The following is a 56,946-nucleotide window of genomic DNA, read 5'->3' on the forward strand; positions in this document are numbered from 1 at the left end:
GGGTTGTCCGTTCGTCTGTCGTTTTTCCGGGGCGGGTGGCGGGGTCAAGGGTGGCCGAAGGCCATCGCGCAGCGACGCGACGAAGGAGCGCCCTTGACGCCGACGCCCGCCTCGGAAGGACGATGGGACGGACGGGCAACCACCCCGACGCAACCAACGCCCCTGCCCCAGCGGGCCCACTCATCCCCACCCCCGCCCGGGATCCAGGTCCCGCCCCAGCAGGCCCAGTCGCCCCCGCCCCCGCCCCCGCCCCGCGCTCCTACCCCTGGGGCGTGTCCCGGACCGTGGCCAGGTCCGCCGAGGTCTTGGTGGCGATGAACTCGGTGATGCGGTATTCGCAGACGCCCGCCTCGCTGAAGGGGTCTTCCGTCGCGATCTTCTCGATCTCGCCGCGGGAGACGCCTCCCGCCAGGATGACCCCGCCGTCCCTGGGCACCTTGCGGCCCGAGGCCAGGAAGACGCCCGAGGCGTAGTAGCCGTCCAGCCAGGCGATGTGCGCGTCCAGCAGCGCTTCGACGTCCTCGATGGGCGCGGTATAGGTCAGCTCCATAACGAACATGATCGCCAGGCTACTCTCGCACCATCATGACGAGTGTGAAGACCCCCGCCGACGAGGCCGAGGCCCGGGCGATACAAGACGAATTGCGGAGCCGCGTCGTGTTCGGCGAGGCCGGCCCGGCCGTTGGCCGGGGCCTGGTCGCCGGGGTCGACGTGGCGTACGACGACGAGCGCGACCTGGTCGCGGCGGCGGCCGTGGTGCTCGACGCGCGGACGCTCGACGTGGTGGAGGAGGCGACCGCGGTCGGGAAGGTCAGCTTCCCGTACGTGCCGGGGCTGCTCGCGTTCCGCGAGCTGCCGACCGTACTGGCCGCGCTCGACGCCCTCGGCGCCACCCCGGACCTGGTGGTCTGCGACGGCTACGGGATAGCCCACCCGCGCCGCTTCGGCCTGGCGTGCCACCTCGGCGTGGTGACCGGGCTCCCCGCCATGGGCGTGGCGAAGAACCCGTTCACCTTCACCTACGAGGAGCCCGGCGTCCGGCGCGGGGAGACCTCCCCGCTGCTGGCCGAGGACGGCGGAGAGGTGGGCCGGGCGGTGCGCACCCAGGACGGGATCAAGCCGGTGTACGTGTCCGTCGGGCACCGGGTGTCGCTGGACACGGCCTGTGCGCACGCCCTCGCCCTCAGCCCGCGTTACCGCATCCCCGAGACCACGCGGCTCGCCGACTCGCTGTGCCGGCGCGCGCTCCGCGACGCCGGCTGAGGCGCGGCTGAGGCGAGGAGGAGGGCGGGCCGGTCCCCCTCAGCGCTCGTGCGCCACCCGGAAGCGGATCCCCGCGGCCTGGAGCCGTTCGATGAGGGCGTCGCCCATGGCCACGGCCGTGGTGAGCTGGCCGGCGGTGTCGGGGAGGTCGTCGTAGGCGAGGCAGAGGGCCGACTCGGCGAGCATCTTGGCGGTCTCGCCGTAGCCCGGGTCGCCGCCGGAGACCTCGGTGAGGACGCGGTGGCCGCCGCCCTCGCCGACGAAGCGCACGCTGAACCAGCTGCGGGCGCGGCGTTCCGCGTCCGGGCCCTGGCCGGGTTCCCAGCGGTCCATCAGCCAGCGGCGGGCCGGCGGCACCTGGGCCAGGGCCGCGACCGCGCCCACCGCCGCCACGCCGCCGAGCGCCACCGGGAGGTGGGCGACCGAGGCGTAGTGGCGGTAGCGGAAGTCGGGGCCGTAGCGGTCGAGGGCGGCCGCGGAGCGGGCGACGATCCGCGGGTCGAGGGTGGGCAGGGGGAGCGCCCAGGTGCCGGTCTCCCGGCTGAAGCGGGGCGCGCCGACGGGGCCGCGGGCACGGCGTCCGAGCAGACGGGGTTCGTGGAGGCGGCGTTCCCGGGCCGCGGCGAGGGTCTGGGGGCCGCGGCCCAGGGCGGTGAGGGCCGAGGCGAGGGTGCCGCCGGAGAACAGGCCGCCGCCGCGCATGAAGCCGTCGACCTTGAGGGGGACGCCTTCGGGCAGCCGGCGGACGGTGAAGTACGCGCCGAGGTCGGCCGGGATGGAGTCGAAGCCGCAGGCGTGCACGAGGCGGGCACCGGTCTCGCGGGCCCGTGCGTCGTGTTCGACGTACGTGCGGTCGACGAACTCGGGCTCGCCGGTCAGGTCGACGTAGTCGGTGCCGGACGCGGCGCAGGCGGCGACGAGTTCCGCGCCGTACCAGACGTACGGGCCGACGGTGGTGGCCAGGACCCGGGTGGAGGAGGCGATCTCGCGTACGGACGCGGGGTCGGTGGCGTCGGCCCGCAGCAGCGGGATCTTCGCGCAGGCCGGGTCGATGGCGGCGAGCCGTTCCCGGAGGCGTTCCAGTTTGCCGGTGTCGCGGCCGGCCAGGGCCCATCTGCAGCCGGCGGGCGCGTGGGCGGCGAGGTACTCGGCGGTCAGTGTGCCCACGAAGCCGGTCGCTCCGAAGAGGACTACGTCGTACGTGCGTTCAGGTGTGTCCTGGCTGTTCATCCCCGCTCCTCCCGACTGGTGTCGCTGGCTGAGGCTAGCTTGACCGTGAGGTGTTCGTGCGGGCGGGTGTGACCTGCGGTAAGTGGAGGCGTTCGGTGAAGGCTGCGGTGCGCAAGTGGGAAGCGGTGCGGGAGTTCGCGCTGGGGCTGCCCGAGGCGGTCGAGGAGTTCCCCTGGGGGCCGGAGGACTGCGTGGTGAAGGTCAACAAGAAGATCTTCCTGTTCCTCGGGAACGCGGACGGCCCGCAGCCGCCCGGTCTGTCGGTGAAGCTGAAGGACGAGGCGCTGCACGGCCACGCCATGGCCGCCCCGGGGGCGGAGCCGACGGGGTACGGCCTGGCGAGGGCGGGCTGGGTGTCCGTGCCGCTGGGGGAGAAGGGGGCGCCCAGTGCGCAGGTGCTGTGCGAATGGGTGGAGGAGAGCTACCGGACGGTGGCGCTGAAGCGGCACGTCAAGGAGCTCGACGGGCGGAACGCGGCGGAGTGAGCGCCTAAGCGCTTGCTCAATCGAGTTGTCCACAGGTCTTGTGCTGAGAGGGCGCGGATTCCTAGCATCGCTGGTGTTACATCAGTTGTGTCACACAGTCGCACACCAGAGGTGCTGGGGGCTCGATGGCAGTGACAGGGAACGGCGCGGGGCAGGGCCCGCTCGCCGGGGTGCGGGTCGTCGAGCTGGCGGGCATCGGCCCCGGCCCGTTCGCCGCCATGCTCCTGGCGGACCTCGGCGCCGACGTCGTACGGGTGGACCGCCCCGGCGGGGGTGGGCTCGCGATCGACCCGGCCTATGACGTCACCAACCGCGGCAAGCGCTCCGTCCTGGTCGACCTCAAGTCGCCGACGGGCCCCGCCCGTGTGCTCGACCTGGTGGAGCGCGCCGACGTGCTGATCGAGGGGTTCCGGCCCGGGGTGGCCGAGCGGCTCGGGGTCGGCCCGGCCGAGTGCCACGCGCGCAACCCCGCGCTGGTGTACGGCCGGATGACCGGCTGGGGCCAGGAGGGCCCGCTCGCCACTACCGCCGGCCACGACATCGCGTACATCGCCGTCACCGGTGCGCTCGGCATGATCGGCGATCCGGGCCGACCCCCGGCCGTCCCCGCCAACCTGGTGGGCGACTACGCGGGCGGCTCCCTCTACCTCGTGATCGGCGTGCTGGCGGCCCTCCAGCACGCCCGTACCCCGGGCGGCACGGGCCAGGTGGTGGACGCGGCGATCGTCGACGGCACCGCCCACCTCACCGCGATGATCCACGGCATGATGGCGGCCGGTGGCTGGCAGGACCGGCGGGGGGCCAACCTGCTCGACGGCGGCTGCCCCTTCTACGGCACCTACGAGACCTCCGACGGCCACTATATGGCGGTCGGCGCGCTGGAGCAGCAGTTCTACGACACCTTCACCGAGCTGCTCGGGATCGCCGACCGGGCCCCCGCCCGCAAGGACCTCGCCCGCTGGGCCGAGCTGCGCGAAGCCGTCGCCGAACGCTTCAGGAGCCGTACCCGGGACGAGTGGACGGCGGTCTTCGAGGGCACGGACGCCTGCGTCGCGCCGGTGCTGTCGCTGCGCGAGGCCCCGGCCCACCCGCACCTCGCGGCCCGGGGCACCTTCACCGAAGCGGCGGGGATCGTCCAGCCGGCGCCCGCGCCCCGTTTCTCCGCCACGCCTACGGCGGCCCCCGGGGGGCCCGCGCAGCCCGGAGCCGACACCGAAGCCGTCGCGCGCGACTGGGACGTCCCCGCGCTGACCGGGAAGGACGCCTGATGGAACTCTCCATGCTGCTCGACTACGCGGGGGATCCGCGCCGCGCCGCCGACGAGGCGGCCGAGCTGGAGCGGGCCGGGCTGGACGCCGTCTGGGTGGCCGAGGCCTGGGGCTTCGACTCCCCGACGATCATGGGGTACCTGGCCGCCCGTACCGAGCGGATGAAGATCGGCTCCGCCATCGTCAACGTCTACTCCCGCACCCCGGCCCTGATCGCGCAGACCGCCGCCGGACTCGACGCCCTCTCGGGCGGCCGGGCCGTGCTGGGTCTGGGCGCCTCCGGCCCCCAGGTGATCGAGGGCTGGCACGGCAAGCCGTACGACCGTCCGCTCGGCCGGACCAGGGAGACGGTCGAGCTGTGCCGGCGGATCTGGCGCCGCGAGACCATCGACCACCACGGCATCACCGACATGCCGCTGCCCCCGGAGAAGGGCGGCAGGCACGGCAAACCGCTGAAGATCCTCACCCGGCCGGTGCGCGACCGCATCCCCGTCCACATCGCCTCGCTCGGCCCGGCCAACGTGGCGCTGACCGCCGAGATCGCCGACGGCTGGCTGCCCACGCTGTTCCTCCCGGAGAAGGCGCGGCAGGTCTGGGGCGCCGCCCTGGCCGAGGGCACCGCCAAGCGGGACCCCTCCCTGGGCCCGCTCCAGACCGTAGCCGGAGGGCTGCTCGCCATCGGCGAGGACGCGGCTGCCGCCCGCGACCTGGTCCGCCCGCAGATCGCCCTGTACGTCGGCGGCATGGGCGCCGTCGGGAAGAACTTCTACAACGACCTCGCCGTGGCCTACGGCTACGCCGACGAGGCCCGGAAGATCCAGGAGCTGTACCTCTCCGGCCGCAAACGCGACGCGGCCGCCGCCGTACCGGACGAGTTCTGCGAGCTGATGACGCTCTGCGGACCCGAAGGGTACGTACGCGACCGGATCGAAGCCTTCAGGGAGGCGGGGGTCACCATGCTCAACGTCGCCCCGGTCGGCCCCGATCCGGCGCGGACCATCGAAACCGTCAAGAACTGGCTCTAGGGGGACGACAGCATGCAGCGGCGGATCTTCGAAGCCGAACACGAGGCGTTCCGGGCCACGGTCCGCACCTTCCTCGAAAAGGAGGTGCTGCCCCACTACGAGCAGTGGGAGAAGGACGGCGTCGTCAGCCGGGAAGCCTGGCTGGCGGCCGGCCGGCAGGGACTGCTGGGCCTCGCCGTACCGGAGGAGTACGGGGGCGGCGGCAACACCGACTTCCGGTACGCCGCCGTGATCGCCGAGGAGTTCACCCGGGCCGGAACTCCCGGGCTCGCCATCGGCCTGCACAACGACATCATCGGCCCCTACCTGACCTCCCTCGCGACCGAGGAGCAGAAGCGGCGCTGGCTGCCCGGCTTCTGCAGCGGCGAGACCGTCACCGCCATCGCCATGACCGAGCCGGGCGCGGGTTCCGACCTCCAGGGCATCCGGACCACCGCCGAGGACCGCGGCGACCACTGGGTGCTCAACGGGTCGAAGACCTTCATCTCCAACGGCATCCTGGCCGACCTGGTCGTCGTGGTGGCCAAGACCACCCCGGAGGGCGGGGCGCACGGCCTGTCCCTGCTGGTCGTGGAGCGGGGCGCGGCCGGCTTCGAGCGGGGCCGGAACCTCGACAAGATCGGCCAGAAGGCGCAGGACACCGCGGAGCTGTTCTTCCACGACGTGGTCGTCCCCAAGGAGAACCTGCTCGGGCAGCTCAACGGCGCCTTCACGCACCTGATGGGCAACCTGCCCCAGGAGCGGCTGGCCATCGCGATGGCCGGGATCGCGGCCGCGGAGCACCTGCTGGAGATCACCACGGCGTACGTCAAGGAGCGGGAGGCCTTCGGACGCCCGCTGTCCAAGCTCCAGCACATCCGATTCGAGATCGCGGAGATGGCCACGGAGTGCGCCGTCACCCGCACCTTCCTCGACCGCTGCATAGTCGACCACTCCGACGGCGAACTCGACCACGTGCACGCCTCGATGGCCAAGTGGTGGGCCACCGAACTGCAGAAGCGGGTCGCGGACCGCTGCCTCCAGCTGCACGGCGGCTACGGCTACATGACCGAATACCGGGTCGCGCGGGCCTTCACCGACGGCCGCATCCAGACCATCTACGGCGGGACGACCGAGATCATGAAAGAGATCATCGGTCGTTCCCTGCTCGGCTAACCCCTTTCCGAAAGGCCTGACCAGTGAGCAGCGAAGCTTACGTATACGACGCGATCCGCACCCCGCGCGGCCGGGGCAAGGCCAACGGCGCCCTGCACGGCACCAAGCCCATCGACCTGGTGGTCGGCCTGATCGACGCGCTGCGCGAGCGCAATCCCGGGCTGGACCCGGCGACCATCGACGACATCGTCCTCGGCGTGGTCGGCCCGGTCGGGGACCAGGGCTCCGACATCGCCAGGATCGCGGCGATCGCGGCCGGCCTGCCGGACACCGTCGCCGGCGTACAGGAGAACCGCTTCTGTGCCTCGGGCCTGGAAGCGGTCAACATGGCCGCCGCGAAGGTCCGCTCCGGCTGGGAGGACCTGGTCCTCGCCGGCGGCGTCGAGTCCATGTCCCGGGTTCCGATGGCGTCCGACGGCGGCGCCTGGTTCGCCGACCCGATGACCAACCACACCGTCAACTTCGTCCCCCAGGGCATCGGCGCCGACCTGATCGCCACCCTCGGCGGGTTCTCCCGCCGGGACGTGGACGAGTACGCCGCGCTGTCCCAGGAGCGGGCCGCCACCGCCTGGAAGGAAGGCCGCTTCGCGAAGTCGGTCGTCCCGGTCACCGACCGCACCGGGCTGGTCGTCCTCGACCACGACGAGTTCATGCGCCCCGGCACCACCGCCGACTCGCTGGCCAAGCTGAAGCCGTCCTTCGCGGACATCGGCGAACTCGGCGGCTTCGACGCCGTCGCGCTCCAGAAGTACCACTGGGTGGAGCGGATCGACCACGTCCACCACGCCGGCAACTCCTCCGGCATCGTCGACGGCGCCTCGCTCGTCGCCATCGGCTCCCGCGAGGCGGGCGAGCGCAACGGCCTCGCCCCGCGCGCCCGGATCGTCGCCGCCGCCGTCTCCGGATCCGAGCCCACCATCATGCTCACCGGTCCCGCCCCGGCCACCCGCAAGGCCCTCGCGAAGGCAGGACTGACCATCGAGGACATCGACCTCGTCGAGATCAACGAGGCGTTCGCCGGCGTCGTCCTGCGCTTCGTCCAGGACATGGGCATCAGCCTCGACAAGGTCAACGTCAACGGCGGTGCGATCGCGCTCGGCCACCCGCTCGGCGCCACCGGCGCCATGATCCTCGGCACCCTCGTCGACGAACTCGAACGACAGGACAAGCGGTACGGGTTGGCCACCCTCTGCGTCGGTGGCGGCATGGGCATCGCCACGATCGTCGAGCGCCTGTAACGGCAGACGACCAGCCCGCCCAGCACCCCCGCGAACCTACGGAGACGACCCCATGAGCAACGGCACCATCCGCTGGGAACAGGACGAGACCGGCGTGGTCACCCTGGTCCTCGACGACCCCAACCAGTCCGCCAACACCATGAACCAGGCCTTCAAGGACTCCATCGCGGCCGTCGCCGACCGCGCCGAGGCCGAGAAGGACTCCATCCGCGGCATCATCTACACCTCCGCCAAGAAGACCTTCTTCGCCGGCGGCGACCTCAAGGACATGATCCGGCTCCGCCCCGAGGACGCCCAGCTCGCCTTCGACGCCGGCACCGCCATCAAGGCCTCGCTGCGCCGCATCGAGACCCTCGGCGTCCCCGTCGTCGCGGCCATCAACGGCTCGGCCCTCGGCGGGGGTTACGAGATCTGCCTCGCCTCCCACCACCGCGTCGCCCTCGACGCGCCCGGCTCGAAGATCGGCCTGCCCGAGGTCACCCTCGGCCTGCTCCCGGCCGGCGGCGGAGTCACCCGCACCGTCCGTCTCATGGGCATCACCGACGCACTGCTCAAGGTCCTCCTCCAGGGCACCCAGTACAGCCCCCGTCGCGCCCTGGACAACGGCCTCGTCCACGAACTGGCCGCCACCCCCGAGGAGATGCTGGCCAAGGCCCGTGCCTTCATCGACGCCAACCCCGAGTCCAGGCAGCCCTGGGACGTCCCCGGCTACCGGATCCCGGGCGGCACCCCGGCGAACCCCAAGTTCGCCGCCAACCTGCCCGCCTTCCCGGCCAACCTGAAGAAGCAGCTGGGCGGCGCCCCCTACCCGGCCCCGCGCAACATCCTGGCCGCCGCGGTCGAGGGCTCCCAGGTCGACTTCGAGACGGCCCAGGTCATCGAGGCCCGCTACTTCACCGAGCTGGTCACCGGGCAGACCGCCAAGAACATGATCCAGGCGTTCTTCTTCGACCTGCAGGCCGTCAACGCCGGACGCAGCCGGCCCCAGGGCGTCCCCCCGCGCAAGGTCGCCAAGGTCGCGGTGCTCGGCGCCGGCATGATGGGCGCGGGCATCGCCTACTCCTGCGCCAGGGCCGGCATCGAGGTGGTGCTCAAGGACGTCAGCCCCGAGGCCGCCGCCAAGGGCAAGGCGTACTCCGAGAAGCTGCTCGACAAGGCGGTGGCCCGGGGCCGTACCACGGAGGCCGCGCGGGCCGAACTGCTCGCCCGGATCACGCCGACCGCCGACGTCGCCGACCTGGCCGGATGCGACGCCGTCATCGAAGCGGTCTTCGAGGACACCGCGCTCAAGCACAGGGTGTTCCAGGAGATCCAGGACGTCGTGGCCCCCGACGCCCTGCTGTGCTCGAACACCTCCACCCTGCCCATCACCGGGCTGGCCGAGGGCGTCACCCGCCCCGCCGACTTCATCGGGCTGCACTTCTTCTCGCCCGTGGACAAGATGCCGCTCGTCGAGATCATCAAGGGCGAGCGGACCGGTGACGAGGCCATCGCCCGCGCCTTCGACCTCGTCCGGCAGATCAACAAGACGCCCATCGTGGTCAACGACTCGCGCGGTTTCTTCACCTCCCGGGTCATCGGCCAGTTCATCAACGAGGGCGTGGCGATGGTCGGCGAGGGCGTCGAGCCCGCGTCGGTCGAGCAGGCCGCGGCCCAGGCCGGCTACCCCGCCAAGGTGCTCTCCCTGATGGACGAGCTCACCCTGACCTTGCCCCGCAAGATCCGCAACGAGACCCGGCGCGCCGTCGAGGCCGAGGGAGGGGAATGGGTCGAGCACCCGGCCGACCGGGTCATCGACCGGATGGTCGACGAGTTCGGCCGGCCCGGGCGCAGCGGTGGCGCCGGCTTCTACGAGTACACCGAGGACGGCAAGCGGGACCGCATCTGGCCGGGGCTGCGGGAGCACTTCGCCAAGCCCGGGTACGAGATCCCCTTCGAGGACATGAAGGAGCGCATGCTCTTCGCGGAGGCCCTGGACACCGTCCGGTGCTTCGAGGAGGGCGTCCTCACCTCCGTCGCCGACGCCAACATCGGCTCCATCATGGGCATCGGGTTCCCGGCGTGGACGGGCGGCGTGCTCCAGTACATCAACGGCTACGAGGGCGGTCTGCCCGGCTTCGTGGCCCGCGCCCGGGAGCTGGCCGCGTCGTACGGCGACCGGTTCACCCCGCCGGCGCTGCTGCTGGAGAAGGCGGAGCGCGGCGAGACGTTCACGGACTGACCCCCTGGTCCAGGGACCGGTTCAGGCGGTCGTGTGCAGCGGCCGTCCGCCGCGCACCGCCAGGGTGACCGCCTCCCGGGCGCTGTTGAACGAGACCTCGCTCAGCACGCCCGGGGCGGCCACCTGGTCGCCCGCCAGGTACACGCCGTGGCCGCGGTCGACGGCCGGCCGGTCCCGCCAGGTGGTGCCGGGCAGGTCCACGGCGCCGGTACGGCCGGAGGCGAGGGCCTCGCGGCGCCACAGGACCCGCTCGCGCCAGCCCCGGAAGCCGAGGTCGAGGAGGCGTTCGGCCCGGGCGATGCCCTCGGCCTTGGACTGGCCGGGCCCGATCGGCAGCTGGCCCTGCACCAGGGAGTGCCCGGCCGGGGCCAGGCCCGGGTCCTGCCCGGTGAACCGTTCGAGCCAGGCCGGGGCGTCGAGGTCCGACAGCACCCACGGGTCGCCGCGGCGTGCGTCCAGTGCCAGGTCCAGCAGCACGGTACGGCCGCTCTCCCAGGTCAGGGAGGCATCGCCGAGGAGGGTCCGGGCGGCGGCCAGCGAGGTCGCCACCACCACCGGCCCGTCGCCGGGCAGTCCGGTCAGCCGGGCGCCGGTCTCGATCCGCACGCCCAGTGCCCGCGCCCGGGCAGCCATCCGGTCCACCACCGACTGCCAGCCGCCCCTGGGGTAGCTGGCCTCCGGCGGGAACGCGGCGACCCGCACCAGCCGCTCCTGCACGAAGGCCGCCGACAGCGCGCCCACGTCGTGGTGGAACAGGGCCACCGCCAGGAAGTTCGCCGCCTGACGCGCGCCCCGCTCGCCGACCAGCGGCGCGGCCCAGCTCAGGAAGGTCCGGTCGACGGGGGCGTCGGTGACCGGCCGGCGGGCCAGCCGGAGCAGGGGCACGGGCGGGGTGCGCCGCAGCCGCCCGTCCTGGTGCAGCCGCAGCCGCAGGGTCTCGGCCAGCGGCACCCGGGCGAGCGGCCCGATCAGGTCCCGCTCGGCGAGCCAGGCCCAGTGCGGGCCGCCGCGGTACAGGGCGTGCGGCCCCTCGTTCGTCCGGTACGGGCCCGAGGCGGTGCGGGCCCGCCCGCCGAGCTCGCGGTGGGCCTCGTACACGGTCACCCGGGCGCCCGCCTCGGCGGCGTCGATGGCGGCGACGAGACCGGCGAACCCGCCGCCCACGACGGTCAGCTGCTGCATGGTGGAAGCTCCTTCGGTCCGCGCGCGGCGGCCGTTCCGCCGCGTCACCAGCAAGGACCGGACAGCCCTGCGGAACGTGACAGCCGCGGCCGGGAAAACTTCCCCGAGCCGCTCAGCCCTCGGAGGTGAACGCCGCCCGCAGCTCGTCCCGCAACGACCGCTGGAACGCCGTGACCAGGGCCTGCACCACCAGCGGCTGCATGTGCGCGGAGAGCGCCTTCATGGACTCCACCCGCTCCGGGTCGTCCTCACCCTCCAGATAAGGGCCCCACACCTCGTCCCGGAACAGGGCCGTCAGCTGGTGCGCCGTGGACCGGGCGTGGTCCAGCAGCACCGTCCGGGCCGCCAGGATCGTCTCGTGCGAGATCGGTACGTCCAGCAGCGCCACGCCCAGCCGGAGCAGGCCCGGATCCACGCGGAACCCCTCACCCGCCCCGCTGACCACGTTCATCGCCTCGAGCCGCCGCACGTCGGCGTCGGACAGCGCCCGCCCGGCCCGCCGCTCCAGCTCCGTCCACGACGCCTCCTCCGCCGGGTCCGGCGCCCAGCTGGCGACCAGCGCACGGTGGATGGCCAGGTCGTGGGCGCTCAGGTCGTCGGGCAGCGCGTCCAGGTAGCGCTCGATGGCCGACAGCGTCATTCCCTGGACCTGGAGCTCCTCGATCAGGGCCAGCCGCGACAGGTGCTCGGGCCCGTAGCGCCCCACGCGACGAGGACCGATCACGGGAGGGGGCAAAAGCCCGCGCGTGCTGTAGAACCGTACGGTACGGACGGTGACCCCGGCCCGCGCGGCGAGTTCGTCCACGGTGAGCGTGGGCTCCTGCGCCTGGCTGCTCATCGGCTGTGCCTCGCTCTCTGCTCACTGCACCTCAGGTTGAACAGTATTGCTGTCGCACCAACGATGTGAAACGGCCAGGAGCTGCCCATGACGACGAAACTGCGACTGCCCGCCCCCGCCGAGGAGCTCACCCTCCCCGTCCTGCTCGCCCGCAACGCCGTCGACCACGCCGACCTGCCCGCCCTGTCCTGGCGCGAGGGCGACGGCTGGTCGACCCTCACGTGGTCCGAGGTCCGGCGCAAGGCCGCCGTCCTCGCCTCCGGGTTCGCCGCCCTCGGCGTCGAACGCGGCGAGCACGTCCTGCTGATGCTGGGCAACCGCCCCGAGCACTGGCTGGCCGACCTCGCCCTGGTCCACCTCGGGGCCGTCCCGGTCACCGTGTACGGGACCTCCGCGCCCGGGCAGATCGCGCACATCGCCCGCCACAGCCGCGCCCGCTTCGCCGTCGTCGAGGGTGCCCGCGAACTGGCCCGCTGGGAACCGCTGCTGGACGATCCGGACGTACCGCTGGAGCGCCTCGTCGTCGCCGAGGCCGCCGAGGCGGGCGCCCACCGCACGTTCGGCGCCCTGCACGCCGCCGGCGCCCGCGTCCACGCGGCGGAGGCCTTCGAGAAGGGCTGGCGGGAGATCCGGCCGGCGGACCCGCTGACCGTCGTCTACACCTCCGGCACCACCGGCGACCCCAAGGGCGTCCGGCTCACCCACCGCAACATCATGCTCCAGGCGGTCCGGCTGGACCGGCACGTGGAACTGCCCGAGCACGCCGAGCACATCAGCTACCTGCCGCTCGCCCACATCGCCGAGCGGATCCTCGGCATCTACCTGCCGCTGCTGCGCGCCGCGCACGTCCGGCTGTGCCCCGACCCGGCGGCCGTCGCCGGCGCGGTGCGCGAGCTGCGCCCCGTCCAGTTCTTCGGCGTGCCGCGGGTCTGGGAGAAGCTGGCGGCCTCCGTACGCGCGGCACTGGCCCGGCTGCCCGAGGAGCAGCGGCAGGCCGTCGAGGCGGCCAACGAGGTGGCCCGCGCGTTCGCCGGCCACCGCGAGCGCGGCGAGGAGGTGCCGGCCGCCGTCGCGGAGGCGTACGGGCGGGCCAAGGAGCGGGTGCTCGATCCGCTGCTGTCGCTGGCCGGGATGGACCGGCTGGTCTGGACGGCGAGCGCGACCGCCCCGATGCCGCTGGACGTCACCCGGTTCTGGGCCGGCTGGGGCATCACCGTGATGGACGCCTGGGGCCTCACGGAGACCGCCGGGGTGTGCACCGTGAACAGCCAGGACGCGTTCCGGCTGGGTTCGGTGGGCCGCCCGATCGAGGGCCTGGAGCTGCGGCTCGCCGAGGACGGGGAGATCCTCGCCCGCGGCGCGACGGTCTTCGACGGCTACCTGCGGCCCGACGGCACGGTGGAGAGCGCGAGCGACGCGGAGGGCTGGTTCCCGACCGGGGACGTCGGCCGGATCGACGAGGACGGGTTCCTCTGGCTGACCGACCGCAAGAAGGAACTCATCATCACCTCCACCGGCAAGAACGTCTCGCCCGCGCTGGTGGAGAACACGGTCAAGGAGCATCCGCTGATCGGGCAGGCCCTGGTGCACGGCGACGGCCGCTCCTACCTGGTGGCCCTGCTGGTGCTGGACGCCGAACTCGCCCCGGTCTGGGCCGCCGCGCACGGCGTCGAGGACACCGCTCCCACCGCGCTCGCCGCCCACCCCCTGGTCCTGGAGGAGATCGCCCGCGCGGTGGAAGCCGCCAACGCCCGGCTCAACCGCACCGAGCAGATCAAGAAGTACCGGGTGCTCACGGAGGAGTGGGGCCCGGAGACGGGCGAGCTGACCCCCTCACTCAAGCTCCGCCGCAGGGTGGTGCGCCAGAAGTACGCCGAGGTCATCGACGGGATGTACGAGGAGGACTGAACACCGGCGGTGCCGGTGGGCGGCTGCCCCGCCCACCGGACCGCCCGTCCCGGCGGCGGCTAGCGGCCGATGACCGGGTAGTGGTCGGAAAGGTTGGTGTACGTGTACGAAGTGCCCCAGCTGGAGACGGTCCAGGGCGCCGACTGCTCCTTGACCACGTTGTTCTCCCAGCCGGCCGGGCGCGCGTGGCCCGCCCGGTGCAGGACGTAGTCCAGGTCCTCGCGCGGGTCCGTCGGGTAGCGGTCCTTGGCGATGGAGTTGTCCTGGGTGTCGAAGGAGTACGGGTGGCCGGTGCGGGTGTCCGCGCCGGCCAGGCCGGCGTCCGCGAGCATGGTGCCGTGCTCCGGGGTGTGCGAGTCGACGTTCAGGTCGCCGGCGACGATGACCTGCTCGTTCGCGGGGATGTTCTTCGCGTCCAGGAAGGCGTCGATGTTCTTGAACTGGCGGCTGCGCATCTGCGCCGCCTCGCCCGCGGCGCAGCCCGGGTCGGTGGACTGCGCGTGCGTGCCGACCACGTGGACCCTGGCGCCGCCGACGTTCAGCACCACGTAGGCGAAGCCCTTGTTGGACCACCAGTCCGCGCCGCACGCGTCCTTGTAGACGTACTGCTCCTTGCGGACGATCGGCCACTTGCTGAGGATCGTCACCCCGCCGTCCTCCGGCGTGGTCGCCGAGTACGCGCCGCCGGTGGCGTCCCAGCCGGTCTTGGAACGGCCCACGACCGGGGTCTGGTACGGGTACTGCGCCGCCGAGTTGGCCTTCAGGGCGTCCGAGGAGGAGTTGTCGAACGCCTCCTGCAGCACGACCACGTCGTGGCCCTGGTAGAAGGAGGTCTTCGGTATCTGGGCGGCCCGGTGGTCCTGCCCCCAGTTCGGGTACAGGCTCTTGCTGAACAGGAACACGTTGTACGTCAGCACGCTGACCCGGGGGGTCGCGGCCTGCTCCGCGGCGGTGGCGGGGGCGGTGGTGCCGGCGAGCGCGGCGGCCGCAACGGCGGCGACGGCGGCCGAGGCGGCCCGGTTGCGGCGGTGCGCGGTGAGGGGCATGCGGTCTCCATCATTCCTGTGGGGAAGATCGACCGGGCCATCAAAGCAGCAGCAGTTACCTATGGGTAACACCCGTGCACCGGGAATCTGGACGGGCCGTGTCCATACTGGTGGGAGGGATCACCGATACCGGGAGGAGCCTCGTGAAGCAGGACCCCGAGCCGCCGCCACCGGGCGGCGTGCTGTGGACCATCGCCGGGGACGTCCGGCAGCTGCTGATGCTGCCCCCCGCCTTCACCATGCAGGTCGCCCACCCGGCGATCGGCGCGGGCGTGGACGAGTACTCGGTGTTCCGCACCGACCCGTGGGGGCGGGGCGAACGGTCCATCCGCTCGGTCCAGCTGTGGGTGTACGGCGGCGAGCAGGCGGCCGCCGAGGGCCGGCGCGTCCGCCGGCTGCACCGCGGCATCCAGGGCACCGACACCCGGGGGCGCCACTACCACTCCCTCGACCCGGCCTGCTACTCATGGGTCCACGCCACCGGCTTCCCGGTGTACCGGCACGCCGCCCGCTACCTCTACCGCCCCTTCACCCCGGAGCAGGAGCGGCAGCTCTACCGGGAGTGGCTCCAGGTCGGCCGGATCCTCGGCATCCACGACCGGGACATGCCGCAGACCATCGAGGAGTTCTGGCCCTACTACCGGAAGATGCTGGCCGAGGAGCTCGAACTCACCAAGGTGGCCGGGGAGCTCCTCGCCACGGACCTGCCGCTGCCCCGCCCGGAGGGCGGCCCGCTCGCCCTGCGGGTGCTCACCCGGATCGCCTGGCCGCAGCTGCGCACCCTCTTCCTCCGCTTCCGGGCGTTCGCCACCGTCGGCTACATGCCGCCCGACGCGCGGGCGGCCCTCGGCCTGGACTGGACCCCGGCCCAGGAACGCCGGCTCCGCCGCTTCAGCGCCGTCGTACGGAACGTCGTACCGCTGCTGCCGGAGCGGTGGCGGTACCTGCCCCTGGCCCGCGAGGCCCGGGCACGGTGGCGGGCCGCCGCCGCCCGCTGAGCGCGGGCGGCGGCAGCCGCGGGGTCAGTGGCCGTGGCCGTCGCGGGCGGTGTGGGCGTGGCCGTGGTCGTGCACCGTGTTCGTCTCGGCGATCTTCTTCCAGGACTTCGGCTCCGCCGTCCGGGCGGCCGGGGCGGCGGCGGCCCCGCGCGGCTTCGCCGTGAGCTTCTTGGCGACCGGGCCGGTGGCCGGCTTGCCCGCCGTGTACAGCCAGGTGTCGAAGAGCCCGGCGAGCGGCTTGCCGGAGATCCGCTCGGCGTACCGCACGAAGTCGCCGACCTTCGCGTTGCCGTACTTCCGCTCGGTCGGCCAGCCCTTCAGGATCCGGAAGAACTTCTCGTCGCCGACCTCGTTGCGCAGAGCCTGCAGCGCGATGGCCCCGCGGTCGTACACGGCGAGGTGGAACTGGTTCTCCGGGCCCGGGTCGCCCGGCTTGACCTGCCAGAACGGGTCCTCTGCGGGACGGCTGGAGTAGGCCCAGTCGGCGAGTTCCTGGGCGGTGCCCTCGCCCTCCTTCTCCGACCACAGCCACTGGCTGTAGCGGGCGAAGCCCTCGTTGACCCAGATGTCCTTCCAGTGGTCGACGGAGACGCTGTCCCCGTACCACTGGTGGGCCAGCTCGTGCACCACCACGGAGACGTTCGCGCCGTTCGCGAACTGGCGCGGGCTGTAGAACGGGCGGGTCTGCGTCTCCAGCGCGTAGCCGCTGGTCACGTTGGGCACGTAACCGCCCAGCGCGTTGAAGGGGTACGGGCCGAAGATCCCCTCCAGCCACTCGGCGACCTCGCCGGTCCGCTCGATGCTGGCGCGCGCCGCACCGTCGTTGTCGCCGAGGTCCTTGCTGTAGGCGTTGAGGATCGGCAGCCCGTTCGCCGTCCTGTCGGTGGTGATGTCGAACTTGCCGATGGCCAGCGTCGCCAGGTACGTGGCCTGCGGCTTGTTCGACCGCCAGCTGTACCGGGTCCAGCCGAGCCGGGAGCTCTGCGCCTGGAGCACGCCGTTGCTGATGGCCTGGGTGCCGTCCGGCACGCTGACGGACACGTCGAACGTCGCCTTGTCCAGCGGGTGGTCGTTGCCGGGGAACCACCAGATGGCCGAATCCGGCTCCTGCGCGGCGACCCCGCCGTCGGGGGTGCGGTGCCAGGCCGTCCAGCCGTCCACCTTGAACTCCGAGGGCTTGCCGGCGTACTTGACCACCACCGTCAGCGGCTTGTCCTTGGCCAGCGGCGCCGCCGGGGTCACCTCCAGCTCCTGGGTGCCGGAGGTGGCGAACCTCGCCTTCACCCCGTTCACCCGGACCTCGCTCACCTTCAGGCCGAAGTCGAGGTTGAAGCGGGAGAGGTCCTGCTTGGCCGTGGCCAGCAGGGTGGCGGTGCCCTCCAGCAGGTCGGTCTTCGGCTGGTACTTCAGTCGCAGGTCGTAGTGCGACACGTCGTAACCGCCGTTGCCGCTGGCCGGGTAGTAGGGGTCGCCGATACCCGGGGCGCCCGGACCAGCGCTCGCCGCCGACGCCGGGATCACCAGCAGCAGGGAGGCGGCGAGCACGCTCGGGGCGATGACTTTGCGGTGCACGAATGGCTCCAAGTGGTAGGGGGCGCTGTTCTGTTCGACCGTATTCACCCCTGTGGCCCCACGTCATGTCCATGGGCGCCCCTGTCACACGATCGCCATCCGGCCGTCATGATCTTGGACGAACCCGGCGCCGGGACCGAGCGGATCAGTCCGCCGCGAGCCTGCCGCGCAGCTCCTCCTCGTCGGCCAGGAACCAGGTCTGGCCGCCGCGGTTGCACTCCCGTACGAAGTCCCGGAGAGCCGTGCTGGACGCCGTGTGGCGGGAGATGTCGCCGAGCACCACGATCCCCACCCGGTAGTTGGCGAACTTCTGGATGACGTCACCGGCGACCCGGGTGTGCAGCCGGAAGAACGACTCGTCGAACCGCTCCGCGGGGACCGCCACCCAACGCGCCCCGTGGTGGAACGCGTCACCGAGGAGGTCGAGCGCCTCGCGCTCGCCCGCGACCGGCGGACCGTCGGCGTCGCAGACCAGGACCGTCGTACCGTTGATCGTCCGAGGAGTCGTCATGTACTGGACCGTACACGGGAGTTCGCGGCGTGCGGCGCGGCGGGCCCGGGCCGGGGTTCCCGACCGACCGACCAGTCGGTAACCTGCGGCGCATGACCCTTGAGCCGCGCGCCGCCCGCCGTGCCTGGCACGGCGCGATCAACCCCTTCCACGCCGTCGTCTACTTCTCGCCCGACACCGTCACCACGTACCGGTCCCTGGGCCTCACCGACCGCACGGCCGCCAACCTGGCCTCCCGGGCCGCCGCCCTCGGCGCGGTCGGGCCCGGAACCGTGGCCGCCACGTTCTACAACTACCGCTACGACCTCATCGCGGCGCGCTTCCCGGCCGTATGGGACGTCGCCACGCCCGCGCAGGTCCTCGCCGCCCGCCTGCGCGCCGCCGACGCCACCCTGCGCCGCCTCCTCGGCGACGAGACCGTCGAGTCCCCCGCGATGGCCGAGGCCGCGGAACTCGCCCTGACCGCCACCGAGGCCTGCACCCGGCACGGCCGCCCCCTCTACTCCGCCCACGCCGACCTGCCCGTCCCCGAGGAACCCCACCTCAGGCTCTGGCACGCCACCACCCTGCTGCGCGAGCACCGCGGCGACGGCCACGTCACCGCCCTGGTCGCAGCCGGCCTGGACCCGGTCGAGGCGCTGGTCAGCCACAGCGCCACCGGCAAGGGCTTCTCCCCGAAGTGGCTCACCGCCACCCGCGGCTGGGAGCCCGCCGAACTCGACGCCGCGGCCGAGCGGCTGCGCGAGCGCGGCCTGCTCGACACCGACGGCAAGCTCACCCCGGCCGGCGAAGAGCTCCGCGAGGAGCTGGAGACCGAGACGGACCGCCTCGACGCCGCCCCGTACGCCCACCTCGGCGCGGCCGGCCTCGACCGCCTCGGGCAGCTCGGCGGCGGCTTCGTCGCCCGCGCCGTCGGCGCCGGGGCGTTCCCCGCCGACCTCTTCGGCTGAGCCGCCCCCGGCGGGTACGGACCGGCAAGGCCTCACCCGCTCCGTACCCGCCACCTGCCACAATTGGCGGCTCAAGGCAGAGACGAAGGCGGGACCGAGAAACGTGACCACGTCCATCGAAGGCAGGATCGCCGAAGAACTCGGCGTACGGGAGCGGCAGGTCAAGGCCGCCGTCGAGCTGCTCGACGGCGGCTCCACCGTCCCCTTCATCGCGCGCTACCGCAAGGAAGCGACCGAGATGCTCGACGACGCCCAGCTGCGCACCCTGGAGGAGCGCCTGCGGTACCTGCGCGAGCTGGAGGACCGGCGCGCGGCGATCCTCGACTCCGTACGCGAGCAGGGCAAGCTCGACGTCGAGCTGGAGGCGCGGATCAACGCGGCCGACACCAAGGCCCGGCTGGAGGACATCTACCTGCCCTTCAAGCCCAAGCGGCGGACCAAGGCGCAGATCGCCCGCGAGGCCGGCCTGGAGCCGCTCGCCGACGGGCTGCTCGCCGACCCCACCGTGGAGCCGGCCGCCGCGGCCGCCGCGTTCGTCGACGCCGGCAAGGGCGTGGCCGACGCGGCGGCGGCCCTGGAGGGCGCCCGGGCCATCCTCACCGAGCGGTTCGCCGAGGACGCCGACCTGATCGGCGAGCTCCGCGAGCGCATGTGGGGCCGCGGCCGGCTGGCCGCCAAGGTGCGCGAGGGCAAGGAGGAGGCCGGCGCGAAGTTCGCCGACTACTTCGACTTCGCCGAGCCCTTCACCGCCCTCCCCTCGCACCGGGTGCTCGCCATGCTGCGCGGCGAGAAGGAGGACGTGCTCGACCTCACCCTGGAGCCGGACGAGCCCGGGGCCGCCGAGCTCCCCGGCCCGTCCGCGTACGAGGGCATGATCGCCAGGCGGTTCGGCGTCGCGGACCGCGGCCGCCCCGCGGACAAGTGGCTCGCCGACACCGTCCGCTGGGCGTGGCGCACCAAGATCCAGGTCCACCTGGGCATCGACCTGCGCATGCGGCTGCGCCAGGCCGCCGAGGACGAGGCGGTCCGGGTGTTCGCCGCCAACCTGCGCGACCTGCTGCTCGCAGCGCCCGCGGGCACGCGTGCCACGCTCGGCCTCGACCCCGGTTTCCGTACCGGCGTCAAGGTCGCCGTGGTCGACGCCACCGGCAAGGTGGTGGCCACCGACACCGTCTACCCGCACGTGCCCGCCAACAAGTGGGACGAGTCCCTCGCGACCCTCGCCCGGCTGGCCGAGCGGCACGCGGTGGAACTGGTGGCCATCGGCAACGGCACGGCCTCCCGGGAGACCGACAAGCTGGCCGCCGACCTGATCGCCCGCCACCCCGAGCTGGGGCTCACCAAGGTGATGGTCTCCGAGGCGGGTGCCTCCGTGTACTCCGCCTCCGCCTTCGCCTCGCAGGAGCTGCCGGACCTCGACGTGTCCCTGCGCGGCGCGGTGTCCATCGCCCGCCGCCTCCAGGACCCGCTCGCCGAACTCGTCAAGATCGACCCCAAGTCGATCGGCGTCGGCCAATACCAGCACGACCTGTCCGAGGTGAAGCTTTCCCGCTCCCTCGACGCGGTCGTAGAGGACTGCGTCAACGGCGTCGGCGTGGACGTCAACACCGCCTCGGCCCCGCTGCTCGCCCGGGTCTCCGGCATCAGCGGCGGACTGGCCGAGAACATCGTCGCCCACCGCGACGCCAACGGCCCCTTCCGCAGCCGCAGGTCCCTCAAGGACGTGGCCCGGCTGGGCCCCAAGGCGTACGAGCAGTGCGCCGGCTTCCTCCGGATCCGCGGCGGCGACGACCCGCTGGACGCCTCCAGCGTGCACCCCGAGGCGTACCCGGTGGTCCGCGCGATGGGCAAGAAGGCCGGTGGCGAGGTCGCCGCGCTGATCGGCAACACGGCCGTGCTGCGCAGCCTGCGCCCCGAGGACTACGTCACCGAGACCTTCGGCCTGCCCACCGTCTCCGACATCCTGCGCGAACTGGAGAAGCCGGGCCGCGACCCCCGGCCGGCGTTCCGCACGGCCACCTTCAAGGAGGGCGTGGAGAAGATCGGCGACCTCGCCGCCGGCATGGTCCTGGAGGGCGTGGTCACCAACGTCGCGGCCTTCGGGGCCTTCGTGGACGTCGGCGTCCACCAGGACGGCCTGGTGCACGTCTCGGCGATGTCGAAGACCTTCGTCAAGGACCCGCGCGACGTGGTCAAGCCCGGCGACATCGTCCGGGTCAAGGTCATGGACGTGGACATCCCGCGCAAGCGGATCTCGCTCTCCCTGCGACTGGACGACGAGACCACCGCCGGAGCCGAGCCCGGCGGCCGGCCGCGCCAGGACCGTCAGGACCGCCAGGACCGCCAGGACCGCCAGGACCGGCGCGGCGGCGGACGCCCGCCGCAGCAGCGTGGCGGCGGGGGCGCGGGCGGCGGCCGTGGCCGCGGTGGCAACCCCGCCCCGCCGCCCGCCAACAGCGCCATGGCCGACGCGCTGCGCCGCGCGGGCCTGGCCGGGGGCGACGGCGGAGGCCGCAAGCGGTAGGAGGGACCGGGCGCTCCGCACGCGGAGCGCCGCTCCGTACCGTCTCCGGACGGTGACCGGCCGGTCCGCGCGCACATGGCCGAATAGGCACGGCCCGCACGGACTTTCCTTGCCGACTGCCGTAGAAAATCTGTAGGCATGGTGGAACGCCCGTTCGCCCCAGCGGTGGACGGGCCTCCACATCCCGGGGGAGCGCACTCCCTTCCGGCTGCCATGGGGGCCATGGACGTCATGCCGCTTTCCGCACCCGCCTATCACCGCTGCCCGAGAAAGGGTTCGAAGAGGGAGCACATGCCTTACCGGCAACTCAGCCTGCGCAGGCGCTGCGAGGCGATTCTCGGCCAACTGGACCTGGCGGAACGGTTCTGCCTCGAAGGGCTGTGCACCAAGATCGCCGAACAGCGGGGCCGCCCCATACGCCTGCACCCCCTCCCCAGGGAGGCCGCCGAATCGGGCGTCTGCGGGCTCTGGGTCGGCACCGCCACCACCGACTACGTCTTCTACGAGGCCCAGACCTCGCCCCTGCACCAGGAGCACATCGTGCTCCACGAACTCGGCCACATCCTGTTCGGCCACCACTCGCTCGAAGGCGAGGAGGCCGACGGCGCCGCCCCCGTGGTCCTCGGCCGCACCAACTACACCACGCGCCAGGAGCAGGAAGCCGAGATGCTCGCCAGCATGATCCGCACCCGGGCGGGGCTCGGCCCCCGGCCGAACGGCAGCTCCGGCGACCCCCTGGGCCGGCTGGGATCCGCGATGGGCGTGCGATGACCGCGTACGCCGCCGCCTCCGGCGCGGCCGCCCTCGGCGACGCCCTCGCCGTGCCCGCCGTGGTCTGCCTGTGGACCGCCGTGCTGCTGCGCTCCCGCTCCGCCCTCCGCGTCCGCGAACAGCGCGGCCTGTGGCTGGCCGTGGCCACCGCCGCGGCCGCGATGACCCTCAACCTGCCGGACGTCGTCGCCTACGCGATGCGCAACCCCGGCCACGGCCACACCGTCGCCCTGGTCCGCAACCTCACCGGCGTCCTCTCCGCCGGAGCGGTCCTCTACTTCGTCGCCGCCACCACCCGCGGCCGCCGCCTCCAGCACGCCGCCTGGGCCCTCACCGCCGTCCTGCTCACCACCCTGGTCGCCCTCGACCTCGCGGCGGCCGCGCACGGCACGCACACCATGCCGCCGCACGGCCGGCCGGTGCCCTCCCTCGCCTACTGGCTGGTCCTCATCTCGGCGCACCTCACCGCCAACACCGCCTGCGTCTTCGTCTGCCTGCGCTACGGCAACCGCACCGAGAGCCCCGGACTCGCCGCGGGCCTCAGGCTGTTCGGCGCCGGCACCGCCCTCGCCGGCCTGTTCTGGTTCGCCTACCTGCTCAAGGGCCTGTTCGGCACGGTCTGGCCGATGCCCTACCTGCCGCTGCTGATGAACCTCCACGGCCTGCTGCGCGCCGCCGCCATCCTGGTACCCACCCTCGTCGTGCTGCGCCGCACCGCCGCCGACGCCACCACCGCCTGGCGGCTGTGGCCGCTCTGGCGCGACCTCGTCCAGGCCGTGCCGCACGTGGCCCTCACCAAGCCGCGGTCCGGCCGCCTCGCCGAGGTCCTCTGGCCGTCCGTACCGCACGGCCTGCTCGCCTACCGCAAGGTCATCGAGACCCGCGACGCCATCCTGATCCTCAACGACCACGTCGCGCCCGGCGTCCCCGAGCGGGCCCGCGGCCACGTCGCGGCCGCGGGCGTCCCCGCCCCCCGGCAGGACGCGGCCGCACTGGCCTGTGTACTGAAGGAAGCCCGCCGGGCCAAGCTCGCCGGGCTCCCGCAACAGCGGGGCGAGGAACGCCCCGTCTACCCGGCCGCCGCCACGGCCGTGCCCGAGGGCAGCGACCTCGACGCGGAGAAACGGTTCCTGGTCTCCGTCGCCCGGGCCTACGCCTCACCGGCCACCCACACCTTCACCGCCGCGGCCCCGCCCGCCCCCGGAAAGTGATCCGACCTTGCCCACCGCCCTGATCACCGGCGCCAGCACCGGCCTCGGTGCCGCCTTCGCGCGCGGGTTCGCCGCCAAGGGCTGCGACCTCGTCCTGGTCGCCCGCGACGAACCGCGCCTGGCCCGGCTCGCCGCCGACCTGGAAGCGGAGTACGGCACGCCCGCCGAGGTGCTGCCCGCCGACCTCCTCGACCCCGAGCAGCGCCGCACCGTCGCCGACCGGCTCGCCGACCCGGCCCGCCCCGTCGACTTCCTCGTCAACAACGCCGGCTTCGGACTCCCCGCCCCCTTCCCCCACAACCCGGTCGAGGACGAGGAACGCATGCTCGACCTCCTGGTCAGGGTTCCGCTGGGCCTCACCCACGCCGTCGTCCCCGGCCTGCGCGAACGCCGCCGGGGCGCGGTCCTCAACGTCTCCTCGGTGGCCGGCCTGCTGCCGACCGGCACGTACGGCGCGGCCAAGGCCTGGGTCACCGCGTTCAGCGAGTCCCTGCGCGTCGACCTCGCCCCGTACGGGGTACGCGTGCTGGCGGTGGTACCCGGCTTCACCCGCACCGAGTTCCAGCAGCGGGCCGGCATGGACGTCAGCGCCCTGCCCGACTCCGTCTGGCTGGAGCCCGACGCGGTGGTCGCCAGGGCCCTCAGGGACCTCGCCCTGGGCCGGCCGCTGAGCATCACCGGCTGGCGCTACCGCGCCTACGCCACCGCCGTACGCCATCTCCCGCGCCACCTGGTGGCGACCCGCATGGCCCGCACCCGCCGCGCCCCGGACGCCTAGAAGCGCTGCACGAACTCGCGGGTGTTCGGCGAGGAGAGGAAGTCGCGGGTGGCCCGGTCGGCGAGCAGCACGTCGAAGCCGGAACCCCGTCCGGCGGCGCTACAGCTCCGTGACCCGGCCCGCCGCGACCTCCAGGCGGCGCGTGGTGTGGACCGCGTCCAGCATGCGGCGGTCATGGGTGACCAGCAGCAGCGTGCCCTCGTAGGAGTCCAGGGCCGACTCCAGCTGCTCGATCGCCGGGAGGTCGAGGTGGTTGGTCGGCTCGTCGAGTACCAGCAGGTTCACGCCGCGGCCCTGGAGCAGGGCCAGGGCGGCGCGGGTGCGTTCGCCGGGGGAGAGGGTGGAGGCCGGGCGCAGGACGTGCGCGGCCTTCAGCCCGAACTTGGCCAGCAGGGTCCGCACATCGGCCGGCTCGGTGTCGGGCACGGCCGCGCAGAAGGCCTCCAGCAGCGACTCCTCGCCCAGGAACAGCCCGCGGGCCTGGTCGACCTCGCCGACCAGCACGCCCGAACCCAGCGTGGCCGAACCGGAATCCAGCGGCAGCCGCCCCAACAGCGCGGCGAGCAGCGTGGACTTCCCGGAGCCGTTCGCCCCGGTGATCGCCACCCGGTCCGCCCAGTCGATCTGGAGGCTGGCCGGGCCGAACCGGAAGTCGCCGCGCCGCACCTCCGCCTCGCGGAGGGTGGCGACCACCGAGCCGGAGCGCGGGGCGGTGGCGATCTCCATCCGCAGCTCCCACTCCTTGCGGGGCTCCTCCACGGCCTCCAGGCGTTCGATCGCCCGCTGCGTCTGCCGGGCCTTGGCCGCCTGCTTCTCGCTCGACTCGCTGCGCAGCTTGCGGCCGATCTTGTCGTTGTCGGTGGACTTGCGGCGGGCGTTGCGGACGCCCTTGTCCATCCAGTTCCGCTGCATCAGCGCGCGGCCCTCCAGCGCGGACCGCTTGTCGGCGTACTCCTCGTACTCCTCGCGGGCGTGCCGGCGGGCGGTGTCCCGCTCCTCCAGGTAGGCGTCGTAGCCGCCGCCGTACAGGTTGACCTGCTGCTGCGCCAGGTCGAGTTCGAGGACCTTGGTGACGGTCCTGGCCAGGAACTCGCGGTCGTGGCTGATGACCACCGTGCCCGCGCGCAGCCCCGTCACGAACCGCTCCAGCCGCTCCAGACCGTCCAGGTCCAGGTCGTTGGTGGGCTCGTCCAGCAGGAAGACGTCGTACCGGGAGAGCAGCAGCGACGCCAGGCCCGCGCGGGCGGCCTGCCCGCCGGAGAGCGCGGTCATCGGCAGGTCCAGGCCGACCCCGAGCCCGAGCTCGCCGGCCACCTCCAGGGCCCGTTCGTCGAGGTCCGCGCCGCCGAGGTCCAGCCACCGTTCGAGGGCCGCGGCGTACGCGTCGTCCGCGCCCGCCACCCCGTCCACCAGGCCCTGCGTCGCCGAGTCGAGGTCGGCCTGGGCGGCGGCCACGCCGGTGCGCCGGGCGAGGAAGTCGCGGACCGACTCGCCGGGCCGGCGTTCCGGCTCCTGCGGCAGGTGCCCGACGGTGGCGGTCGGCGGGGAGAGCCGCAGCTCACCGCCCTCCGGGGTGTCGAGGCCGGCCAGCAGGCGCAGCAGGGTGGACTTCCCGGCGCCGTTGACGCCGACGAGCCCGATCACGTCCCCGGGGGCGACGACGAGGTCCAGCCCGGAGAAGAGCGAGCGCTCACCGTGTCCGGCGGACAGTTCCTTGGCGACGAGGGTTGCAGTCATGGTCCGCCGATCCTATCGACCGGCCGGCCCCGTTCCGGCCGCCCGATGGCCGGATAGGTGGGACACCTGTCATTGCGGACACCCGGGGCCCGGACGAGCATGGACGCATGCCCCCACGAGACGTGCTCGTCGTCCTCTACGACGGCGTGCAGAGCCTGGACGTCACCGGTCCCTTCGAGGTCTTCAGCGCGGTCCGGCGCTTCCCGGGCCGGACCGGGTACGACGTACGGACCGTCTCGCCCGGGGGCGCGCCGGTGCGCACCAACAGCGGGCTGACGCTGGTACCGGACGGGCGGCTGGAGGACGCCGGGCCCGGCGCCGACACCACCGTGATCGTGCCGGGCGGACAGTACTCGGCGGACCGCGCGCCCCGCGTCACCGACTGGCTCCGCGCGCACGGGGGTCGCGCGGGCCGGCTGGTGTCGGTGTGCACCGGTTCCCTGCTGCTCGCCGAGGCCGGACTGCTGGACGGTCTCCGCGCCACCACGCACTGGGCGGCGTGCGAGCGGATGGCCCGCGACTACCCGGCGGTCCGGGTGGAAGCGGAGCCGATCTACGTCCGCGACGGCCGCGTGGCCACCAGCGCCGGGGTCACCGCCGGCATCGACCTCGCGCTGGCCCTGGTCGAGGAGGACCTGGGCCGCGACCTCGCCCTGACCATCGCCCGCCACCTGGTGGTCTTCCTGCGCCGGCCGGGCAACCAGGCCCAGTTCAGCGCACAGCTGTCCGCGCAGACGGCCAGGCGCGAGCCGCTGCGGGACGTCCAGCAGTGGATCACCGAGCATCCGGGCGAGGACCTGTCCGTCGAGGCGCTCGCCGCCCGCGCGGCGCTCTCGCCCCGCCACTTCGCCCGGGCCTTCCAGGCGGAGACCGGGGTGACCCCCGGCCGCTACGTGGAACGCGTCCGGGTCGAGCACGCCCGCCGGCTGCTGGAGGACAGCCGGGACGGCATCGCCGCCATCGCCCGGGCCTGCGGCTACGGCACCCCCGAGGCGCTGCGCCGCGCCTTCGTCCGCGCCCTGGGCCAGCCGCCCGCCGAGTACCGCCGGCGTTTCGGACCGGGCTCCGCCTGACGCCCGGCCGGGCCGCCGGCGCCGGACCGCCCACCCACACGACCCATGGAGGAACCATGCAGATCGCCGTCCTGCTGTACGACCGCTTCACCTCCCTCGACGCCGTCGGCCCCTTCGACACCCTCGGCCGGCTGCCCGGTGCCGAGACCGTCTTCGTCGCGGAACGCCCCGGCCCGGTGCGCAACGACTCCGGGCAGCTCGCCCTCGTCGCCGACAAGGCCCTGGACGAGGTGACCCGGCCCGACGTCCTCGTCGTACCGGGCGGCCCCGGCCAGAGCGACCAGATGGACAACGCGGTGCTGCTGGACTGGCTGCGTGCCGTCGACGCGACCAGCACCTGGACCACCTCGGTCTGCACCGGCTCGCTGCTGCTCGCCGCGGCCGGACTGCTCCGGGGCCGGCGGGCCACCTCGCACTGGCTGGCCCTCGAGCAGCTGCCCCGGTACGGCGCGACGCCGACCGGCGAGCGCGTGGTGACCGACGGCAAGTACGTGACGGCGGCGGGGGTCTCCTCCGGCATCGACATGGGCCTGACCCTGGTCGGGCGGATCGCCGGGGACCGGGCCGCCCAGGCGGTCCAGCTGCTCACCGAGTACGACCCGCAGCCGCCCTACGACGCCGGTTCGCCGGAGAAGGCGCCGGCCGACCTGGTCGAGGAGTGGCGCGGCAAGAGCCGGTTCATCCTCCAGTAGGGCGCGCGGCGGCGGCCGGCGACGGAACGGTCCAGGTGAACGCGGGGTCGCGGCGCTCCAGGAACGCGGCGACCCCCTCCGCGGTGTCGCCGCTGCCGGCCGCCTGCGCGGCCCAGTACCCGTCCCGGTCGGTCCGTCCGCCCGCGTACTCCTTGGCGGCGGCCTGGGTCAGCTGCGAACGGGCGGCCAGCACCCGGGTGAACGCCGCGACCCGCTCGTCCAGCAGGTCCGCCGGCAGCAGCTCGTCCACCAGGCCGGTCCGCAGCGCCCGGTCCCCGTCGATCAGCTCGGCGGAGAACAGCAGGTACTTGGCGGCGGCCGGCCCGACCAGGGCGGCCAGGCGGCGGGTGGAGGAGGCGGGGTAGACGATGCCCAGCCGGGCCGGGGTCACGCCGAACAGCGCGTCCCGCGCGGCGAACCGGAGGTCGCAGGCGGCGGCGAGCTGGGTGCCCCCGCCCACGCAGTGCCCGCGGACCGCGGCCAGCGTCGGCTTGGGGAAGGCCGCCAGGGCGTCCTCGGCGGCCACCGCCAGGGCCTGCGGATCGTCGTCGCCGGTGAGCGAGGTGATGTCGGCACCGGCGCAGAAGGTCCCCCCGGCCCCGGTCAGCACCACGGCCCGTACCGACGGGTCGTACGCGAAGCCGTCGAGGAGCTCCGGAAGGGCCCGCCACATGTCCGCCGTCATGGCGTTGCGCCGGGCGGGGTGGGAGATGGTGACCGTGGCGACCCCGTCGGCGACGGTGCTCATCAGCTGCGCGTCCATGCCGCGAATCCTATGATCAAAGGACTTCGTCCGGGGGGTGCTGGAGGTGCACGCCCATGGCCGCAGACCGTACCGACCCCACGCCCCGACGCGGCAAGGAGAAGCTCAGCCGCAGCTACGGCTGGGTGACCGCACTGGGCGTGGCCCTGGTGCTGGCGGGTCTGGTGGGCCTGGTCTACGTCGGCTTCGCCACCCTGACCACCATGTTCCTGTTCGGCTGGCTGCTGCTCATCGGCGGGGTGGTGGGCCTGTGCCACGCGGTGCAGTCCCGCAGGAGCAACTACTTCTGGCTCGCCGTGATCGTCGCGGCGATCAACATCGCGGCCGGCTGCGTGATCCTGGCCCGGCCCGCCGCGAGTGCCGAGGCGCTCACCATGTTCGCGGCGCTGCTGTTCCTGGTCGGCGGGGTGTTCCGGCTGGCCGGCGCCCTCGTGGTGCGGGGCCCCAACCTGGGCCTGACCCTGGCGCAGGGCGCCTTCGGCGTGCTGCTGGGCGTGCTCGTCCTCGCCGACTGGCCGGACAGCAGTCTGTACGTGATCGGAACGTTCTTCTCGCTCGCCCTGCTGTTCGACGGGCTGAGCCTGATCACGCTGGGTTTCGGCGCGCGCCGCATCCTGGGGCTGGTCAGCGAGGACGAGCCCGCCGACCCGTCGGGGCCGGGAGCGGGATCGGCCGCCGCGGCACCGAAGGCGGATCAGGAACGGTCCAACAACTGACTCCGTCATAAGCCAGCGGTCAGAAAGCGTCCGATTAGCGCTGACTTATGGTCAGCGGTCCGGTCCGGACCAGCCGGTTCACCACTCTGGACCCGTGGACACGATCGAGCGCGAAGACGGGGGCCGGAACATGGACGTCAGCGGGAACGCCCCGCCGGCCCGGTACGAGGGAGTGTGGCGGTTCAACGCTCCCTCCACAGAAGAATCCGTTCCGCAGGCCCGCCGGGCGGTCCGGGACCTGCTCGGCCGGCAGGGCCTGCCCGCCGACCCGGACCTGGTCTACGCCCTCCTGCTGATCGTCTCCGAGCTGGTCACCAACTCGGTACGGCACGCGGCGCTGCTCTCGCCCGAGGTCGGCGTGGAGGTCGCCATCGGCCCGCAGTGGGTACGGGTGGCCGTCGAGGACAACCACCCGTACCGGCCCAAGGCCCTGGAGGCCGACTTCGGCCAGACCGGCGGCCGCGGACTGCTGCTGGTCCGCGAGATCACCCTCCAGGCCGGCGGGGTGTGCGACGTCGAGCACACCGCGACCGGCGGCAAGGTGATCTGGGCCGCGCTCCCGCACGGCCCCCGGTAGCCCGGGCTACCAGCCCGTGCCCTCCCCGGTCAGTTCACGGATCGCCGGCCGGGCCGCGTCCAGCACCGTCATGAACCACGCCGAGAACGGCTCCTGGGCGTGGCGCTTCATCAGCTCCTCGGCGGTCACGAACGCCGTGTCGCCCACCTCCTCCGGGTCCGGCCGCAGCGGCGCCTGCGCGAGCCCCACGAACAGGTGGTTGAACTCCTGCTCCACCAGCCCCGACGCCGGGTCCGGGTGGTTGTAGCGGACCGTCCCCGCCTCCGCGAGCAGCGAGGGCGACAGGCCCAGCTCCTCGTGCGTCCGCCGGGCCGCGGCCGCGAACGGCGACTCCCCGGGGTAGGGGTGCCCGCAGCAGGTGTTCGACCAGACACCGGGGGAGTGGTACTTGCCCGGCGCGCGCTGCTGGAGCAGAAGCCGCCCCTGCTCGTCGAAGAGGAAGACGGAGAAGGCCCGGTGCAGCTGTCCCGGCGCCTGGTGCGCGGCCAGCTTCTCCGCGGTGCCGATGGTATTGCCCGCCTCGTCGACCAGTTCGAGCATGATCGGTTCCTGGGGGGCGCTGCCGTGCGACGCGGGGTACGCGGCGGTGGCTGGTGTGATCGGCATAACCATCCTTCGCTTCGGACTACGGCCATCAGTCTGCCGCACGAATCAGGTTTGTCCGCACTTCGGCGGTACGTGCATGTCTGCCCCCCGACACGTGCTATGCGCCGCACGACGGGGGGCGGACATGTTCAACGCGTCAGACGCCGAACGGTGGCGGATAGGAGATCGTCCCCGCCGGGACGGGAGCCGAAGCATCCAGGACCAGGGCCATCATCGCCTCGTCCGGGACCTCGAACGGAGCCCGGATCCCGAACCGCGAGGCGGGCGCGAACCCGAACCTCGGGTAGTACTCCGGGTGCCCCAGGACCAGCACCAGCGTCTCGCCCCGCTCCCGCGCCGCCCCGAGCAGCGCCCGCACCACGGCACTGCGCGCGCCGGACCGCTGCACCGCCGGGTCCGCGGCCACCGGGGCCAGGGCGAGCGCCGGGACCCCGTCGACCGTGCAGCGGGTCAGCAGCCCGTGCGCGGCCACCGAACCGTCCGGACCCTCGGCCACCCAGCTCAGCCCGGGCAGCCACGCCCGATCCGCGCGCAGCGCGTCCACCAGGTCCGCCTCCAGCGGGGTCTCGAAGGCCGCCAGGTTGACGGCGCGCACGGCCTCCCGGTCGGCCGCGGCCCCGGTCTCGGGCCGGGTCCGCCAGGGCCGCCGGCCCGGGCCGCCGTCCCCGGCGGTCACCGGCCGCAGCACCCAGCCGGTGTACCCGTACTCGTGGCCGTGCCGCTCGCGCACGGCGATCTCCTCGCGGGTCGCGGCCAGCGCGGCCGCCATCCCGGGGGCGGTCGGGTCCGCCGCGTCGGCCCGCTCGCGCAGGGGGCCGTAGTACTCGGCCCAGTCCGACTCGGGCTGCGGGAACACCCCGAGCACCCGGTAGCCGGCCTCCTGGACCGCCGCCAGGTTCCGGGCGCCGCCGCGGAGCGGGTAGTGCCGGTCCCAGAACGCGCGGGCCCCGGCGGACGGCTCGGCGGCCGTCCACTCACACTCGGTCAGCACCAGGGTGCCGCCGGGTGCCAGCAGGCGCTTCCACCGCGCGAGGGCGGTGTCGAAGCCGATGGCGTAGGCCGAGCTCTCGGCCCAGACCAGGTCGAAGGAGCCGTCCTCGAAGGGCAGGTCGCCCATGTCCGCGGCGACGGCGCGGACACGGCCGTCCAGCCCGCGGGCCGCCGCGGCCGCGCGCAGCTCGTCGAGGAACTCCTGGTGGAGGTCGACAGCGGTGACCTCGCCGCCGGTCTCCGCGGCGAGCAGCAGGGCGCTCCGGCCGGGGCCGCAGCCGAGGTCGAGCACGCGCGGGCGCTCGGGCAGCGGACCGCACAGGGAGAGCAGGTGCCGGGTGGTGGCGTCGGAGCCGGGCCCCTGGCGGGGCAGGCGTCGGTGCAGCGCGAAGAAGGCCTCGACGGCGGCCTCGTCCGGGCCGGGACCTGCGGAACCGGCGGTGCTGCCGGTGCCGTCGGTGTCGGCAGTGTTGTCGGTGTGGTGGGTGTGCTGGGTGTCGTCGGTCAACGTGGAACCCTCGTGAGGAGGGGGTCCCGGCTGGCGCGGGAGATCACGCGGCGCGCGGGGAGCGGCGGTCAGACCCGGCCGGGAACCCGGAGGTGAACGGGGACGTACCGGATGTCGCTGCGCACGGCAGCGATCACTGCGACGGTCATCAACCCACCTCTTCCACGGTTCGGGCGCGTTCGCGAAGATCGCACGCGCCTGCGGCCAGCCTAACATCCGGGTAACGTCCAGGCCGTTTGTCCAGGGCCCCGCACATCGCCGATGATGATCAATCGGCCGGGGCGCCGGGGCGGGGTCCAGGGGCGTGAACGGCCGGTGAACCCCGGCTTCCATTCATCCGATAGCCTCTGCCGACGTGCCGCCGCCCCACCAGGCGCCCGTTCCAAGGAGTGAGTTCCTCGCCGACCGCAATCCTCACCGGCCTGCCGGCCCCCGGATCACCGCTCGAAGGCGACCTCCGCTCCCTCGGCTTCGAGGTCCGGACCGTGTCCGGCCCCACCGAGGCCGCCGTCGTGCTGGCCGCCGTACCCGCCGACCAGCGGGTCGCGCTCGTCGACAGCGGCTTCGTCGGCCACCGCCACTCCCTGCGGCTGGCCCTCACCGACCCCCGCTTCGACGCCTGTGCCGTGCCGGGCGCCCTCTCCGTGCAGCCGGCCGCCCGCGCCGCCCTGGCCCGGGCGATGAGCCGGGTGACCGTACCCGCGCACGCGCCGGCCGGGGCGGGCGGCTACGCCGGGCAGCTGGCCGCCGTCCTGGAGGCCGAGGACCTTCCCGTGCAGCGGCCGGAGCTCGGCAGCCTGGTGGCCGCCGTGCCGGCCACCGAGGACGAGTGGCGGTCGGCGACCGCCGCCGTGGCCGCGGTGGACGAGGAAGCCGTCCGGCTGCGCGGCGCGGTGAAGTCCCGCGACGGGTTCTTCACCACCTTCTGCATCAGCCCGTACTCGCGCTACATCGCACGCTGGTGCGCCCGCCGGGGCCTCACCCCCAACCAGGTCACCACCGCCTCCCTGATCACCGCGCTGATCGCCGCCGGCTGCGCCGCCACCGGCGAGCGCTGGGGCTACGTCACGGCCGGCGTGCTGCTGATCGCCTCCTTCGTGCTCGACTGCACCGACGGGCAGCTCGCCCGCTACTCGCTGCAGTACTCCACGATGGGCGCCTGGCTGGACGCCACCTTCGACCGGGCCAAGGAGTACGCCTTCTACGCCGGCCTCGCCCTCGGCGCGGCCCGCACCGGCGACGACGTGTGGGCGCTGGCGCTCGGCTCCATGGTCCTGATGACCTGCCGCCACGTCGTGGACTTCGCCTTCAACGAGGCCAACCACGACGCCACGGCCAACACCAGCCCCACCGCGGCCCTCTCCGACCGGCTGGACAGCGTCGGCTGGACCGTCTGGATCCGCCGCATGATCATCCTGCCGATCGGCGAGCGCTGGGCACTGATCGCCCTGTTCACGGCCCTGACCACGCCCCGGATCACCTTCTACGCGCTGCTCGCCGGCTGCGCCTTCGGCGCCCTCTACACCACCGCCGGCCGCGTCCTGCGCTCGGTGACCCGCAAGGCGCGGCGCACCGACCGTGCCGCCCGGGCGCTGGCCGACCTCGCCGACACCGGCCCGCTGGGCGAGCTGGTCGCGGCCGCCGCGCGCCGGCTGCCCGCCCGTACCGCCCCGGTCCTGGTCCTCCTCGGCGCCGCCGCGGCCCTCGCCCTGCCGGCCGCCGCCTTCCTGCTGCCGACGGCCGGCCCGCTGCCGCTCGTCTGCGCCGGCGCGTACGTGCTGGCCACCGGCGCGGCCGTGGCCCATCCGCTGAAGGCGCCGCTGGACTGGCTGCTGCCGCCGCTGTTCCGCGCGGGCGAGTACGTCACGGTCCTCGCGCTGGCCGCCCGGGCCGAGGTCCCCGGTGCGCTCCCGGCGGCATTCGGCCTGATCGCGGCGGTCGCCTACCATCACTACGACACGGTGTACCGCATCCGCGGTGGCACCGGCGCGCCCCCGCACTGGCTGGTGCGGATCATCGGCGGCCACGAGGGCCGGGTCCTGCTGACCGTGGTCCTGTCGGTCGTCCTCGCGCGCGACGACTTCCCGGTCGCGCTCACGGCCCTGGCCGTGTTCGTGGCCCTGGTGGTGCTCTTCGAGAGCATCCGCTTCTGGGTGTCCTCAGGTGCACCCGCCGTACATGACGAAGGAGAACCAGCATGATCGGCCTTGTCCTCGCTGCCGGTGCCGGACGCCGTCTGCGTCCGTACACCGACACCCTGCCCAAGGCCCTCGTGCCCGTCGGCCCCGAGGGCCAGGAGGAGAGCCTCACGGTCCTCGACCTGACCCTGGGCAACTTCGCCGAGGTCGGCCTCACCGAGGTCGCCATCGTCGTCGGCTACCGCAAGGAGGCCGTGTACGAGCGCAAGGCCGCCCTGGAGGCCAAGTACGGCCTGAAGATCACGCTGATCGACAACGACAAGGCCGAGGAGTGGAACAACGCCTACTCCCTGTGGTGCGCCCGTGAGGTCCTGGGTCGCGGTGTGATCCTCGCCAACGGCGACACCGTCCACCCGGTCTCGGTGGAGAAGACCCTCCTCGCGGCCCGCGGCAACGGCCAGAAGATCATCCTCGCCCTCGACACGGTCAAGAACCTGGCCGACGAGGAGATGAAGGTCGTCACCGCCGACGGCGAGGGCGTCCGGAAGATCACCAAGCTGATGGACCCGGCCGACGCCACCGGCGAGTACATCGGCGTCACCCTGATCGAGGCGGAGGCCGCCGAGGAGCTGGCCGACGCCCTCAAGGCCACCTTCGAGCGGGACCCCGACCTGTACTACGAGGACGGCTACCAGGAGCTCGTCAACCGCGGCTTCACCGTGGACGTGGCCCCCATCGGCGACGTCAAGTGGGTCGAGATCGACAACCACGACGACCTCGCCAAGGGCCGGACCATCGCATGCCAGTACTGACCCGCCTCATCCCCTCCCCGGTCGTCGTCGACATCAGCTGCGGCGCGCTGGACCAGCTGGACGGCATCCTCGCCGACCAGCGGATCTCCGCGTCCGGCAAGCTGGCGGTGGCGATCAGCGGCGGCTCCGGTCAGGCGCTCCGCGCCCGGCTGGAGCCGGCCCTGCCGCACGCCGACTGGTACCCCGTCGTCGACGGCACCATCGACTCGGCGGTCAAGCTCGCCGACGACATGAAGGGCCGCCGCTACGACGCCGTGGTGGGACTGGGCGGCGGCAAGATCATCGACGTGGCCAAGTACGCCGCGGCGCGGGTCGGCCTGCCCATGGTGGCCGTCGCCACCAACCTCTCGCACGACGGCATCTGCTCGCCGGTGTCCATCCTGGACAACGACAACGGCCGCGGCTCCTACGGCGTGCCCACCCCGATCGCCATGGTCATCGACCTCGACGTGATCCGCGAGGCGCCCTCCCGGTTCATCCGCGCCGGCATCGGCGACGCGATCTCCAACGTCTCGGCCATCGCCGACTGGGAGCTCTCGCACCGGATCAACGGGGAGTCCGTGGACGGCCTGGCCGCCGCCATGGCCCGCACCGCGGGCGAGTCGGTCCTGCGCCACCCCGGCGGCTGCTCCGACGACGAGTTCCTCACCGTCCTCTCCGAGGCCCTGGTGCTGTCCGGCATCGCCATGTCGATCAGCGGTGACACCCGCCCCTCGTCCGGTGCCTGCCACGAGATCAGCCACGCCTTCGACCTGCTCTACCCGGGCCGCTCCGCGCTCCACGGCGAGCAGGTGGGCCTCGGCGCGGCCTTCGCCATGCACCTGCGCGGGGCCCGCGACCAGTCCGGCCTCTTCGCGGAGGTGCTGCGCCGGCACGGGCTGCCGGTCCTGCCGGAGGAGATCGGCTTCAGCGTGGACGAGTTCGTCGCGGCCGTCGAGTACGCCCCGCAGACCCGCCCCGGACGGTTCACCGTCCTGGAGCACCTCAACCTTTCCGCCGACGACATCAGGGACGCGTACGCCGACTATGCCAAGACCATCAGTAGCTGAGCTCCGGCCCGTCGTCCACCCGGCGGGTGTGAAGGACCGGCGCAGTGGCGAGCACTGGGGCGGTCGCCTCTACATGCGCGAGATCTCCCTGCGCATCACCCGCCTGCTGGCGAACACCTCGGTCACGCCCAACCAGCTGACCTACCTGATGACCCTGGCCGGTGTCCTGGCCGCCCCGGCCCTGCTGGTCCCGGGCGTCTGGGGCGCCGTCCTCGGCGCGGTCGCGGTGCAGCTGTACCTGCTGCTCGACTGCGTCGACGGCGAGCTCGCCCGCTGGAAGAAGCAGTACTCGCTGTCCGGCGTGTACCTGGACCGGGTCGGCGCCTACCTGTGCGACGCGGCCGTCCTCGTCGGCTTCGGCCTGCGCGCCGCCGACCTGTGGGGCGGCGGGCGGGTCGACTGGCTGTGGGCCTTCCTCGGCACCCTCGCCGCGCTCGGCGCGATCCTGATCAAGGCGGAGACCGACCTGGTCGGCGTGGCGCGCCACCAGGGCGGCCTGCCGCCCGTCCAGGAGGCGGCCGCGGTGCCGCGCTCCTCCGGCGTGGCGCTCGCCCGCCGGGCCGCCGCCGCGCTGAAGTTCCACCGGCTGGTCCTCGGCATCGAGGCCTCGCTGCTGATCGTGGTGCTGGCCGTCCTCGACCAGATGCGCGGCGACCTGTACTTCTCCCGGCTCGGTGTCGCCGTACTGGCCGGCATCGCGCTGCTGCAGACGGTGCTCCACCTGGTGTCCGTCCTCGCGTCGAGCAGGCTGAAGTGAGCGCCCCGATGCGGCTGGGCGCCGTGATCATCACCATGGGCAACCGGCCCGACGAGCTCAAGGCGCTCCTGGAGTCGGTGGCCCGGCAGCAGGGCGACCCCGTCCAGGTGGCCGTGGTCTGCCAGGGCGTGAAGATCGACGGGCTGCCCGCGGGCGTGCGCGTCGTCGAGCTGCCCGAGAACCTCGGCATCCCCGGCGGCCGCAACGCCGGCATCGAGGCCTTCGGCCCCGGCGGCAGCGAGGTCGACGCCCTGCTGTTCCTCGACGACGACGGCCTGCTGGAGCGCACCGACACCGCCGAGCTGTGCCGGCAGGCCTTCGCCGAGGACCCCGAGCTGGGCATCATCAGCTTCCGGATCACCGATCCGGCCAGCGGCACCACCCAGCGCCGGCACGTGCCCCGGCTCGGCTCCACCGACCCGACGCGCTCCTCGCGGGTGACCACCTTCCTCGGCGGCGCCAACGCGGTCCGCACCCGGGTGTTCCAGCAGGTCGGCGGGCTGCCCGCCGAGTTCTGGTACGCGCACGAGGAGACCGACCTGGCCTGGCGCGCGCTGGACGCCGGCTGGATGGTGGACTACCGGGCCGACATGGTGCTGCTGCACCCGGCGACCTCGCCGAACCGGCACGCCGTCTACAACCGGATGGTGGCCCGCAACCGGGTCTGGCTGGCCCGCCGCAACCTGCCGGCCGCGCTGGTCCCCGTCTACCTCGGGACGTGGCTGCTGCTCACCCTGGCGAGCCGCCCGGGCGGGCCCGCGCTCAAGGCCTGGTTCGGCGGATTCAAGGAGGGCTGGCAGACTCCCTGTGGGCAACGCCGTCCGATCAAGTGGCGGACGGTCTGGCTGATGACCCGGCTGGGTCGGCCGCCCGTCGTCTGACCCGCCCGACTCTGGGACCATGGGCGTCATACCCGGAGCCGGCGGCCCTAGGCCCGACGCCCCACCTGCCGCATCTTGAAGACGAAAGTTTCAACTTGTGAGTGACACAACCCACGACGGCGCCCTCGCCACGAGCACGCCGCCGTCCGTCGACGCGGGGCTGACCCCCGCGCAGCTCGCCACCAAGTACGGGCTCTCGGTCAGCGGTGCCCGGCCCGGGCTTTTCGAGTACGTGCGGCAGATCTGGGGCCGGCGCCACTTCATCATGGCGTTCTCCCGGGCCAAGCTGCTGGCCCAGTACAGCCAGGCCAAGCTCGGCCAGGTGTGGCAGGTGGCGACGCCGCTGCTGAACGCCGTCGTCTACTGGCTGATCTTCGGGGTCATCCTGGGCATCGGCAAGGACATGCCCAAGGACGTCTACGTCCCGTTCCTGGTGATGGGCATCTTCGTCTTCACCTTCACCCAGAGCTCCGTCATGGCCGGTGTCCGGGCGATCTCCGGCAACCTCGGCCTGGTGCGCGCCCTGCACTTCCCGCGGGCCACCCTGCCGATCTCGTTCTCGCTGCAGCAGCTCCAGCAGCTGCTGTACTCGATGATCGTGGTCTTCGGCGTCGCGGCGGCGTTCGGCAACTACCCCAAGCTCTCCTGGCTGCTGGTCGTGCCGACCCTGGTGCTCCAGTTCGTCTTCAACGTCGGCCTGGCGATGATCTTCGCCCGGATGGGCTCGAAGACCCCGGACCTCGCGCAGCTGATGCCGTTCGTCATGCGGACCTGGATGTACGCCTCCGGCGTGATGTTCCCCATCGCCACCGTCCTCAAGGACCGGCCGGCGTGGATCGCGGACCTCCTGCTGTGGAACCCGGCCGCCATCTACATGGACCTCATCCGGTTCGCGCTGATCGACGAGTACGCGTCGAGCAACCTGCCGCCGCACGTCTGGGCGTTCGCCGTGGGCTGGGCCGTGGTGATCGGCCTCGGCGGGTTCATCTACTTCTGGAAGGCAGAGGAGCGTTACGGCCGTGGCTGACAACGGAACGGGGCGCGTCCCCACGGTCATCGCCGATGACGTGCACATCGTGTACCGGGTGAACACCGGCGGCGGCGGCAAGGGCAGCGCCACCGCGGCGCTCAGCAAGATAGTCCGCCGTCGCAAGGGCGACGCGCCGGGCGTGCGCCGCGTGCACGCCGTGCGCGGAGTCTCCTTCACCGCGTACCGCGGCGAGGCCATCGGCCTCATCGGCTCCAACGGATCCGGCAAGTCGACCCTGCTGCGCGCCATCGCGGGCCTGCTGCCGACCGAGTCGGGCAAGGTCTACACCGACGGCCAGCCCTCGCTGCTCGGCGTGAACGCCGCGCTGATGAACGACCTGACCGGCGAGCGCAACGTGATGCTGGGCGGCCTGGCGATGGGCATGTCACGCGAGGAGATCCGCGAGCGCTACCAGGACATCGTCGACTTCTCCGGCATCAACGAGAAGGGCGACTTCATCTCCCTGCCGATGCGGACGTACTCCTCCGGCATGGCGGCCCGCCTGCGGTTCTCCATCGCCGCGGCGAAGAACCACGACGTGCTGATGATCGACGAGGCCCTGGCCACCGGTGACCGCAGGTTCCAGATCCGCTCCGAGGAGCGCATCCGGGAGCTGCGCAAGGAAGCCGGCACGGTCTTCCTGGTCAGCCACAGCAACAAGTCGATCCGCGACACCTGCGACCGGGTCCTGTGGCTGGAGAAGGGCGAGCTCCTGATGGACGGCCCGACCGAGGAGGTCGTCTCCGCCTACGAGAAGGAGACCGGCCGCTAGGCCGGCTCCGACCGGGAGTGAGCCCGGGGCCCCCGCCGCTCGTGCGCGGCGGGGGCCCCGGCACGTTCCGGGCGTCAGGGCGGGGCGGGCTCAGGGCGGGGCGGGCCGTACGGGCCGTCCGCCGGGCGGGGAGGCGTGCCGCGACATCCCGCCGCGGCACGGGCACCCGATAGGCCGCGCCGACGTTGTACAACGTAAGCTGGTCCGGTCCTGAAACGCGGCATCTGGGGACGAAAACTCCGGCGGCGTGTCCGAAATGGGATGTATTGCGTCGGCAGTGTAGAACGGGAGATGTGACGGCAATGGCTACGGGAATCCTCCGGCCCCCAGGCGGACGGGCCGTCCCCGCCCCGGGCGGCGGGCGGTGACCCCGGGGCCCGGCACCAGGCCCGACGACGACGCCACGGACACCCCGCACGCCCAGCGGGCCGCACGCCCCGCGCACCCCGGCCGCGCCCCCGTCACCGCCGCCGCCGACGCCACCGCGCGCGCCACCCTCGCCAAGGCCGCCGCCGAGAACTTCCCCGTCGCCCCCGCCTTCCTGCCCCGCCCCTGGCGCGAGGGCCTGACGGCCGTCTACGGCTACGCCCGCCTCGTCGACGACATCGGCGACGGCGACCTCGACCCCTCCGGCCGGGACGCCGCCCACCTCGGCCTCGGCCTCGACCCCGTCGCGGCCGGGGACCGGCTCGCCCTCCTCGACGCGTTCGAGGCCGACCTGCGGCGCGTGTTCGACGGCACCCCGGCCCACCCGCTGCTCGCCGCCCTCCAGCCCGTGGTCCGCGCCCACCGCCTGACGCCCGAACCGTTCCTGGCCCTGATCGAGGCCAACCGGCAGGACCAGCGCGTCACCCGGTACGCCACCTACGGCGAACTGCTCGACTACTGCACGCTCTCCGCGAACCCCGTCGGCCACCTCGTCCTCGCCGTCACCGGCACCGCGACCCCCGAACGGATCCGCCTCTCCGACAGGATCTGCACCGCCCTGCAGATCGTCGAACACCTCCAGGACGTCGCCGAGGACCTCGCCCGCGACCGCGTCTACCTGCCCGCCGAGGACATGCGCCGCTTCCACGTCACCGAGGCCGACCTCGCCGCGCCCACCGGCGGCGCGTCCGTGCGCGCCCTCGTCGCCTACGAGGCCGAACGCGCCCGGCAGCTGCTCGACGAGGGCGCCCCGCTCGTCCACAGCGTGCACGGCAGGCTCCGGCTCCTCCTCGCAGGCTTCGCCGGCGGCGGGCGCGCAGCCCTGCGCGCCGTCGCCGCCGCCGGCTTCGACGTACTCCCCGGCCCCCCCAAGCCCACCAGGACCGGCCTGCTCCGCGAGGTTGCCGCCGTCCTGCGCCCAGCGCCGAGAAAGAGGTGAGCCCGACCGTGGAGGGCCCCACGCACGCCACCCCCCCGACCGCGCCCGTGCTCGCCGCCTACAGCTACTGCGAGGCCGTCACCGGCGCGCAGGCACGCAACTTCGCGTACGGCATCAGGCTGCTGCCCACCGACAAGCGGCAGGCGATGTCGGCGCTCTACGCGTTCTCCCGCCGCGTCGACGACATCGGCGACGGCACCCTGCCCCCCGACGCCAAGCTGGCCCGGCTGGAGGAGACCCGCGCCCTGCTCGGCCGGATCCGCGCCGGAGCCGTCGACGAGGACGACACCGACCCCGTCGCGGTCGCCCTCGCCCACGCCGCCGACCGGTTCCCGATCCCCCTCGGCGGCCTCGACGAACTCATCGACGGCGTCCTGATGGACGTCCGGGGCGCCAGCTACGAGACCTGGGACGACCTCGCGGCCTACTGCCGGTGCGTGGCCGGAGCCATCGGACGCCTCTCCCTCGGCGTCTTCGGCACCACCCCCGGCGCGCACGACGCCGCACGCGCCCCCGAGTACGCCGACACCCTCGGCCTCGCCCTGCAACTCACCAACATCCTCCGCGACGTCCGCGAGGACGCCGCCAACGGCCGCACCTACCTGCCTGCCGAGGACCTCGCCAAGTTCGGCTGCTCCGACGGCTTCCACGGCGGCCGGACCCCGGCCGGCTCCGACTTCCCCGGTCTCGTCCACCACGAAGTGCGCCGGGCCCGCGCCCTGTTCACCGACGGATACCGGCTGCTGCCGATGCTGGACCGCCGCAGCGGCGCCTGCGTCGCCGCCATGGCCGGCATCTACCGCCGCCTGCTCGACCGCATCGAACGCGAACCGTACGCCGTGCTCCGCGGCCGGGTCTCGCTCCCGGCCCGCGAGAAGGCGTACGTCGCCGTCCGCGGCCTGTCCGGGCTCGACGCGCGCACCATCTCCCGCCAGAGCATGAGGAGGCGGCCCCTGTGAACCCGCGCCCCCGCACCCTGCGAACCCTCACCCCGCGACCCGAGACCCCGCGACCCGAGACCCCGCGACCCGAGACCCCGCGAACCGTGACCCGCCGCGCCCGGCCCGCCGGGGAGGACGCGTGAACGACAACAGCGCCGTCGTCGTCGGCGGCGGACTCGCCGGCGTCACCACCGCCCTCGAACTCGCCGACGCCGGACTCCGCGTCACCCTCCTCGAGGGCCGCCCCCGCCTCGGCGGACTCGCCTTCTCCTTCAAGCGCGGTGACCTCACCGTCGACAACGGCCAGCACGTCTACCTGCGCTGCTGTACCGCCTACCGCGCCTTCCTGGACCGCATCGGGGGCACCGCCCTCGCCCCCCTCCAGGACCGCCTCGACGTCCCCGTCCTCGACGTCGCCCACGCCAGGGGCCCCCGGCTGGGCCGGCTGCGCCGCAGCGCCCTGCCCGTACCCCTGCACCTGGCCGGCTCGCTGGCCCGCTACCCGCACCTCACCCTCGCCGAGCGCGCCGGCGTGGGCCGCGCCGCCCTCGCCCTGCGCAGGCTGGACCCCACCGACCCGGCCCTGGACGGCCTGGACTTCGCCACCTGGCTCGGCCGCTACGGCCAGTCCCGCCGCGCCATCGAGGCCCTGTGGGACCTCGTCGGCATCGCCACCCTCAACGCCACCGCCGAACAGTCCTCCCTCGGTCTGGCCGCCATGGTCTTCAAGACCGGCCTGCTCTCCGAGAACGGTGCCGCCGACATCGGCTGGGCCCGCGTCCCGCTCGGCGACCTGCACGACACCCTCGCCCGCAAGGCCCTCGACGCGGCCGGCGTCCGCACCGAACTGCGCACCCGGGTCACCGCCCTCACCCCCGGCGACGACGGCCTCTGGACGGTGGACACCGAGACCGGCGCCCTCCGCGCCGGCACCGTGGTGCTCGCCGTGCCCCAGCGCGAGGCGCACGGCCTGCTGCCACACGGAGCCCTCGCCGACCCCGACAAGCTCCTCGACATCGGCACCGCCCCCATCCTCAACGTGCACGTCGTCTACGACCGCAAGGTCCTCCGCCGCCCGTTCTTCGCGGCCCTCGGCTCACCCGTGCAGTGGGTCTTCGACCGCACCGACAGCTCCGGCCTCGCCGACGGCGGCCAGTACCTGGCGCTCTCCCAGTCCGTCGCGCACGAGGACATCGACGAGCCGGTCTCGGTGCTGCGCGCCAAGTACCTGCCCGAGCTGGAGCGGCTGCTGCCCGCCGCCCGCGGCGCCAAGGTCCGCGACTTCTTCGTCACCCGTGAGCGCACCGCCACCTTCGCCCCCGCCCCCGGCGTCGGCCGGCTCCGCCCCGGAGCCCGTACCGACGCCCCCGGCCTGTACCTCGCCGGCGCGTGGACCGCCACCGGCTGGCCCGCGACCATGGAGGGTGCCGTCCGCAGCGGGCTGAGCGCGGCCCACGCCGCGCTCACCGTCCTCGGCCGCCCCTGTCCGAACCCTTCCCCCGGCACCGCCGGAGGTATCCCCGGCAGGAGGCCGGTATGACGATCACCAGCACGACCGGCACAGCACGTACAGGAACCAGAGGAGAGCCATTGAACCCGGGGAACCACACGGGCAGCGTCGACAAGGCGGAGACGGTCGCGCTCCTGGAGCGCGGCCGCACGCTCTCGACGCCCGTGCTCCGCGAGGCCGTCGACAGGCTCGCGGCGCCCATGGACACCGTCGCCGCCTACCACTTCGGGTGGATCGACGCCCAGGGCAACCCCGCCGACGGCGACGGCGGCAAGGCCGTCCGGCCCGCCCTCGCCCTGCTCTCCGCCGAGGCGGCGGGCGCCCCCGCCGAGGTCGGCGTCCCCGGTGCGGTCGCCGTCGAGCTGGTGCACAACTTCTCGCTCCTGCACGACGACCTGATGGACGGCGACGAGCAGCGCCGGCACCGCGACACCGTCTGGAAGGTGCACGGCCCGGCCCAGGCCATCCTGGTGGGCGACGCCCTGTTCGCCCTCGCCAACGAGGTCCTGCTGGAACTCGGCACCGTCGAGGCCGGCCGCGCCACCCGCCGTCTGACCACCGCCAGCCGCAAGCTGATCGACGGGCAGGCGCAGGACATCTCCTACGAGCACCGCGAGCGCGTCAGCGTCGAGGAGTGCCTGGAGATGGAGGGCAACAAGACCGGTGCGCTGCTCGCCTGCGCGGCCTCCATCGGCGCGGTGCTCGGCGGCGCCGACGACCGCACCGCCGACCAGCTGGAGGAGTACGGCTACCACCTGGGCCTCGCCTTCCAGGCCGTCGACGACCTGCTCGGCATCTGGGGCGACCCCGACTCCACCGGCAAGCAGACGTGGAGCGACCTGCGCCAGCGCAAGAAGTCCCTGCCGGTGGTCGCCGCCCTCGCGGCCGGCGGACCCGCCTCGGAGGAACTCGCGAGGCTCCTCGCCGAGGACGCCAAGAGCAGCGACTTCGAGAACTTCTCCGAGGCCGAGTTCGCCCACCGGGCGGCCCTCATCGAGCAGGCCGGCGGCCGGCAGTGGACCGCTGACGAGGCCCGGCGCCAGCACGCCGTGGCGGTCCGCGCCCTGGACGGCGTCGAGATGCCGCAGCGGGTCCGGGAACAGCTGGTTGCGCTGGCCGACTTCGTCGTCGTACGCAAGAGGTGAGCACCACGCACAGGCGGATATGAACCGCGAGTCGCCGGCCGGCGGCGTCACCCCGGAAGTGACGCCGCCGGCCGACGGCGGACCCCAGCACAGCAGACGACACTGCACGAAGGGGAAGCCATGACAGCGACGACGGACGGCCCCACCGGACGCCCCGGAGGGGACCCGCCCAGCGGTACCGGAGCCGAACGGCTCCACCGGATCCCACCCGGTCCGCATCCGGGCCCTCATCCGGGCTCGAATGCGGGCGCGAACGGGGGCCCGAATGCGGGCCCCCATCCCGCCATCCGTCCCGGCACCCGTCCGGGCGCCCGAGCCGGCCACGGCGCCGAGGCGGTGCCGGGACCCGTGGAACGGGCGGTCGCGCGCGCGACCGCCGACCTGCTGGCCCGCCAGGACCCCGCCGGCTGGTGGAAGGGCGACCTGGAGACCAACGTCACCATGGACGCCGAGGACCTGCTGCTGCGCCAGTTCCTCGGGATCCGTGACGAGCCCACCACCCGTGCCGCCGCCCGCTTCATCCGGGGCCGGCAACGGGAGGACGGGACCTGGGCCACCTTCCACGGCGGACCGCCCGAACTGTCCGCCACCATCGAGGCGTACGTCGCCCTCCGGCTGGCCGGGGACCCGCCCGACGCCCCGCACATGGTCCGCGCCTCCGCCTGGGTACGGGCCCACGGCGGCATCGCCGCCGCCCGCGTCTTCACCCGGATCTGGCTCGCCCTGTTCGGCTGGTGGAGCTGGGACCACCTGCCCCAGGTCCCGCCCGAGCTGGTGTTCCTGCCCTCCTGGGCGCCGCTGAACATCTACGACTTCGGCTGCTGGGCCCGGCAGACCATCGTGCCGCTGTCCGTGGTGTCCGCGTACCGCCCGGTGCGGCCCGCCCCGTTCGCCCTGGACGAGCTGCACACCGACGCCCGCGACCCGTACCCGCCGAAACCGCTCGCCCCCGCCACCAGCTGGGAAGGCGTCTTCCAGCGCATGGACAAGGCGCTGCACGTGTACCACCGGCTGGCGCCGCGCAGGCTGCGCGACGCGGCCGTGCGCACCGCCGGCCGCTGGATCGTCGAACGGCAGGAGAACGACGGCTGCTGGGGCGGCATCCAGCCGCCCGCCGTGTACTCGCTGATCGCCCTGCACCTGCTCGGCTACGACCTCGGCCATCCCGTGATGCGCGCCGGACTGGAGTCCCTGGACCGGTTCGCGGTCTGGCACGAGGAGGGCCCTGACGGCGAACCGGTCCGGATGGTCGAGGCCTGCCAGTCGCCGGTCTGGGACACCTGCCTGGCCGCCGTCGCCCTGGTCGACGCGGGCCTGCCCGCCGACCACCCCGCCCTGGTCCGGGCCGCTGACTGGATGCTGGGCGAGGAGATCACGCGGCGCGGCGACTGGAGCGTCCGCAGACCCCGGCTCGACCCGGGCGGCTGGGCGTTCGAGTTCCACAACGACACGTACCCGGACATCGACGACACCGCCGAGGTGGTCCTGGCGCTGCGCCGGATCCAGCACCCCGACCCGTCCGGCGTGGACGCGGCGATCGCCCGGGGGGTGTCCTGGACGCTGGGCATGCAGTCGCGCGACGGGGCCTGGGCCGCCTTCGACGCCGACAACACCAGCCCGTTCCCCAACCGGCTGCCGTTCTGCGACTTCGGCGAGGTCATCGACCCGCCCTCGGCCGACGTCACCGCGCACGTGGTGGAGATGCTCGCCGCCGAGGGCCGCGCCGGGGACCCGCGCACCTGGCGCGGCGTGGAGTGGCTGCTGGCCGAACAGGAGCCGAACGGCGCCTGGTTCGGCCGCTGGGGGACCAACTACGTCTACGGGACGGGGTCGGTGGTGCCCGCGCTCACCGCGGTGGGCCTGCCGGTCTCCCACCCGGCCGTGCGACGGGCCGTCGCCTGGCTGGAGTCGGTGCAGAACGACGACGGCGGCTGGGGCGAGGACCAGCGCTCCTACCGCGACCCGGACCAGTGGGCCGGCCGCGGCGCCTCCACGGCGTCCCAGACCGCGTGGGCCCTGCTGGCCCTGCTCGCCGCGGGGGAGCGGGACGGCAAGGCGGTGGAGCGCGGCGTCCGCTGGCTGGTGGACACCCAGCGGGAGGACGGCACCTGGGACGAGCCGTACTTCACCGGCACCGGCTTCCCCTGGGACTTCTCCATCAACTACCACCTGTACCGCCAGGTGTTCCCGCTCACCGCCCTCGGCCGTTACCTGTACGGGGACCCCTTCGGGGCGGCCCCCCACCCGGCGGACCGGACCGCGGCAGCGGGCCCGGCCGGACTCCCGGGCCGGCCCGCCGGCCCGGGGACCGCCGGGCCGGCGGGTGCGGAGTCGGCGGGTGCGGAGTCGGTGGGTGCGGGCCCGGTGGGTGCGGGTGCCACCGCGGCAGCCGGGCGGACCGCCGGGGCTGCGGTCCCGGCCGAGGACGCGGGGTGAGCGGCGACTCCGGCCGCCCGCACGGCTGCGGTCCGCCGGCGCCGGCCGCCGCTCCGGCCGGCCGCCCGGGCGCCGAACGCCCGGGCGCCGCCCGCCCCGGCGCCTCCGCCCCCGGGCCGGCCGCGCCGCCCCTGCTGGTGGCCTGCGCGCTCGGCATCGAGCGGCTCGCGCTGGGCAGGGCCGACCGGCCCGGCGCTCCCGGCCCGGTCACCGTGATCCGCACCGGCATGGGCCCGCGCGCGGCCGAGCGTGCCGTCGGACTCGCCCTGGCCGCGCCCGGCATGGCCGGCGCGGCCGTCGTCGCCACGGGGTTCTGCGCCGGCCTGGAGCCCGGCATGCACCCCGGGGACCTGGTGGTGGCCGACGAGACGCGGGACCCGTCCGGTGCCGTGGGCTGCGACGGTACCGAGGTGCTGGCCGAGGCCCTGGCCCGGGCCCTGCCGGGCCGGAAGGTGCACACCGGGCCCCTGGCCGGCTCCGACCACGTCGTGCGCGGGGCCGAGCGCGCCCGGGTCCGGGCGACCGGTGCCGTCGCGGTGGACATGGAGTCGGCGGCCACCCTCCGGGCCGCGACCGGGCTCCGGCCCGCCGGGAGGCCTCCGGTTGCGGCCGTCCGGGTGATCGTGGACGCTCCCGAGCACGAGCTCGTCCGTATCGGCACGGTACGCGGTGGAATATCGGCCTTCCGTGTTCTCCGTGCCGTAATGCCCGCTTTCTTCGACTGGCACCGTTCTTTGCTGCTCCCCCGGAGGTGAGCCAGATGGCCATGCCGCTGCGACAGTCCATCAGGGTCGGGACCTATCTCTTCGAACAGAAGCTCCGCAAACGCGACAAGTTCCCCCTCATCGTGGAGCTGGAGCCGCTCTTCGCCTGCAACCTCAAGTGCGAGGGCTGCGGCAAGATCCAGCACCCGGCCGGGGTGCTCAAGCAGCGCATGCCGGTCGCCCAGGCGGTCGGCGCCGTCCTGGAGTCCGGTGCGCCGATGGTCTCCATCGCCGGCGGCGAGCCGTTGATGCACCCGCAGATCCACGAGATCGTGCGCCAGCTGACGGCCCGCCGCAAGTACGTGTTCCTCTGCACCAACGCCCTGCTGCTGCGCAAGCGGATCGCCGACTTCACCCCGTCGCCCTACTTCGCGTTCGCCGTCCACATCGACGGCCTGCGCGAACGGCACGACGAGTCGGTCGCCAAGGAGGGCGTGTTCGACGAGGCGGTGGCGGCCATCAAGGAGGCCAAGCGGCGCGGCTTCCGCGTCACCACCAATTCGACCTTCTTCAACACCGACACCCCGCAGACCGTGATCGAGGTCCTGAACTACCTCAACGACGAACTGCGGGTCGACGAAATGATGATCTCCCCCGCCTACGCCTACGAAAAGGCCCCCGACCAGGAACACTTCCTCGGCGTGGAACAGACCCGCGATCTCTTCCGCAAGGCCTTCGCCGGCGGCAACCGGCGCCGCTGGCGGCTGAACCACTCCCCGCTCTTCCTCGACTTCCTGGAGGGAAAGGCCGATTTCCCCTGCACCGCCTGGGCCATTCCCAATTACTCGCTCTTCGGCTGGCAGCGGCCCTGCTACCTGATGAGCGACGGATACGTCCCCACCTACCGCGAACTCGTCGAGGACACCGACTGGAGCAAGTACGGCCGCGGAAAGGACCCGCGCTGTGCCAACTGCATGGCGCACTGCGGCTACGAGCCCACCGCCGTCCTCGCCACCATGGGGTCCCTGAAGGAGTCCCTGCGCGCCGCCCGGGAGACGGTCTCGGGCAACCGGGAGCGGCCGTGACGCGGTTCGACCTCCGCGCCCTGCTGGCCGAACGCGGAGCGGAACGGTACGAACTCCACGCCCGGCACCTCAACCCCCAACTGCCCCGGATGCTGCGCACGATCGGCTTCGACAAGGTCTACGTGCGTGCCGAGGGCGCCCACTTCTGGGACGCCGAGGGCAACGACTACCTGGACATGCTCGCCGGGTTCGGGGTGATGGGGCTGGGCCGCCACCACCCCGTCGTCCGGCAGGCCCTGCACGACGTCCTGGACGCCTCCCTCCCCGACCTGACCCGGTTCGACTGCCAGCCGCTGCCCGGGCTGCTGGCCGAGAAGCTGCTCTCCCACAGCCCCCACCTCGACCGGGTCTTCTTCGGCAACAGCGGCACCGAGGCGGTCGAGACCGCCCTGAAGTTCGCCCGCTGCGCCACCGGCCGGCCCAGGATGCTGTACTGCGCGCACGCCTTCCACGGGCTGACCGCGGGCTCCCTCTCGGTCAACGGGGAGAACGGTTTCCGCGAGGGCTTCGCCCCGCTGCTCCCGGACACCGCGGTCCCGCTCGGGGACCTCGGCGCGCTGGAGCGGGAACTGCGCCGGGGCGACGTGGCCGCCTTCGTGGTGGAACCGGTCCAGGGGAAGGGCGTGCACGAGGCCCCGCCCGGATACCTGCGGGCCGCCCAGGAGCTGCTGCGCCGGCACAAGGCCCTGCTGATCGCCGACGAGGTGCAGACCGGCCTCGGACGTACCGGCACCTTCTACGCGTACCAGCACGAGGAAGGGGTGGAGCCGGACCTGGTCTGCGTGGCCAAGGCGCTGTCCGGCGGATACGTGCCGGTCGGGGCCACCCTCGGCAAGGACTGGATCTTCAGGAAGGTCTACTCGTCCATGGACCGGGTGCTGGTGCACTCGGCCAGCTTCGGTTCCAACGCGCAGGCCATGGCGGCCGGGCTCGCCGTCCTGTCGGCGATGGAGCAGGAGGGGCTCGTGGCCCGTGCGCGGACCATGGGTGACCTGCTGCGCGGACGGCTGGCCGCGCTGGTGGGCGAGTACGAGCTGCTGCACCAGGTGCGCGGCCGCGGCCTGATGGTCGGCATCGAGTTCGGGCGGCCGTCCTCGCTGGGGCTGCGCAGCCGGTGGGCGATGCTCCAGACGGCCCGCAAGGGCCTGTTCGCGCAGATGGTGGTGGTGCCGCTGCTCCAGCGGCACCGGATCCTCACCCAGGTCTCCGGGGACCACCTGGAGGTCATCAAGCTGATCCCGCCGCTGGTGGTGGACGAGCGGGACGTGGACCGGTTCGTCACCGCCTTCCGGGCGGTGATGGACGAGGCCCACGAGGGCGGCGGCCTGATGTGGGAGTTCGGCCGCACCCTGGTGAAGCAGGCCGTCGCGAACCGCTGACGGCCTGCTCCTGCGGTCAGTCCAGCAGCCGCTCGCGGAGCCGGCCGAGGGTCTCGGGGGAGAGGCCGAGGCCCTCGGCCAGGTACGCGTCCACGCCTCCCCAGGTCTCGTCGATGGTCTCGAAGGCCGCGGACAGGTACCCGGCCCGGGCGTCGAACAGGGGCGCCAGGAGGGCCATCACCTCGGGGGAGCGGGCCTCGGGGGAGTCGCTGCCCCGCCGGACCCGGTAGCGGCGGTGCGGGGCGTTGGACTCCAGGTAGTCGGCCATGACGGCGGGCCGGTCCACGCCCAGGGCGAGGAGCGTGACCGCGACGGACAGGCCGGCCCGGTCCTTGCCGGCCGCGCAGTGCATCAGCGCGGGCACGCTGTCCTCGGCCAGGGCGTGCAGGACCCGGCTGTGCTCGGCGGTACGGGTGCGGACCATCCGCCGGTAGGAGTCCTCCATCCGGGCCGCGGCCCTGCCGTCGCCGAGCAGCCGGCGCAGCTGCTCCAGGTCGCCGTCGCGGACCATCTTCCAGAACTCCTTGCCGTCCGCCGGGTCGGAGAGCGGGATGTTCACGTTCCGGACGCCGGGGAGCACCACGTCGGGGCCCTCGAGGGTGACGTCGGCGGCGTTGCGGAAGTCGAAGATGGTGTGCAGCCCGAGCGATCCGAGAAACTCTGCGTCGGTTTCGGTGGCATGTGCCAGATGTCCGCTTCGGAAGAGTCGTCCCGACCTGACCCGTCGTCCGTCCGTCGTCGACAAACCGCCCACATCACGGAAGTTGCGCACACCGGACAGTTCGGGCTCGATGGACGAAGGGTGGGGTATCTGCTGCGTCACGTGGACTCCTCCGCGTCGGTTCCGGCTCGTGAGCAGGATCATACGGTGACGTTGCGTGGCGGACGGGGAAAGTCGAATTCCCCTGCTGGAAAGGCCGTTGACGCCCGGGAATGGACGGAGGGTGACCGTAATCGCGCCGGCCCCCGAAGCTGACGAATAGTCCGCTGAATTCATGGCTTGTTCCGTGCCACCGAACTCGATTACGGTCAGCCCCGATCCGGGTGGACCGCCAAATCCTGCCGCCACCCGGGAAACCGCACCCGACCATTCATGAGCGCGGCAGGAGCGGGGGAACCAGGTAGGCCGCCGCAACGGATCTTCTTTCCGCTGCGGCTAGGGGTGAAGCCGTACATGTCCGCATGTGAGGCCGGACATCTCCAGTCCGAACCCGACAGCTCACCTCGCAGGCGCCGGAGAGGAAAGAGCCATGCCCGGAAAGGGTAAGCACCGCCGCCCCAAGTCCAGCCCGATAACCCGCGGTTTCGTCGCGGCCGGCACCGGCGGCGCGGCCCTCGCGCTCCCGCTGCTCGGCGCCGCCGGTGCGAACGCGGTCGAGCTGCCCGCCGCCCAGGCGGGCGGCAAGATCCCCGCCCAGCGGACCGCCTCCGTGCCGCAGACCGCTCCGGCTGCTCCGGCCGCCCCCGCCGCCGCGCCGCAGAAGGCCCGTTCCGTCTACACCGTCGTGCCGGGTGACTGCCTGTCGCAAATCGCCCAGGACCAGGACATCTCCGGCGGGTGGGAGCGGCTCTACGCGGACAACCGCGAGGCCGTCGGCTCCGACCCCTCCCTCATCCACCCCGGCCTGCGGCTGCAGTTCGGCGGAGCCGCCGCGCAGCCGGCCGGCGCACGGGCCGAGGCCCCCGCCGAGGCTCGCGCCGAAGCCCCGGCCGAGGCTCCGGTCGAAGCCCCCGCCGAGGCCGCGCCGGTCCCCGCTCCCCGCCAGGAGAGCGCCCCGGCGCCCCGCCGGGCAGCCCCCGAGGCCGAGGCCCCGTCCGGCTCCACCTCCACCTCCACCTCCACCTCCACCTCCACCTCCGGCGCCTCCGCCGCCGGGTTCGTCGCCCCGGTCACCGCCCGCGTCTCCACCCCGTACGGCGCCAGCGGCGCGATGTGGTCCAGCGGCACCCACTCCGGCGTCGACTTCGCCGCGACCTTCGGCACCAGCGTCAAGGCCGTCGGCGCCGGCACCGTGGTCAAGGCGGGCTGGGGCGGCTCGTACGGCAACGAGGTCGTCATCCGGCACGCCGACGGCCACTACTCGCAGTACGGCCACATGTCCCAGCTGTCCGTCTCGGTCGGCCAGACCGTCAAGGCGGGCCAGCAGGTCGGCCTGGTCGGCTCCACCGGCAACTCCACGGGCCCGCACCTGCACTTCGAGATCCGGACCGGCCCCGCGTACGGCTCCGACGTCAACCCGCTGAGCTACCTGCGCTCGAAGGGCGTGGGAATCTGACGGATTCTTCCGTCCGCAGACGACCGGGAGCCGGGAATCCGAGGGGGATTCCCGGCTCCGGGCCTATTCCGGTCCGACTCGTGGCAAAGATCACGGTCCGTCAACCCATGGCTACGGTCGCGTAGGTCACAGTCTTGCGTGAAAGATATGGCGACGTGGCAGGCGACGACTCGACGACTCAGACATTCCAGGCCATTGGCTCGTACGTGGCGCTCGGCGACAGTTTCACCGAAGGAGTCGGGGACCCGGGACCGGGAGACTCCTTCGTCGGCTGGGCCGACAGGCTGGCCGTCCTCCTGGGCGACCGCCGCGACGAGCACGACTTCCGCTACGCCAACCTCGCCGTACGGGGCCGGCTGCTCGACCAGATCGTGGCCGAGCAGGTGCCGCGGGCCAAGGAGCTCGCACCCGACCTGGTCAGCTTCTGCGCCGGCGGAAACGACATCATCCGCCCCGGCAGCGACCCCGACGACGTGGCCGAACGCTTCGAGGCGGCCGTCGCCGACCTCACCGGCGCCGTCGGCCGCGTCATGATCACCACCGGCTTCGACACCCGCGGCGTACCCGTGCTCCGCCACATCCGCGGCAAGGTCGCCACCTACAGCGCCCACGTGCGCGCCATCGCCGACCGCTACGACTGCCCCGTGCTCGACCTCTGGTCCCTCAGGTCCATCCAGGACCGCCGGGCCTGGGACGGCGACCGGCTGCACCTGTCTCCCGAGGGCCACACCCGCGTCGCCCTGCGCGCCGCCCAGGTCCTCGGCCTGGACGTCCCCGCCGACCCCGACCAGCCCTGGCCGCCGCTGCGCCCCCGCGGCTCCGCCGAGGCCACCCGCGACAACATCCAATGGGCCCGCGAACACCTCGTACCGTGGATCGGACGGCGGCTGCGCGGGGAATCCTCCGGAGACCACGTGGAACCCAAGCGGCCGGACCTGCTGCCCCTGTGACCCACGGGGACGGGGGCCGCATCCGGAATCCTCCGGCCGCGGTACGCGTTGGGGAGGGCAGAGACCGTCTCTACCGACCCACCAGCACGCCCCCAGGAGGCGCCTTGACCGGCTCCCGTCCCGGCTCCCGCCCGTTGCGCCAGCGGATGCGCGAACTGCGCTCCGCAGCATTCGGCGCGGACCCGACCGGCGCCCGGATGGAGCGCATCCGCCGCTCCCCGAACTTCGCCGACGGCGTCTTCCAGAACCCGGTGGGCGCCCGCCACCGGCCCACCGGCTCCAAGAAGGAGCTCGCCAGGATCTACTTCCACAAGGAGCAGCGGCTGGGCCGCAGCCCCGGCGCGCCCGTACCCGTCCACCCCACCACCCTCTTCGACCTGGCGAAACCACCCGCCGGCGGACTGCGGCTGACCTGGATGGGCCATTCCAGCGTGCTCGCCGAGATCGACGGCCGCCGGATCCTCTTCGACCCCGTCTGGGGCGAGCGCTGCTCCCCGTTCCCGTTCGCCGGACCCAAGCGGCTGCACCCCGTCCCGGTGCCGCTGGCCGCGCTCGGCCCGGTCGACGTGGTGGTCATCTCCCACGACCACTACGACCACCTCGACACCCCGACGATCAAGGCGCTCGCCGGCACGGACACCGTGTTCGCGGTGCCCCTGGGCGTCGGCGCGCACCTGGAGCACTGGGGCGTCGCTGGGAGCCGCATCCGGGAACTCGACTGGAACGAGTCCACCGAGGTCGCCGGCCTGACGCTGACCGCCACCCCCGCCCGGCACTTCTGCGGACGCGGACTGCGCAACCAGCAGCACACGCTGTGGGCCTCCTGGGTGGTCGCCGGCGAGCGGCACCGGATCTTCCACAGCGGGGACACCGGCTACTTCCCCGGCTTCAAGGAGATCGGCGCCAACCACGGCCCGTTCGACGCCACCATGATCCAGATCGGCGCGTACAGCGAGTACTGGCCCGACATCCACATGACCCCCGAGGAGGGCGTCCGCACCCACCTCGACCTCCAGGGCGGCAGCCCCCACGGGGTCCTGCTCCCGATCCACTGGGGCACCTTCAACCTGGCCTTCCACCCGTGGGCGGAGCCCGGCGAGTGGACCGCGGACGCCGCCGCGGAAGCCGGCCAGGAGATCGCCCTCCCGCTGCCCGGCCAGCCCTTCGAACCGGACGGAGAACTCCCCACGGCCCGCTGGTGGCGCCCGGTGGCCCGCCCGCTCCCCGCCCCGGGGCGGAGCGCCCCGCAGGTGGTGGACGTATCGGCGGACGAGCCCTCCCGGGCCGACCTGGACCTCGCGGGCGGACCGGGCCCGCGGACCACGCCGACCCCCTGACGGCGCCCCGACACGGGCCGGCCGGCGTCACCGCCTTGGGCCGGTCGGGCGGTATCCCCCGCCCACGGCGAACGGAACCGCTCACAGGGGGTACAAGGATCCGAACCGGACCCTTCGGTTCCCCGTGATGCTTGGAGGACGCCGTGCACGCGACCCCCCGCCCGCCCCGACGCGCGGCGGCCAGGGCGGGCGCCGCCGCGGCCCTGGCCGGGGTGCTCGGGGTGCTGCTGTCGGGCTGCGGTGCGAGCGCCACCCGGGTCGACGGCGCCCGGGCCGCCGGCCGCGCCTTCGAACAGGCCCTGGCCTCCCGGGACTACGCGGCGGCATGCGCCCTGCTCGCCCCCCGGACCCGCGAGGAACTGGTGGAGGACGGCCGCGGGCCCTGCCCGCAGGCCCTGGAGGAACGACGGCTGCCCGTGTCCGCCGCGGTCAACAGCGCCGAGGTCTACGGCCGGCAGGCCCTCGTCCGCGCCGAGGGCGAGACGCTGTTCCTGTCGCTGTTCGGCGGGGGCTGGCGGATCGTCGCCGCCGGCTGCACACCACAGGGCGACGAGCCCTACCGATGCGACGTGAAGGGCGGCTGAGCATGCGCGTTCTCTTCGTCACCTGCCTGGTCGTCGTCGTGGGCGGCCTGGCCTACTTCATCACGATCGGGGCGATGCACCGATGAGCGCCGACCGGCGACGGCAGCCGGGCTTCTGGAAGGACAACAGCCTCACCCTGGCCTTCGGCACGGGCTTCCTCGTCGTCCTCGTCGCCCAGGCGCTCGCCGGCCACGCCGACTTCAACGAGCAGCTCACCACCGACGGCCTCGCCCGGATCGGCCTCGGCGAGTACGTCACCTCCTCCGACTTCGCCGTCGACGTCACCGAGAACTGGCAGTCGGAGTTCCTCCAGTTCTTCCTCTTCGTCTTCGGCACGGTGTGGCTGGTCCAGCGCGGGTCCCCCGAGTCCAAGGAAGTCCACAAGGCCGGCACCGAGTCCGACCGGGAGCAGCGCGTCGGCGACCACGCCGGTGCGGACTCGCCGGCCTGGGCCGGGGCCCGCGACTGGCGGCAACGGGTCTACTCGGTCTCGCTCGGCCTGGTCATGGGCGGCCTGTTCCTGCTGTCCTGGTTCGCCCAGTCGATCTCGGGCGTCGCCGCCTACGGCGAGCAGCAGCTGAGGCAGCTCCAGGACCCCGTCGGATGGGGCGAGTACATCGGCTCCCCGGACTTCTGGAACCGCACCCTGCAGAACTGGCAGTCGGAACTCCTCGCCGTCGCCGCCATGGTCATCCTCTCCGTCTACCTGCGCCAGCGCGGCTCCCCCGAATCCAAACCGGTCGGCTCCGCCCACACCTCCACCGGCGTCGAGGGCTGACGGGTCGGCGGAGCCGTTAACCGCCCCCGCCGGACCGCACACACCGGGGCAGCTCCCCGAGGAACCCGGTCAGCGCCCGCGCCCCCAGCCGGAGCGCTTCGATCCGGACGTTCTCGTCGGGCCCGTGCCAGCGGTCCCCGGGCAGCCCGGTCCCGAAGAACAGCACGGGAGCGTCACAGGCCCGCGCCAGCTGCGCGGCCGGCGCCGCGCCCCCGTTGCCGACGGGACGGGCCGGCGACCCGTACGCACGACCGACGGCGCGGAACAGCGCGTCCAGGGCCGGGTGACCGGCCGGCGTCCGGTACGGGTCCGAGGTCGTCGGGGAGACGTCGATGTCGTACGCGTACCCCTCCCGCCGCCGCCCCGCCAGCCAGCGGCGCAACTGCTCCGCCACCCGGTCGGCGCGCTGGTCCGGTACGAGCCGCAACAGCAGGTCCGCGCGGGCGACGGCCGGCAGCAGCCCGAGCGCCGGACCCCCGGCCGGACCGGCCGCCAGCCGGGCCACCTCGGCCGAGGGACGCGTCCACAGGCGCTCCGGCACACCGAACCCCGCCTCACCGCCCGCCGCGAACGTACCGGTCTCGTCCAGCCAGGTCCGTGCGTCGAAAGGCAGGGTGGCGAGGGATTCGCGCACCGCAGCGGGGGGTTCGGCCACCGCGTCGTAGAACCCCGGGAGGGTGATCCGTCCGGCGCCGTCGTGCAGCCCCGCCAGCAGCCGGCACAGCTCCACGGCCGCGTTGGCGGAGGCACCCGAGGCGGCACCGCTGTGCACGTCACGGTCCGCCCCGCGCACCGTCAGGCCGGCGGTCACCGACCCGCGCACCGAGGTGCACACGGCCGCGTGGTCCAGGGACCAGATCATGGTGTCCGACACCATGACCACGTCGGCCGCCAGCTCGTCGGAGTGCCGGGCCAGCAGATCGGCCAGGTGCACGGACCCGATCTCCTCCTCGCCCTCGACCAGGTACTTCACGGTGACGGCCGGCCCGGCGCCACCGCGTTCCGCGAGGTGCGCCCGCAGCGACCACAGGTGGCACAGCAGCTGGCCTTTGGCGTCGGAGGCGCCGCGCCCGTACAGCCGGCCGTCCCGCAGGACGGGGGAGAAGGGGCGGGTCACCCGCCACTCGGGGGGATGGGCGGCGTGCACGTCGTGGTGGCTGTACACCAGCAGCACCGGCGC

Annotated in this window: 51 protein-coding genes and 1 riboswitch (1 of these 52 only partly in view); of the genes, 38 read left to right on the plus strand and 13 right to left on the minus strand. The window is 73.3% G+C overall.

Translation table 11 applies throughout. The features are described 5' to 3' along the window. Positions 1-259: 259 nt before the first annotated feature. Entirely contained in the window at positions 260-559 is a 300-nt protein-coding gene (locus ACFY61_RS22205; protein WP_389474372.1) for a YciI family protein, read from the minus strand. Positions 560-585: 26 nt separating this feature from the next. On the opposite strand from ACFY61_RS22205, the gene ACFY61_RS22210 reads away from it, so the two are divergent. Continuing rightward, positions 586-1,263: an endonuclease V gene (locus tag ACFY61_RS22210; RefSeq protein WP_389474374.1), complete on the plus strand. Its 678-nt coding sequence runs from the start codon at positions 586-588 to the stop codon at positions 1,261-1,263. Between the two features lie 39 nt (positions 1,264-1,302). On the opposite strand, the gene ACFY61_RS22215 is transcribed toward ACFY61_RS22210, so the two are convergent. Continuing rightward, entirely contained in the window at positions 1,303-2,493 is a 1,191-nt protein-coding gene (locus ACFY61_RS22215; RefSeq protein WP_389474376.1) for a saccharopine dehydrogenase family protein, read from the minus strand. Positions 2,494-2,588: 95 nt separating this feature from the next. On the opposite strand from ACFY61_RS22215, the gene ACFY61_RS22220 reads away from it, so the two are divergent. The 6 genes from ACFY61_RS22220 (at position 2,589) to ACFY61_RS22245 (ending at position 9,885) form a co-directional block, all read left to right on the plus strand. Then, on the plus strand, positions 2,589-2,978 hold the full coding sequence (locus ACFY61_RS22220) for an MmcQ/YjbR family DNA-binding protein (RefSeq protein ID WP_389474378.1): 390 nt from the start codon (positions 2,589-2,591) through the stop codon (positions 2,976-2,978). 125 nt (positions 2,979-3,103) lie between these two features. Beyond that, the gene (locus ACFY61_RS22225) at positions 3,104-4,246 is read left to right on the plus strand and encodes a CaiB/BaiF CoA transferase family protein (protein WP_389474380.1); all 1,143 of its coding nucleotides are present in this window, start codon (positions 3,104-3,106) and stop codon (positions 4,244-4,246) included. Then, entirely contained in the window at positions 4,246-5,271 is a 1,026-nt protein-coding gene (locus tag ACFY61_RS22230; protein ID WP_389474382.1) for an LLM class F420-dependent oxidoreductase, read from the plus strand. The genes ACFY61_RS22225 and ACFY61_RS22230 overlap by 1 nt, the downstream gene beginning before the upstream one ends. 12 nt (positions 5,272-5,283) lie before the next feature. After that, positions 5,284-6,426, plus strand: a complete 1,143-nt coding sequence (locus tag ACFY61_RS22235; RefSeq protein ID WP_389474384.1) for an acyl-CoA dehydrogenase family protein — start codon at positions 5,284-5,286, stop codon at positions 6,424-6,426. Positions 6,427-6,449: 23 nt separating this feature from the next. Beyond that, positions 6,450-7,664 (plus strand): acetyl-CoA C-acetyltransferase, encoded by a 1,215-nt coding sequence (locus tag ACFY61_RS22240; protein ID WP_389474386.1) that lies wholly within the window; start codon positions 6,450-6,452, stop codon positions 7,662-7,664. Between the two features lie 52 nt (positions 7,665-7,716). After that, a complete protein-coding gene (locus ACFY61_RS22245; RefSeq protein WP_389474387.1) occupies positions 7,717-9,885 on the plus strand; it encodes a 3-hydroxyacyl-CoA dehydrogenase NAD-binding domain-containing protein in 2,169 nt (722 codons plus the stop codon). Positions 9,886-9,906: 21 nt separating this feature from the next. On the opposite strand, the gene ACFY61_RS22250 is transcribed toward ACFY61_RS22245, so the two are convergent. Together ACFY61_RS22250 and ACFY61_RS22255 are read right to left on the minus strand one after the other, a co-directional pair. Then, positions 9,907-11,067 carry an FAD-dependent oxidoreductase gene (locus ACFY61_RS22250; RefSeq protein ID WP_389474389.1) on the minus strand — a complete coding sequence of 387 codons (1,161 nt, stop codon included), beginning with the start codon at positions 11,065-11,067 and terminating at the stop codon, positions 9,907-9,909. Positions 11,068-11,179: 112 nt separating this feature from the next. Beyond that, the gene (locus ACFY61_RS22255) at positions 11,180-11,905 is read right to left on the minus strand and encodes a MerR family transcriptional regulator (protein WP_389474391.1); all 726 of its coding nucleotides are present in this window, start codon (positions 11,903-11,905) and stop codon (positions 11,180-11,182) included. A gap of 87 nt (positions 11,906-11,992) precedes the next feature. On the opposite strand from ACFY61_RS22255, the gene ACFY61_RS22260 reads away from it, so the two are divergent. Then, complete coding sequence (locus ACFY61_RS22260; RefSeq protein ID WP_389474393.1) at positions 11,993-13,813, plus strand: AMP-dependent synthetase/ligase; 1,821 nt, start codon at positions 11,993-11,995, stop codon at positions 13,811-13,813. Positions 13,814-13,872: 59 nt separating this feature from the next. On the opposite strand, the gene sph is transcribed toward ACFY61_RS22260, so the two are convergent. Beyond that, entirely contained in the window at positions 13,873-14,859 is a 987-nt protein-coding gene (gene sph / locus ACFY61_RS22265; protein ID WP_389474394.1) for a sphingomyelin phosphodiesterase, read from the minus strand. Between the two features lie 143 nt (positions 14,860-15,002). On the opposite strand from sph, the gene ACFY61_RS22270 reads away from it, so the two are divergent. Then, positions 15,003-15,857, plus strand: coding sequence for an oxygenase MpaB family protein (locus ACFY61_RS22270; RefSeq protein WP_389474396.1), 855 nt, complete (start codon positions 15,003-15,005; stop codon positions 15,855-15,857). Between the two features lie 24 nt (positions 15,858-15,881). Here ACFY61_RS22270 and ACFY61_RS22275 read toward each other — a convergent pair whose 3' ends face one another. Further along, a complete protein-coding gene (locus tag ACFY61_RS22275) occupies positions 15,882-17,429 on the minus strand; it encodes a M1 family metallopeptidase (protein ID WP_389474398.1) in 1,548 nt (515 codons plus the stop codon). A 145-nt stretch (positions 17,430-17,574) separates the two neighbouring features. Beyond that, a complete protein-coding gene (locus ACFY61_RS22280) occupies positions 17,575-17,940 on the minus strand; it encodes a DUF4180 domain-containing protein (protein WP_389474400.1) in 366 nt (121 codons plus the stop codon). A gap of 92 nt (positions 17,941-18,032) precedes the next feature. Here ACFY61_RS22280 and ACFY61_RS22285 point away from each other — a divergent pair, with 92 nt between their 5' ends. The 5 genes from ACFY61_RS22285 to ACFY61_RS22305 all read left to right on the plus strand — a co-directional run bounded on the left by ACFY61_RS22285 (position 18,033) and on the right by ACFY61_RS22305 (position 24,174). Continuing rightward, the gene (locus tag ACFY61_RS22285) at positions 18,033-18,890 is read left to right on the plus strand and encodes a hypothetical protein (RefSeq protein ID WP_389474402.1); all 858 of its coding nucleotides are present in this window, start codon (positions 18,033-18,035) and stop codon (positions 18,888-18,890) included. Between the two features lie 103 nt (positions 18,891-18,993). Continuing rightward, positions 18,994-21,414: a Tex family protein gene (locus ACFY61_RS22290; protein ID WP_389474404.1), complete on the plus strand. Its 2,421-nt coding sequence runs from the start codon at positions 18,994-18,996 to the stop codon at positions 21,412-21,414. A 291-nt stretch (positions 21,415-21,705) separates the two neighbouring features. Further along, the gene (locus ACFY61_RS22295; protein WP_389474406.1) at positions 21,706-22,185 is read left to right on the plus strand and encodes an ImmA/IrrE family metallo-endopeptidase; all 480 of its coding nucleotides are present in this window, start codon (positions 21,706-21,708) and stop codon (positions 22,183-22,185) included. Further along, positions 22,182-23,396: an MAB_1171c family putative transporter gene (locus ACFY61_RS22300; RefSeq protein WP_389474408.1), complete on the plus strand. Its 1,215-nt coding sequence runs from the start codon at positions 22,182-22,184 to the stop codon at positions 23,394-23,396. The genes ACFY61_RS22295 and ACFY61_RS22300 overlap by 4 nt, the downstream gene beginning before the upstream one ends. A 7-nt stretch (positions 23,397-23,403) precedes the next feature. After that, positions 23,404-24,174, plus strand: coding sequence for an SDR family NAD(P)-dependent oxidoreductase (locus ACFY61_RS22305; protein WP_389474410.1), 771 nt, complete (start codon positions 23,404-23,406; stop codon positions 24,172-24,174). 99 nt (positions 24,175-24,273) lie between these two features. On the opposite strand, the gene ACFY61_RS22310 is transcribed toward ACFY61_RS22305, so the two are convergent. After that, the gene (locus ACFY61_RS22310; RefSeq protein WP_389474412.1) at positions 24,274-25,911 is read right to left on the minus strand and encodes an ABC-F family ATP-binding cassette domain-containing protein; all 1,638 of its coding nucleotides are present in this window, start codon (positions 25,909-25,911) and stop codon (positions 24,274-24,276) included. A gap of 107 nt (positions 25,912-26,018) precedes the next feature. Between ACFY61_RS22310 and ACFY61_RS22315 the strand changes: the two genes are divergently transcribed. Together ACFY61_RS22315 and ACFY61_RS22320 are read left to right on the plus strand one after the other, a co-directional pair. Beyond that, the gene (locus tag ACFY61_RS22315) at positions 26,019-26,984 is read left to right on the plus strand and encodes a GlxA family transcriptional regulator (protein ID WP_389474414.1); all 966 of its coding nucleotides are present in this window, start codon (positions 26,019-26,021) and stop codon (positions 26,982-26,984) included. A gap of 56 nt (positions 26,985-27,040) precedes the next feature. Then, positions 27,041-27,676 (plus strand): DJ-1/PfpI family protein, encoded by a 636-nt coding sequence (locus tag ACFY61_RS22320; protein WP_389474416.1) that lies wholly within the window; start codon positions 27,041-27,043, stop codon positions 27,674-27,676. Here ACFY61_RS22320 and ACFY61_RS22325 read toward each other — a convergent pair. Continuing rightward, complete coding sequence (locus tag ACFY61_RS22325) at positions 27,663-28,439, minus strand: enoyl-CoA hydratase/isomerase family protein (protein WP_389474418.1); 777 nt, start codon at positions 28,437-28,439, stop codon at positions 27,663-27,665. The genes ACFY61_RS22320 and ACFY61_RS22325 overlap by 14 nt on opposite strands. Before the next feature lie 56 nt (positions 28,440-28,495). Here ACFY61_RS22325 and ACFY61_RS22330 point away from each other — a divergent pair, with 56 nt between their 5' ends. Together ACFY61_RS22330 and ACFY61_RS22335 are read left to right on the plus strand one after the other, a co-directional pair. Then, positions 28,496-29,155, plus strand: coding sequence for an HdeD family acid-resistance protein (locus ACFY61_RS22330; protein WP_389474420.1), 660 nt, complete (start codon positions 28,496-28,498; stop codon positions 29,153-29,155). A gap of 130 nt (positions 29,156-29,285) precedes the next feature. Beyond that, complete coding sequence (locus ACFY61_RS22335; protein ID WP_389474690.1) at positions 29,286-29,732, plus strand: ATP-binding protein; 447 nt, start codon at positions 29,286-29,288, stop codon at positions 29,730-29,732. Between the two features lie 6 nt (positions 29,733-29,738). Here the strand turns inward: ACFY61_RS22335 and idi are convergent, their stop codons facing one another. Together idi and ACFY61_RS22345 are read right to left on the minus strand one after the other, a co-directional pair. Then, positions 29,739-30,338, minus strand: coding sequence for an isopentenyl-diphosphate Delta-isomerase (idi, locus tag ACFY61_RS22340; RefSeq protein ID WP_389474422.1), 600 nt, complete (start codon positions 30,336-30,338; stop codon positions 29,739-29,741). Positions 30,339-30,474: 136 nt separating this feature from the next. Beyond that, entirely contained in the window at positions 30,475-31,713 is a 1,239-nt protein-coding gene (locus ACFY61_RS22345; protein ID WP_389474692.1) for a bifunctional class I SAM-dependent methyltransferase/N-acetyltransferase, read from the minus strand. A gap of 512 nt (positions 31,714-32,225) precedes the next feature. On the opposite strand from ACFY61_RS22345, the gene ACFY61_RS22350 reads away from it, so the two are divergent. The 15 genes from ACFY61_RS22350 to ACFY61_RS22420 all read left to right on the plus strand — a co-directional run bounded on the left by ACFY61_RS22350 (position 32,226) and on the right by ACFY61_RS22420 (position 49,841). Next, positions 32,226-34,037 carry a DUF5941 domain-containing protein gene (locus tag ACFY61_RS22350; RefSeq protein ID WP_389474423.1) on the plus strand — a complete coding sequence of 604 codons (1,812 nt, stop codon included), beginning with the start codon at positions 32,226-32,228 and terminating at the stop codon, positions 34,035-34,037. Further along, a complete protein-coding gene (locus tag ACFY61_RS22355) occupies positions 34,034-34,786 on the plus strand; it encodes a sugar phosphate nucleotidyltransferase (protein WP_389474425.1) in 753 nt (250 codons plus the stop codon). The genes ACFY61_RS22350 and ACFY61_RS22355 overlap by 4 nt, the downstream gene beginning before the upstream one ends. Further along, positions 34,774-35,835, plus strand: coding sequence for an iron-containing alcohol dehydrogenase family protein (locus ACFY61_RS22360; protein ID WP_389474427.1), 1,062 nt, complete (start codon positions 34,774-34,776; stop codon positions 35,833-35,835). Before ACFY61_RS22355 ends, ACFY61_RS22360 begins: the two co-directional genes overlap by 13 nt. Then, positions 35,813-36,592, plus strand: coding sequence for a CDP-alcohol phosphatidyltransferase family protein (locus ACFY61_RS22365; RefSeq protein ID WP_389474429.1), 780 nt, complete (start codon positions 35,813-35,815; stop codon positions 36,590-36,592). Before ACFY61_RS22360 ends, ACFY61_RS22365 begins: the two co-directional genes overlap by 23 nt. 8 nt (positions 36,593-36,600) lie before the next feature. After that, positions 36,601-37,473 carry a glycosyltransferase family 2 protein gene (locus ACFY61_RS22370; protein ID WP_389474694.1) on the plus strand — a complete coding sequence of 291 codons (873 nt, stop codon included), beginning with the start codon at positions 36,601-36,603 and terminating at the stop codon, positions 37,471-37,473. 97 nt (positions 37,474-37,570) lie between these two features. Next, positions 37,571-38,500, plus strand: coding sequence for an ABC transporter permease (locus tag ACFY61_RS22375; RefSeq protein WP_389474430.1), 930 nt, complete (start codon positions 37,571-37,573; stop codon positions 38,498-38,500). Further along, positions 38,493-39,275 (plus strand): ABC transporter ATP-binding protein, encoded by a 783-nt coding sequence (locus ACFY61_RS22380; protein WP_389474432.1) that lies wholly within the window; start codon positions 38,493-38,495, stop codon positions 39,273-39,275. Before ACFY61_RS22375 ends, ACFY61_RS22380 begins: the two co-directional genes overlap by 8 nt. 364 nt (positions 39,276-39,639) lie before the next feature. After that, a complete protein-coding gene (gene hpnC / locus ACFY61_RS22385; RefSeq protein ID WP_389474433.1) occupies positions 39,640-40,641 on the plus strand; it encodes a squalene synthase HpnC in 1,002 nt (333 codons plus the stop codon). Next, positions 40,638-41,600, plus strand: coding sequence for a presqualene diphosphate synthase HpnD (gene hpnD, locus ACFY61_RS22390; protein WP_389474435.1), 963 nt, complete (start codon positions 40,638-40,640; stop codon positions 41,598-41,600). Before hpnC ends, hpnD begins: the two co-directional genes overlap by 4 nt. A gap of 121 nt (positions 41,601-41,721) precedes the next feature. Further along, entirely contained in the window at positions 41,722-43,122 is a 1,401-nt protein-coding gene (hpnE, locus tag ACFY61_RS22395) for a hydroxysqualene dehydroxylase HpnE (RefSeq protein ID WP_389474437.1), read from the plus strand. After that, a complete protein-coding gene (locus ACFY61_RS22400; RefSeq protein ID WP_389474439.1) occupies positions 43,119-44,237 on the plus strand; it encodes a polyprenyl synthetase family protein in 1,119 nt (372 codons plus the stop codon). The genes hpnE and ACFY61_RS22400 overlap by 4 nt, the downstream gene beginning before the upstream one ends. Positions 44,238-44,357: 120 nt before the next feature. Beyond that, positions 44,358-46,673, plus strand: a complete 2,316-nt coding sequence (shc, locus tag ACFY61_RS22405) for a squalene--hopene cyclase (protein WP_389474440.1) — start codon at positions 44,358-44,360, stop codon at positions 46,671-46,673. Positions 46,674-46,804: 131 nt separating this feature from the next. Beyond that, positions 46,805-47,428 carry a 1-hydroxy-2-methyl-2-butenyl 4-diphosphate reductase gene (locus ACFY61_RS22410; RefSeq protein WP_389474696.1) on the plus strand — a complete coding sequence of 208 codons (624 nt, stop codon included), beginning with the start codon at positions 46,805-46,807 and terminating at the stop codon, positions 47,426-47,428. A gap of 5 nt (positions 47,429-47,433) precedes the next feature. After that, positions 47,434-48,462, plus strand: a complete 1,029-nt coding sequence (gene hpnH, locus ACFY61_RS22415) for an adenosyl-hopene transferase HpnH (protein ID WP_389474441.1) — start codon at positions 47,434-47,436, stop codon at positions 48,460-48,462. Then, positions 48,459-49,841 carry an aspartate aminotransferase family protein gene (locus ACFY61_RS22420; protein WP_389474443.1) on the plus strand — a complete coding sequence of 461 codons (1,383 nt, stop codon included), beginning with the start codon at positions 48,459-48,461 and terminating at the stop codon, positions 49,839-49,841. The genes hpnH and ACFY61_RS22420 overlap by 4 nt, the downstream gene beginning before the upstream one ends. Before the next feature lie 16 nt (positions 49,842-49,857). Here ACFY61_RS22420 and ACFY61_RS22425 read toward each other — a convergent pair whose 3' ends face one another. Beyond that, positions 49,858-50,664, minus strand: coding sequence for a tyrosine-protein phosphatase (locus ACFY61_RS22425; protein WP_389474444.1), 807 nt, complete (start codon positions 50,662-50,664; stop codon positions 49,858-49,860). A gap of 251 nt (positions 50,665-50,915) precedes the next feature. Next, positions 50,916-51,089: riboswitch (cyclic di-AMP (ydaO/yuaA leader) on the plus strand. A gap of 2 nt (positions 51,090-51,091) precedes the next feature. Here ACFY61_RS22425 and ACFY61_RS22430 point away from each other — a divergent pair. From ACFY61_RS22430 to ACFY61_RS22450, 5 genes are all read left to right on the plus strand, one after another. Further along, positions 51,092-52,117 (plus strand): LysM peptidoglycan-binding domain-containing M23 family metallopeptidase, encoded by a 1,026-nt coding sequence (locus tag ACFY61_RS22430; protein ID WP_389474446.1) that lies wholly within the window; start codon positions 51,092-51,094, stop codon positions 52,115-52,117. 155 nt (positions 52,118-52,272) lie between these two features. Then, a complete protein-coding gene (locus ACFY61_RS22435; protein WP_389474448.1) occupies positions 52,273-53,067 on the plus strand; it encodes an SGNH/GDSL hydrolase family protein in 795 nt (264 codons plus the stop codon). Between the two features lie 146 nt (positions 53,068-53,213). Then, positions 53,214-54,404, plus strand: a complete 1,191-nt coding sequence (locus tag ACFY61_RS22440; protein ID WP_389474698.1) for an MBL fold metallo-hydrolase — start codon at positions 53,214-53,216, stop codon at positions 54,402-54,404. Between the two features lie 143 nt (positions 54,405-54,547). Next, a complete protein-coding gene (locus tag ACFY61_RS22445) occupies positions 54,548-54,988 on the plus strand; it encodes a hypothetical protein (RefSeq protein WP_389474450.1) in 441 nt (146 codons plus the stop codon). Between the two features lie 82 nt (positions 54,989-55,070). Beyond that, on the plus strand, positions 55,071-55,766 hold the full coding sequence (locus ACFY61_RS22450) for a DUF6766 family protein (RefSeq protein WP_389474452.1): 696 nt from the start codon (positions 55,071-55,073) through the stop codon (positions 55,764-55,766). A gap of 16 nt (positions 55,767-55,782) precedes the next feature. Here ACFY61_RS22450 and ACFY61_RS22455 read toward each other — a convergent pair whose 3' ends face one another. Then, positions 55,783-56,946, minus strand: the 3' portion of a protein-coding gene (locus tag ACFY61_RS22455; protein WP_389474454.1) for a M20/M25/M40 family metallo-hydrolase. Its footprint extends 210 nt past the window's final position; only the last 1,164 of its 1,374 coding nucleotides appear in the window; its start codon lies off the right edge, out of view — the gene reads right to left on this strand; it ends in the stop codon at positions 55,783-55,785.

Origin of the sequence: Streptomyces sp. NPDC012888, assembly GCF_042900645.1 — a bacterium.
In the GTDB taxonomy this organism is placed as follows: domain Bacteria; phylum Actinomycetota; class Actinomycetes; order Streptomycetales; family Streptomycetaceae; genus Streptomyces.

Coding starts and splice junctions, on each gene's coding strand:
- ACFY61_RS22450 (WP_389474452.1), top strand. CDS start 55,071: ATGAGCGCCGACCGGCGACGGCAGCCGGGCTTCTGGAAGGACAACAGC.
- ACFY61_RS22255 (WP_389474391.1), bottom strand. CDS start 11,905: ATGAGCAGCCAGGCGCAGGAGCCCACGCTCACCGTGGACGAACTCGCC.
- ACFY61_RS22215 (WP_389474376.1), bottom strand. CDS start 2,493: ATGAACAGCCAGGACACACCTGAACGCACGTACGACGTAGTCCTCTTC.
- ACFY61_RS22330 (WP_389474420.1), top strand. CDS start 28,496: ATGGCCGCAGACCGTACCGACCCCACGCCCCGACGCGGCAAGGAGAAG.
- ACFY61_RS22300 (WP_389474408.1), top strand. CDS start 22,182: ATGACCGCGTACGCCGCCGCCTCCGGCGCGGCCGCCCTCGGCGACGCC.
- ACFY61_RS22440 (WP_389474698.1), top strand. CDS start 53,214: ATGCGCGAACTGCGCTCCGCAGCATTCGGCGCGGACCCGACCGGCGCC.
- ACFY61_RS22245 (WP_389474387.1), top strand. CDS start 7,717: ATGAGCAACGGCACCATCCGCTGGGAACAGGACGAGACCGGCGTGGTC.
- idi (WP_389474422.1), bottom strand. CDS start 30,338: ATGCCGATCACACCAGCCACCGCCGCGTACCCCGCGTCGCACGGCAGC.
- ACFY61_RS22285 (WP_389474402.1), top strand. CDS start 18,033: ATGACCCTTGAGCCGCGCGCCGCCCGCCGTGCCTGGCACGGCGCGATC.
- ACFY61_RS22355 (WP_389474425.1), top strand. CDS start 34,034: ATGATCGGCCTTGTCCTCGCTGCCGGTGCCGGACGCCGTCTGCGTCCG.
- ACFY61_RS22310 (WP_389474412.1), bottom strand. CDS start 25,911: ATGACTGCAACCCTCGTCGCCAAGGAACTGTCCGCCGGACACGGTGAG.
- shc (WP_389474440.1), top strand. CDS start 44,358: ATGACAGCGACGACGGACGGCCCCACCGGACGCCCCGGAGGGGACCCG.
- ACFY61_RS22250 (WP_389474389.1), bottom strand. CDS start 11,067: ATGCAGCAGCTGACCGTCGTGGGCGGCGGGTTCGCCGGTCTCGTCGCC.
- ACFY61_RS22430 (WP_389474446.1), top strand. CDS start 51,092: ATGCCCGGAAAGGGTAAGCACCGCCGCCCCAAGTCCAGCCCGATAACC.
- ACFY61_RS22400 (WP_389474439.1), top strand. CDS start 43,119: ATGACGATCACCAGCACGACCGGCACAGCACGTACAGGAACCAGAGGA.
- ACFY61_RS22315 (WP_389474414.1), top strand. CDS start 26,019: ATGCCCCCACGAGACGTGCTCGTCGTCCTCTACGACGGCGTGCAGAGC.
- ACFY61_RS22320 (WP_389474416.1), top strand. CDS start 27,041: ATGCAGATCGCCGTCCTGCTGTACGACCGCTTCACCTCCCTCGACGCC.
- ACFY61_RS22260 (WP_389474393.1), top strand. CDS start 11,993: ATGACGACGAAACTGCGACTGCCCGCCCCCGCCGAGGAGCTCACCCTC.
- ACFY61_RS22230 (WP_389474382.1), top strand. CDS start 4,246: ATGGAACTCTCCATGCTGCTCGACTACGCGGGGGATCCGCGCCGCGCC.
- ACFY61_RS22205 (WP_389474372.1), bottom strand. CDS start 559: ATGTTCGTTATGGAGCTGACCTATACCGCGCCCATCGAGGACGTCGAA.
- sph (WP_389474394.1), bottom strand. CDS start 14,859: ATGCCCCTCACCGCGCACCGCCGCAACCGGGCCGCCTCGGCCGCCGTC.
- ACFY61_RS22235 (WP_389474384.1), top strand. CDS start 5,284: ATGCAGCGGCGGATCTTCGAAGCCGAACACGAGGCGTTCCGGGCCACG.
- ACFY61_RS22280 (WP_389474400.1), bottom strand. CDS start 17,940: ATGACGACTCCTCGGACGATCAACGGTACGACGGTCCTGGTCTGCGAC.
- ACFY61_RS22225 (WP_389474380.1), top strand. CDS start 3,104: ATGGCAGTGACAGGGAACGGCGCGGGGCAGGGCCCGCTCGCCGGGGTG.
- ACFY61_RS22335 (WP_389474690.1), top strand. CDS start 29,286: ATGGACGTCAGCGGGAACGCCCCGCCGGCCCGGTACGAGGGAGTGTGG.
- ACFY61_RS22325 (WP_389474418.1), bottom strand. CDS start 28,439: ATGGACGCGCAGCTGATGAGCACCGTCGCCGACGGGGTCGCCACGGTC.
- hpnH (WP_389474441.1), top strand. CDS start 47,434: ATGGCCATGCCGCTGCGACAGTCCATCAGGGTCGGGACCTATCTCTTC.
- ACFY61_RS22295 (WP_389474406.1), top strand. CDS start 21,706: ATGCCTTACCGGCAACTCAGCCTGCGCAGGCGCTGCGAGGCGATTCTC.
- ACFY61_RS22210 (WP_389474374.1), top strand. CDS start 586: ATGACGAGTGTGAAGACCCCCGCCGACGAGGCCGAGGCCCGGGCGATA.
- ACFY61_RS22365 (WP_389474429.1), top strand. CDS start 35,813: ATGCCAAGACCATCAGTAGCTGAGCTCCGGCCCGTCGTCCACCCGGCG.
- ACFY61_RS22370 (WP_389474694.1), top strand. CDS start 36,601: ATGCGGCTGGGCGCCGTGATCATCACCATGGGCAACCGGCCCGACGAG.
- ACFY61_RS22360 (WP_389474427.1), top strand. CDS start 34,774: ATGCCAGTACTGACCCGCCTCATCCCCTCCCCGGTCGTCGTCGACATC.